Genomic DNA, 57,671 nt, shown 5'->3' with positions numbered 1-57,671 from the left:
TAGGTCGATTACTGGATCAAATCCATGCCTATGGACCCACGAAGTTATTTACAGACCTAGTAACTCAAATGTTTACCGTTTACAAGGAGAAATTACAACTCGGTCACGTAGATACAACAAATTTCAGTGTTCATGGTGAATACGAAAACGGTTCTGGAGATGGTTGTATTAGAATTACAAAAGGACATCCAAAAGATAAACGATGGGATCTCAAACGTTTTGTTCTCAGTCTTGTTGTAAATCAACACGGTATTCCAATATTTGCCCGGGCACATGATGGAAACGAATCGGATAAGGAAACATTAGTTAAAACCATTCTTTCTCTCAAAGAATCTTTTGAGTTTGATCCGGATGTCATATTCATGGGAGATAGTGCCCTCTATACTGAAAAAAACATCAATTCTCTAGGCAAGGAAACAAAATGGATCTCCAATGTACCTGCTACGATCAATGAGATGACCGAACTCCAGAAATCTGATGTGGATTTCGTTCCAACTTCAGATCCTAGATATTCCTGCTGTTCCGCAGATTCTACTTATGGGGGGATCCCCCAAAAATGGATCATTGTTTCATCTGAAAAAATGAAGGTTCGTGAGGAAAAAACATTTGATAAAAACCTTGATAAGCGATACAAGGTTGCAATAAAAGGATTGAAAGAGGTCACGAAAATCCTCTATGAATGCGAAGCGGATACCAGAAATGCTCTTTTACGGTATCTGAACAAGAATTCATTGGTGACTCTGACAGAATCAGATGTTAAAATTGTTTATAAACGATCAAACGGTAAACGAGGAAGGCCAAAAGAAGGTGAAGTTCTCCTAACAAAATATCAAATAAAGGCTTCTGTCAAACCAAATCAGCAGACAATTGATAAAGAACGTGCTTACCTGGGCAGGTTTATTCTTGCTACAAATGTTCTCGATCTGAATGCTGAAGCCGTACTAGACCATTATAAAGGACAAATGTTAGTTGAACAAGGATTTCGGTTCTTAAAAGACAAATCGTTCAGGGTTGCTGAAGTCTATCTGAAAAATGAGAGATGTATTGAGGCATTATGTATGATTATGGTTCTTTGCCTCATGATTTATGCATATACTGAGTGGTTAATGAGAAAGCGGTTGCAAGAAGAAAAGGCGTCTGTTTTGAATCAAAAGAAAAAACCAACTTATAATCCAACCTTAAAATGGGTTTTCTTTAAGTTCAGGGAAATAAAATCCTGCATTATTGTGTTCAATGATAGATTGTGCTCATCAGTTCAACGATTGAGTCCTGAGAACTTGAAGATACTACATTTGCTTGGACCGGAGTATGAAAAATTCTACATCTGAAAAAAAGATCTAGCGAATGTGGGATAAATGCTTCATAATAAAATTGGGAAAATAACTCATTCAAAACTAAAAGAGAATACGAATTCAATTAAATCATTCCACCAGATAAGGACAACAACCAATTTCTTTTCACCCCCGGATATACCGACGAAGCCACCGGAACGAATATTATTGATTTAGGGGTTAGCCACAATACCGGTCCAGGCCAGCTGGTATCCGGTCATGTAACCCGGAGTATCGGGTATCCGGATGGGGGTGCTTTTGGTAATCCGGAGTGGTAGAGCGTTTTTGGCACACCGGAGAGATTATTGAATATTACACCTGCTATGGCTGATGCCATCTGGAAAACATTTGTACCCGGATTTTTTTAGGAAATGAAAAAGAAAAATCTCCGGATTATATGAGTAATTATTGGATCTTTTTACTTTTTCTCTCCCTTTTCTTCGCCTATTATTTTTTTCGCAATCATGAAAACCACAAGAGCAATTACAATAAAATTGATACATTCAGCTAAAAACGGATCTATCCCCAGATTGACCGGTTCCAAACCAAGAGTTGCGGTCTTCCGGTCTCCGGATGGGAACCGGAACTCCAATAAACGGCATGATACTATTGTCAACAAACGACTTTACCAGGGGCTGCTACTGGAGCACCCATGATAAACGCCACTGCAAGAGGAACAACCGGACACTCTTTTAAAATTCAAGAAATTCTGCAACCATTCCGGCCATGCTAATCATTTCCTTGTTAGCAGGCTGATTGGTTGGGGAACGCTCACTCTATTTATCCTCGGTTCTTTTGTTCTTTCCTTTTCCGGGTTCCGGGAGTGGTAGTCGGGGGGGTCAGGGTTTATTCGCTAGGAGTGACAGTAGTAGATTTTATGTTGTTTATTTCAGGGAGGGATTTTTTAGAAATAAAAGATCCATAGGGTGATAATCATGTGATCAGAGAGTATATTTCGAGTAAAAAGAATAATTTATGTAAGAATTTAAATTCATTCTCAGTGAGTATAAAGAAGATGAGGAATAATTACTCTACATATACTTTGAAATATACAATTTCTGAGTACAAATACAATATGATAAAAGGTGATACCGATGACAGAACGAGATGAGGTACTTTCAATTTTGAAACGAGAAGCTCATGACTTGAAAGACCGATTTGGTGTGACAAATGTAGGTTTATTCGGTTCTGTAGTACGGGATGAAGCCAAAGATTCCAGTGATCTCGATCTCCTCATTGAACTTGATCCGGAATCCATTACATATAAAAAATATCTTGATCTTGAAGTGTACCTCCAGTCTTTGTTTCCAAGAAAAATAGAAATTGTAACTACGGATGGCGTTTCTCCTTATATTCTTCTCTATATTTCCCGAGAGGTAGTCTGGGTATGAAAGAGTCACTCCCTTTTTTATATCATATTCTTGATGAAATACAGTATATTCTTGATAAAACCGGATCTCTGAATGTTGATGATATCAGACTTGACCCTGATTTAAGTCGTTCTATTCCCCGTTCTCTTGAGATAATTGGTGAAGCGGTAAAAAACCTCTCTCCTGCATTTCGGGATGCTCATCCGGATATTCCCTGGAATGCCATTGCCGGAATGAGAGATAAACTCATACACGGATATTTTGGAATAAAATGGATTGTAGTATGGTCAGTAATCAAGCATGATATTCCGGACCTGGATATAAAGATCCGGAAGATTATCGAGGAGATAAAGGCAGAATAGAGAAATATTTGAGGATGTTTTATGCTTAATGAAAATATTATTCAGAACGTTGTTCTACAGGTGGTGTTAGCGGAGCATCCGGAAAAAATAATTCTTTTTGGTTCATATGCCAGGGGAGAACAAACAGACTCATCTGACCTTGATATTCTAGTTGTTTTTGAATCTGTTCCTGAAAAGGGGAGAAAAATGGCAGAAATTAGAAATGCCATCGGCAGGGTTGCACCTGGAGTGGGTGTGGATATACTTGTAAGTACAAGAAATGAAATCCTGAATCCTCCAATTGGCTCAGCATTATATTATGGTATAAAAGAGGGAAGGACCGTTTATGCAGCGGAAGGATGATTAGAGCTGACACACCGATTCCTTTTCACACCAGGATCTACCGACGAAGCCACCGGATCTAAAAAATTATAAATTTAGGGGTAAGCCACAATAACGGTCCGGACCAGCTGTTATCCGGTCATGTAACCCGGAGTATCGGGGATCCGGATGGGGGGGCTTTCGGCAATCCGGGAGTGGTGGAGAGTTTTTTGGTACACTCTACCTATTTCGAAAATGGAAATACCTGAATCATCAGGTAACTCTTATAATTTAAGGAAAAATTAAATTTTTTTTTTCAAAAGAGGCATTTAGATCATTTATTTTCTCGTCATCTGGTTTCGATGGAGTTGAAATACTCATCCGGATCATCAGGCAACCAATTTTTTCTTTCGGCAGTATAATCTCCATAACCAGAATCAAATATTTTGATGAAACGGATTGCATCAACCGGACCGAGGGTATTAATTAAAGCCTGCATCCCTTCCTGCTGGATCCGGGATAATGTTTTCGTTGTCATATATTATTCTCCATGAGCCATATTGGCGGATGTACTACACTACATTGTAGTAAATGTTTCATCTTTTCTGCTGTTTGAAGTATTTGTTTATCGGTTGTGATAAAAGATGCCTGAGATTTTTCTGCACAAGTAATATGGATTGCATCTGCAGAATGGAACCCATATGATCGTAGTATCATCGTTCTTTATTTTATGGTCTCATCAATACGGACATATTCCTGCATAAGTTGGGTAGAACCCATCACTAATTCACGTTTCTGTATATGACTTATACGGAAAATTTCTTCATCAATCATCTCACTTCCGATAAGCATAACTGAATTACTGGACATTGTGAATATTTCCTGAACAGAATCAGCCTCCTGTCTGATGATAAATTGATCTTGATCATCAAAGGGCCTGCATAAACAACAGACATCGAGATATAATTTCATCATTGATCTAACTTCTCTATTCTCTCCCTTCTCTCAAGTATTAATCTTCTCATAAGGTATTCATATATATCTCGATATACTTCTCCCTAAAGTCATAATTGTTACCTTGAATAATCCTGAATTTGCAACTTATGAGAAATCCGGGCACATGTTAATCAGGGATTGTGGAGAGTTTTTTGGCACACCGGAGGGATTTTTAAATACTACACCTTGCTATAGCCGATGCCTTATTGAAAACATTTGCACCCACTTTTCTAGGAGATGAAAAATAAGAGGATCCGGATTATTTGAGTAATTATTAGTTCTCATTCCTTTTTCTCTCCCTTTTCATCGCCCATTACTTTTTTGGCAATCATGAATACCACAAGAGCAATTACTATAAAATTGATACATTCAGCTAAAAACGGACCTGTCCCCAGGTTAACCGGTCCCAATGCCAAAGTTGCGGTCTTCCAGTCTCCGGATGGAACCAGAACTCCAATAAACGGCATGATACTATTGTCAACAAACGAATTTACCCGGGCTGCTACTGGAGCACCCATGATAAACGCCACTGCAAGGGCCACAACCGGATACTCATTTAAAAATCAAGAAATGCTGCAATCATTCCGGCCATGTTAATCATTTACTTGTTAGCAGGCTGAATGCAGGAAGGTTGGGGGGAACTCACATTTTCCTCGGTTCTTTTGTTATTTCCTTTTCTGGGTTCCGGGAAGTGGATTTCTATTATTTGGGGTGGTCAGGGTTTATTCGCTAGGAGTGATAGTGGTGGATTTTATGTTGTTTATTTCAGGGAGGGATTTTTTGAAATTAAAGATCCATAGGGTGTTAATCATGTGATCAGAGAGCATATTTTGAGTAAAGAGAATAATTCAGGTTAGGATTTGAATTCATTCTCAGTGAGTATAAAGAAGATGAGGATTAATTACTCTACATATACCTTAGAATATACTGAGTACAAATACAATATGATAAAAGGTGATACTGATGACAGAACGAGATGAGGTACTTTCAATTTTGAAACGGAAAGCTCATGACTTGAAAGACCGATTTGGTGTGACAAATGTAGGTTTATTCGGTTCTGTAGTACGGGATGAAGCCAAAGAATCCAGTGATCTCGATCTCCTCATTGAACTTGATCCGGAATCCATTACATATAAAAAATATCTTGATCTTGAAGTGTACCTCCAGTCTTTATTTCCAAGAAAAATCGAAATTGTAACTACGGATGGCGTTTCTCCTTATATTCTTCCCTATATTTCCCGAGAGGTAGTCTGGGTATAAGAGTCACTCCCTTTTTTATATCATATTCTTGATGAAATATGGTATATTCTTGATAAAACCGGATCTCTGACTGTTGATGATATCAGACTTGACCCTGATTTAAGTCGTTCTATTCCCCGTTCTTTTGAGATAATCGGAGAAGCGGTGAAAAATCTTTCTCCTGCTTTTCGAGATGCTCATCCGGAGGTTCCCTGGAATGCCATTGCCGGTAGGAGATAAACTCATTCACGGGTATTTTGGAATAAAATGGATGGTGGTATGGTCAGTTATCAAATATGATATTCCATACCTGGATATTAAGATCCGGAGGATTATTAAAAATATAAAAATAGAATAGAGAATTATTTGAGGATGTTCTACGCTTAATGAGAATATTATCCAGAAGGTTGTTCAACGGGTAGTGTTAGCAGAGCATTCGGAAAAAATAATTCATTTAGAAAAGATTTCATTACCAGATACAGAAGAAACTAATCCTTCATTTATTTCCAATAATCTTTTATCAGCAATATTGGCCCATATATCATCAATTATAGTGTCTTTAGGTAAATTTAGACTTTCAATGAGCCTGTCAATAAGTGCCAATCGTTCCTGAACGGGAAGGGAAAGAACTTCCTGTTCAATTTTTGGTGATATTGATACCATGTCTATATATCATTCATCATTGAGAATATATCAATAACTTCAAAAACTCCAGATAAAGGAAAATAGATTGTTACCATAATTTATGCCAGGACAGGAACACTTATTCCTTGGCGAATAAACGACATCCGAAGAGAGTTTTCATTTTCATACTCGTTCGGAGTAAGAAGAATGAGATCAACTGGAATTTTATAGATATCAATAATATGTCGGATAGATTTTTTACATTTTTTTCTTCGTTCAAGTGAACTAAGACCAGTAAATGACGGGGATACTATTGCAAGATCAATATCACTTTCATTGGTTGCCGTTCCTTCAAATTGTGAACCAAACAGGATAATCGAAGTGATATTTATCCCCTGTTTTTTCATATCTTCTGAAAGATCAGTAATTAAAGATTCAACCCACGAATCCATGATAAAAAATCTCCAGTATCTTCAATAATCATCCTGGCAGTCTCTTCAGTAATATCATTTAGAAGTATATCAAGTAATGGAGGATATCTTATCTTAACGCTTACATCCTCTAATATATCCATAAGATTATCGAACTTTTCTGGCACTCCACCAGGAATAGTTTGTATTAAAAAATCCAGACTATGAGTTCTTGGGGGTTGAGTTTTTAAATAATGAAGGTAGAGAGCTTTTAATCCTTTTTCAAGCGTCAAATGACAGCAGAATACTGCCTTTGGATATCTCTTTCCATGAAAGAGATATTCTGCATCTTCATAATCATATTCAGCCTGATGTAACCACTCTAAAACTTCATGTTCCATTTTTCTAAATTTCCTCATTTAAAAATATACTGTGCAACAGAGTTTACCAGTTGCATATTTGATATCCTTCCCGAGATCTTCTTCTGAATAATGGAGTTGATTATGCCTTTTCCAGAGCAGTTCTTCAAATTGGAACCGATCAAGTCCTGATAATCGGCATGCCTGGGCAGATGTAATTATTCCTCGCTGATAGAGGCCTAATGTTAATTCATTCGTGAGTTCTTCTTTGACAGTATCTGGTGGAAGTTTCATCTCCTGAACGATAGATGATGGAATGGTAAGAGTAATGTCATCTGGCATTTGATTTCTCCAGGATTATGATACCTTAAAGAGTGACATTAATATTTGTGTGTTATATGGATTCATACTCTTTTCTCCTTTCCGGTCTAAAAGCCATGATAACTAAAACGAGAACTATCATTCCTAAAACTTAGTATTTCTCTAAATTATTTATAAAATACCTTAAATTCACCGCATTACTAACCACCCCACCGGACCAGGGTTGACACACCAATTTCTTTTAACTCCCGAATTTATCGAAGAAGCCACCGGATCTAATAAATTATAATTTTGAGGGTTAGCCACTACACCAATCCGGACCATTGGTGATCCGGTCATGTAACCCGGAGTTTCGGGTATCCGGATGGGGGGGCTTTCGGCAATCCAGGAGTGATGGAGAGTTTTTGGCACACCAGAGGGATTATTCAACATTAAACCTTGCTATGGCTGATGTCATCTGGAAAATATTTGTCTCCGGATGAAACGAAAGCACCAATAAACGGTATGAAACTATTGTCACCAAATGACTTTACCCGGACTGTTAGAGCACCCATGATTAACGCCTCTCATCAAAGTTATTTTAAGACAAAAACATTCGAAATGTAGTTACTGATGAAAATATTCATAACACAATATATCTTCCAACATGAATTTTGAGGTCGGTGTGGAAATAAATCAACAAACCTGTAAGCGTAGATATTAGAATTTCTAATCATCGTATTAGGTCAGTAATTTTATTATCAGGAGTCTGCAGGAATCTCAAACAATAGGTGCATGTGCTCTCCTTAATAGTAATTTCAGGAGAATGTTTGTATTAAGGAGGTACATCAACCCTTCAGGGTTTGGATCTTATGCTGTAATTCAACCGGAGAGAGGGACGGTTCTTCGTCTTCAAATTCACCGACACCCAGTCAAAGGAAAATTTCTTTTCATATTGCTGGTACTCTTTGTTTAATTCCTCAATGAATTGAAGGGCCCGATCTCTGAGATCATATAGAAGATTTTGAATTACTGATTCCACCTCATCAATAGTAATCATATTCGCATAAATTATTTGAAGATTCGAGGAATTATGGTATCTGTTCATTTAATTAAATATTTTCATAATGTCGTTTATATGTTTTTGATTTCCTTTACTTCATAAAATTTTGAGAACTAATAGATTCACATATCATTTCAATAAACCATTCTCGAATACTTTTTCGATACCTTAAACCATGAAAAGCCCATATCTTTTCATTACCACTGAGGACTAACCATGAAACGTATGTATCAATCCGGAATCCTGCTGACTCTCTGCCTGTTCCTTGTCTGCACAGGGTTTGCTGAAGAGATCCCTGCTGAAAACACCATAACGGATTTCTCATGGGCTGGAACCTGGACTGATGTGAACTATACACTTACGCTTGAACAGAACGAATCTGAAGTCACAGGAATTGCGATATCCCATAATCCTGATCTGAACGATCCATTTCTCTTATCCGGAACCCTTTCAGAAGATGGAAAAGAACTCACTGCCATCCTGAAAGACTCAGGCACCCTTACATTAATCCTCTCTGATGACCAGATATCCTTCACCGGAAATGGGACGGTTGATCAGTTTTCCGATGAAACTGAGCCATATACCTACAACACAGAAGGGTTCAGAAACGGCACGATACTCGATCCAGAGAATATCTGGTCAGGAGACTGGCTGACACAGAATTCATCATTCACCATTCATCAGAGTGGCAATTCCGTAACAGGCACCTACTTCAACTTATCATCTCCGGATGGGTATGGAATATTTGAAGGTCTCGTATCTGATGATGGAAAAACACTCTCCACAACCTGGGAATATCCAGATAATGCAACCTTTGCTCTTTCTGACGACGGTATGTATCTTATCGAGACTGACTGTGAAGAAATGGATTATGCCGAAGGAACATGTCTCAACCTGACCAGAGAACTGTGAACAGAATTGGTACTTGAATAAAAATGGAGGAATGGATCATTAGTTCTGATAAATCTGTATTTTGTACAGGGCATCATCATCAGAACTGAATGGAACCTTTTCAGGTTTCTTTTTATGACTGGTCACTTCCTTTTTATCCTTCTCATCTCCCCTCTGTCCGGGACCTTGTGAACAATGTTTTGAGGATTTCATCTGATGATGACCTGGACAATTCATTCCATTTTCAGATTTCGTGAATTGAATCATTGATTCTCCCTGCATAGGGCTCTGAAAATTTCCCTGATTTATACCGTGATAACCGGGTATCATGTTCTGATTATCACCGTTCATTAAAATACGTGAATCCTGCTGATTCATCGTGCCCGGTTGAACCATGAAAATAATTGCCGTACAACCAAACATAATGACGGAGATAATCAGGACAATAAAGCAACCGAACAATGTTTTATCAACCATATCTGGCACCTTTTTTGTCTCTTATTTTCAGATACATGAGTGGAAAAATGGATTGTAACTGTTCCATGCAGAGAGGAGGAGAGAGAAGGTTGACAAATAGCATTTCTGATAATCCCTTGAATCAGATTTATCATTCAAACGCTCCTCTCATTCCATTGAGGCAGAGAACGAATATTTCCACTCCACAGTCATACATCATCAACGGAGGTATAAAAGAAAGTATCAACCGGTTATCTTGATATATGAGCTATTGAGTTGGGTATTTCATTCATTATTTCGTCAATACCTTTCGGGTGGTTTTTCTGATAGTATAACATCCGAATCACCTATTATTTTCAGGATATCCATATCCTCCGGTGCTAATGGCAGGAAAGGCAATTCTTTCCATACATACTCGGTAGCACATGACATTGCTTCCGTACCATGCAAAGGAGTTTTTCTTCATCGCCCTGACCCCATATTGGACCAACCGTGTGAATCACGTACCTTGCCGGGAGATAATCCAGAATTTCCTGTTAAATCTTCAGGGTATATTCATTATCAAGATCCTCACCCAGCATATCATTTATCGTCAAAGGATTTCGGATTTGATCATCTAATATTGTCAGATATCATTCGTTTGAACCTGTTGAGATTCGTCACCCTCATACAATTTTGCTATTCTCTCCGTCATCATGTGAGATATAAACTCATATGATATGTGTAAACATAATTTCGTTAGATTTTAATCTCATCCGAATACATGATGTTTTGTCTGCCGGAAATTCAGAATTAAACTCTTATTGAGATTTGATGACTCAATCCGGAGACAGAAGTGATAGGATGAGATTTGCTTCTCGCATAATCTGGTTTAAACAACGATTTTACTTTAAAATTCGTTGGAAAAAAGAGAAATCAGTTCAGAAAATCGTAATGAATGTGTCCCCCCTCGTTGACTTCACTGCCAAGCTGATCACAGAAGGGGAACAATCATACATTATTCTGGGATGTAAAAAAGTTACCTGCCTGCCAGGGTATCCTCAGAAGAAAGTGAGGAATTCATGACCGATACTCCTCATTATCAGACTGTGCGGACAATTTCCTATTCCGCTAAGTCATATCTTGCAAGTCTTGGATACTGCACGGTCCGTGTCTCTCCTTCCCCTGTTCCAATAGATATCATCGGCTGGAAAGGTCGGGATGAACTGGTATTTGTCAAAGTCATCTCTTCCAAGGAATGGAAAAATCCGGAGAAGTTTCAATTACGAGTGAAAGAACTTGCAGGTCTTGTCCGGTCAGTTCCTCTCAAGGCTGAAGTTGAGCTCTGGACTTCTGTCCCTGGCTGCTGGAACCGGTACCGGGTATTCCCTGGTGGGATCTGCGCTCTTTCCGGAAGATCTGCATGAATGGGCAGGATCGAAAGCAGAGAATTCTCTCTGCACTTACCATCCTTTCAAGACCTGAGCAGGTGGTAGAGACCCGAATCATTCTGCAGGATGGTATCGGGTCCGGGTATTACAATAATCCGGAGAAACTAGCCGAAGCAGTATCAGTTCTTGATTCAAACCCCCAGATCAGGGGAATTTATATCACCCTGAATGAGATGAAACCGGCCCTGCTTGCACGAAGGGCCAACCGGATCCTGATGCGTCTTACCAAGAAGGATGCTACAACTGCTGACCAGGATATCATCCGGAGACGATGGCTCCCGATTGATATTGATCCGGCCCGGCCATCCGGGGTGTCGTCATCAGATGAAGAACATGAGGCTGCACGTGCAAAGGCTCTGGAAATAGCAGGGTATCTTACTTCTATTGGATGGCCTGAACCTATTATTGCCGATTCTGGAAACGGGGCACATCTCCTGTACAGAATTGATCTTCCAAATGATGTGAAATCACGGGATCTGGTAAAGGGATGTCTCGAATCCCTCCATATCCGGTTTTCTGATGAACAGTGTTCGGTTGATGTGGCGAATTTTAACGCTGCACGTATCTGGAAGCTGTACGGCACGATGTCACGAAAAGGTGACAATACTCCTGAACGACCATACCGGTTTTCAGATATCATCAGTCTTCCTGACCAGATAGAAGGAGTTTTGGAACCGGATCTTTTCAGACTTGCTTCGCTCTATCCGGATACTATTCCAGATGTGCCATCTTCAGCTGGGACCGGTGGTCAGGTTGATGATCTTGGTGCATGGCTTTTCGGTCATGGTATCGGGTATGAGGAAAAACCGTTCCATGATGGCACACTCTATGTCCTTGACCGGTGTCCGTTTTCAGATGCTCACCAGGATGGGGCATATACTATACAACCTGAACTCGGCATTTTAACCCATAGGTATTTGGTCGGTGAAGAGGCTGAGTATTTTTGTTGCTCTCTTAGGAATCTGTGCAAAACTTTTTGTTCCACGTGCATCATGAATTATCTCAATTTTTGAAAGTTCAAAAAAGACTTCTTCTACAGAGATAATCTGATTTAAGTTTAATATGCGAAGTTTTCTTAAAACTGAAAAGTATATCCTCAGTGCCAATAATGATATGAAAAAATAACCTCTAACACTTTCTTCCGACTGCAAATACGATTTATCTGAATCTATTGGGTTTTTTAATGCATCAAATGCAAGTTCCACATCTTCCCTCTCTTTATATAAAAGAAAAATTTCTGCTGGAGGTTTAGCAATGTCAGATAATATTGGAATTATTCCCGAAAATTCGCATTTATTTTGATATTCACCTACATTCAGGCCTCTTTTAAGTGAATTTTTTAGTAAAGTAGATTCTTTTTCCCCCTTCAATAAGGGATCCATATAAAGGTAGAGGTAACCATATTGATTATTAACACACGTACACAAAATCCCTCTATTACGATATAAAAACCCTCCATCCCATACTATTTTAGATTTTTGTAAGAATTTTGAATTCTTTTTTAATGGGACAAGGTAGTGAATACCTCTTTTTTTTAGTTCATTCAACGTAACTATTCAGTCGGCTTAGGCTAATGCAAGATTTTGAGAGAGTAACGACTCTCCACTAATATCTTTGGTTCTATTTGGTGACCATGGAAAATTATGAAATGCTGAAACAATTCCTTCAATAACATTAATTCCATTTTTTCTTATAGTTGAGATGTAACTTCTGATCAGAGCAATCGCACTGGCTGTATCGAAGCTTCTAAATCCACCTGATATTTTCATTTTTACCTTCATCATACGAATATCTCTCTCGGCCTGATTATTGTCGAATGGAACGAGAGGATCATTTATAAATCTCAACACACTCTCTCTCCACTCTTTTAGCCTTTCGAGTAAGTTTCGTACAAATCCCTTTTTCTTCCTGCCCCTTTTTACTTCATCTACAACCGGTGGAGGATTTTCATCCAGTCCTATCTGTATCAATTCATCGTATGACTCCATCAGACTGGTACGAATGATTGGAGGAATAGGAACCCCAACTCCATGAAATATCTCTTTGTTTTCTTTTGCCCCTAATAATAACTCAATAAGATCATAAGGCCATTTTTGAGAGGTTTCTTCTTCAACCCGGATGAGTTCTCGGATAATATGAGCACAACAAAAACTGTGTTCGCAGGAATAGGAAAGATAAGGACCCCAGAAATCATGAACACTAATCCCATGAAATTCAGGAAGGATTCCAATATTATCCATTCCTTCTTTACCTCTTTTTCTCTGAAGGGAATAATGAGTTAGGTTAGGAGTACAGGTCACATGAAGCCAATGAAGTTTTCCTTCTACTCTGACTCCAGTTTCATCATTATGGATTACGGGCTCATTTTGAAGAACGTTTACAATATCATCCTTAAATGATTGTAATTTCTTCGCTAGATTGTGAGTTAAATTTACGATTGTTCCAGGACTAACAGAAAAACCGAAAAGAACTGAGCAGATTTCAGTTACTCGTTCATAAGGGATTAATTGATGATGAGAAAAATAGGTCAGATAAGATTTGACTCTGGATCCATATTGAACTGGATGTGTAACATCTTCGGGAAAATCCCCTGATGTTTTTAAACCACAATGAGGACAGCAGATAGTGAAAGACTGATGTTCTGTTATCTCGATTGTGGGAGGAGGGGGAAGATCAAAAACCTGTCTTTTTTCAATGCCGAGTATTTTTCCAGAAACAAGGCTATGTCCACATTTGGAGCATTCATGAGGTTTATGATATTCGATATGATCTGGATGAGGACTCTGCCTTAAGGTTGTCCCTTTATGGCCGGGTTGACCTCCCGGATATTTCTTTCGAGAATCTGATTTATTTCGATTCTTTTTAGCATACCCATCAGAAGATGGTGGTTTTCCGCTATTTCGACTATTGAGGTTTAGCCTGGATTCGAGTTCTTTGACTCTGGATTCTAATTGATCAATTCTTTCATGTAGGTGAACAATATATGCAATTACTTCAGGAGGACATTCAAGTATTTTGGCTTTGAGTTCTTCTGGAAAGTCCATTTGATAATTTAACGTTAATAGTCATTATAAAAAGATCTTTCGGTAAAAATGAATTTTTAGAAGAAGAGGACTAATATTAGAGTAGGTTTTCAGATGGACGGGATAAGGGCGCTGAGACCGGCTGAATAGTTACCATTCAACAATGAATACGAAGAGAAGCCCCGATCCAAAATTAATCCAATATCGTTGTCTTTAAATCGATTTAAGAAATTTTTTATTGTTTTTATATCTCTCATAGATCCATATGAGACATCGCATCCGATTGGAAGACCGGTATTCGATGAGAATGCCATTGAAACCCCAATTTGTTCGTTTTTATCATGGTCTGCATTATATCCCTTTTCAGCTAACTTTATTGATTCAGAATAAGTAATAATCGCAGTTAAGTCGTAAAATATCAAATCGTCGTCTGAAGCTAATTCTGCAAATAAGTCATACCACCAGCCAACTTCAGAACCGATTTGGTGAAGTACCTCTCCTAAATGTTTAGGCAACAATTTGACATTGATTTGATTGGATAAATCTAACTTTTCCCATCGTGATTCAATTAATCTGAGAGGTTTAGGATCTAAGGCTTTTACGATAGCCATAGTGACTAATTCCTTGAAATATGGAGTATATTTTTCTAATAATGATTCAAGATCCTTGATGTATGAATAGGCTAGCATCCCATTAGCATATTCAAATATTTCTCTGTTTGAAACTATTTTTGAGGCTGAATTTTTTTTGGGTTTAAACGTACCATCACGAGTTATGGATCCAATATAGTGTGTCGTTTTTTTCGATTTTTTTGTTTGTGGATCATACACACTTGAAGCGCGATAAACATAAAAACCACCTTTGATTTGATGAATTTCTACGTTATGTTGAAGATTTTTTTTCAAGTTTTGAAGGGTGTGCCGCACCTTATCAGGGATCATATTCATATCCTACTACTGGGTTAAAATACACTGTGTTAATTTATTAGTAGAATTATAAATATTTTGCCCTGTTCTAGAAGTTCATTTTTTAAACTCCTTAAAAATTGAATATTTTTCAAAACAAAGGGTAAAAATATTTGAAGGAAACTTACAATACTGGGTTAACTAAGAAAAGTTAGGGTATACAATTTGGTTCGGGCGGTGTTTTTGCAGGATGTCATCATGATTCCTGCGGAGGAGGAACCCAGCGATGGAAAGAGCTCAAGGAACGATTTGACGGAAAACCGGATATAGGGGAACGTCTTTCCAAGCTTTCAAAAGACCGGATAAGGGAGAAGGTCCTGGCTGAGGGGCGAATTTGTCCTGATAGACGCGATGAGAAGATAAAGGCCGAGGCTGAGCATGTGCTCCAGACGACTGATCCTATCAGGTATATCCTTGATGAATTTTCCAAAGAGCATGAAGGGGACAGGGTTGTTGCAACCTGTCTTATCATGTCGCTTGCATCCCGGGCGGTGATAAATTCCAAGGGACTTCATGTCTCTATTACCGGGGAGTCAGGGAAAGGAAAGTCCCATACGATTGATACGATGCTCAGTCTTGTCCCGGATGAACTGCGGATTGACGGCAGGATGAGTGATAAAGCACTCTTTTACATCAATGATCTGAAACCGGGATCGATAATCGCCCTTGATGATGTGAGTCTTTCAGACCAGATGCAGGAGATTCTGAAGGGGGTTACGTCATCTTTTCAGCGTCCGTTCAGGTACCGGACGGTGAGCAAGGAACGAACTGGTATGACCTGCATCATCCCGGAACGGTGTGTATGGTGGATTACGAAGGTCGAAGGGGCCGGTGATGACCAGGTGTTTAACCGGATGCTTACCTGCTGGATTGATGATAGTGAAGAACTAGACAAGCGGGTGCTTGAACGGGCACTTGATGAAGCTTCCCGGATTCCTGCGACACATACGAAGATTCGAAAAGAGGTCAGGGTTATCAGGCAGATCTGGCGGACGATTACCCCGTCCTGGGTCACGATTCCGTTTGCCAAACAAATTCGATTCAATTCTGCTGCGAACCGAAGAAATCCGGATATGCTTCTTGATCTAATCAAGACTTTTGCCGTGCTGAACCAGTTTCAGCGGGAGCGGTCAGTAGTAGATGGGACGCCGTGTGTGGTTGCGACAAAAGAAGATTTTTCTGCTGCAGCACAGCTTTTTGATGCCCTGAACGGGGATACCGGTGGTCAGGAGACAAAACTGACCAAACGGGAAGCTTCTCTCATCACTGCCATCCAGGCACTCAATCTCACGGAGATGACGGTCCCTGATCTGCAACGGATAACCGGATGGTCAAATTCATCAATTTACAAATTGTTGAACGGATACCAGTCACGGGGAAGTGTGTATTCCGGTCTTTTAGAAAAATGTCCGGCGATCTCGTATTATGAACGGGCGATCACCAGCGGAGAGAATGGTCAGACGGTTTCGCGACGGCTCAAGGTATTCACCTGGGACCAGCAACTCTATGAGTCCTGGCTCACTCGTGGAACGGTTACCCTCCGTAAAGATGATCCTGCCGTGGATGAGGATTTTAGAGATCCCGGACCTGAGGGCGGTGATGCAGGCTCTCGGAAGGAGAAAGAAGATGGATCTGGTGATACGGCTCAGTCAGAAGAGACTTTTGATCCCGGTTCTGTTTCAGCGGAAGAAGGGGCTGGTCAGCAGCCTGACTCCTCACCGGATGATGGCTCCTGTGTGGAAGCAGTGCGGAAAAAAGAGGGTCATTTCTGCAGGAGTGCTGCACCTGCAGCAGATGAAAGCAGCGCGAATATTCTTCTAAATACAGTACATCCATCATCACTTAGAGATCTTTCTTTGTATGCTGCAGAAGGAGAACTCACGGGGGGAGAGCACTCTTCTCCGCTCTCTGTGGATGATACTCTCTGTGAATTCAGGGTTGCAGAACACGATTCCCTTCTCTCTTCTGATAATCGAGAGATTTCAAAACCAACGCCTGAATTTGAGCGGATCCCTGCAGCACAGTGCAGCATTCCAGCGGTACTGCAGATTTCACAGATCGATCCTCATGAGTTTGTGCATCTGACCGGATGGCCGTCACAGGAACGGTGTGCTGTGTGTGGCCGGAAACCCACGATGTATACACAGAAGATGCGAAAAGGGCAGAATAATCCGCCGATTATGCTCTGTGAAGCATGTTATCATCGGGCGGTGAGCAGTCATGTTGCCCGTCTTGTTACCCTTCCCGGTGTAATTCAGACCAGTTCGATGGTACGAAGAGAGACCGGGGGACGGTGCTCTCTTTGTGATATTCTTCCGGTTGCCTGGATTGATCGTGAGTCGCATATCGGTTTGTGTGAGTCCTGTTACAAGCGTGAATCTGCCAGGAACACGAGGGAGAATCCGGAATGAAACGGCCTGTTACTGATGACTGCCGGATCAAAAAATGTCCGTATCTTGTCTGGCACAATTTTCAGAATAAGAATGATCCGAACGTGATTACCAGAAGAAGATTCTGTGCCCTGGGAAACCAGATGCCATCATATCTCAAAAAGTGTCCACTGGAAGAAGAAAAATGAAATTTGTTGTAATATCAGAAAAGCCGGCTCCTGATCTACGGAACCGTTCGTTTGAAAAATCCGGACGTATGTTTCTTGCCAAAGAGAATCTCCGGGTTGTGATTGACGGGTCAGGGATGTTTGATATCAGCCTGAATGGCGTGCATGTGGTTATTTTCGGTCTAGGAGATTCCCCGGTGTATGTATCCGAAACGATGAACCAATGTGGTACTGCTACTTTGTCAGTAAGTCGTCGGGGATTTTACCTGACGATTGGAAACATGATTTATGTTACACCTGCAGACCGGGTTCGAAAAGTACTGTCCGGAGAACATCGCAAAGCCCCGGTATTTCTCGTCAGGGAACCAAGGCAACTATCCGGAGGGGATGCTATCAATTGATCTTTTCCTGCCCTGAATCGGCAGAACAGGTTTGATACTCTAATGATTTGGAGAGTGGATGAAATCCTATATTATTCTCCTCTCAATCTCATTGTGCCGGTGTGCACACGGCAGGGGTACGTCGAATATGGCAGATTTTGTGTCAAAATCAGTTGTCAAAAGTGCAGAACGGGTACTTGCTACTCCGTTTGCCAGTAAGGATGCAATGAATACTATCATCGGTGATATCCTCGCCGATAATCCGTGGGGATGCACGAGCTATGAATCAGGCGGAGAGACCAATCCGGCGATTATGAAGGGCTCGGAATATTATTCCGGAACAGTTGTGTATGAGAACAATGAGGGAAAACAGGTGGGACGAATCTCTGTCAAAGCCCCAAGTTCTGGTGGTTTTGATACGAATATCTCAACAATCCTTGCGAACACCGTACTGAGTACTGCGATGGGCGGAACTGCATCTCATGACAGTTCAGATGACGGGTATAGTGTGACGCTCAAATGTCATGCTGCAAATGGAGAACTCTTCAACGTCGCATTCAAACGGGACAGGATCTCTGTTTCCAGCTATGAGTCCGACAGTATTCTGACCACTATTGAGACCTGGGCAGATACCGTGGGTGCTCTGGCCTGATTCTCTTCGGAGCATATATGAACCGGTTATTCTTTTCCGGATTCATCATCCTCTTTCTGCTCAGCCCGGTAGGATTTGCCGATGAGATCTCGTCTTCGATTCAGTGTGACGGAGCAACCTGGGTTTCTTCGTCTGTTCAGGGTCAAGATGAACATTATTCCGGGAGTTTTTTCACAACCGATCTCTCCTCGCTCATGCGAATTCTTCATCTTGGTGATTCGGTGGAGGTGTTCACCTCGCAGGAATCATCCGGACCGATGGGGATTGACGAGTATTCAGATCGTGGTTCGAATTCATCTGATGAAGCTTCCCGGTGTATGTTTACTCTTCCGGGAAATGTGACAGTTGGACGGAGTGAGATTGTAGCATCCGGCCTTTTTTCCGGGGGAAGGTATGTTTCGTCACGGGAACTGAGTGATGTGTTAGGAGCCAGATTTCAGGTGAACGGATCCGGGCTTTTGCTTACGAGGGCAGAATCTGATGATGGGAACCGAACGGTGCGGTTTGGGTCTGATGTCGGAGGAATGATGAACGTGACCGAACGGATGGTGCTCGGTGATTGAGATAATTCTTTCAGGAATTTCTCTTGGGATTTCGGTGGTGAGTTGTATCGGAACTGCCGGGATTTGGATCAGGTACATCCGGGAGAGCCGGAGGGTGCTCAGTCTGGTCCGGGTGGGGGAGGATGGTGAGGTGATGGGGATGGAATAGGGGGAGGGAGAAGAATCGAACTGATAATTTAATTGAATGTTCACAAATTTCTGAATTTTTAAATATTAGAATTATTTTCTTTAATTTTTCAAGAATTAATCTTTATTATCAAATTTACTTCGCTAATGAAACTTTTGTGTACTTTCAATCAACTAAAGATTTTTGCAAATAAGTATATCTCGATAATAGAAACAAAAATTTTTTTCAACATTGAATTATAATAATATATAAAAAATATTTCATACAAAATGCAAAAAGAAAATCATTACATGATAAAAAATTAAGAATTAATAAATGCCATCCGAACCCCCTCCATCAAAAGGTGAAAGAAATGCGATAATTGGCTATAAACCTCAATATGAAATAGCAGCAATAAAGATAATTACAGCAATAAAAGCCGGAAATCTAGTATCAATAAAAATTGCTGATCCAGATGCAGGGCGAGTAGATGATTTTCAAATTTTATCAATTAACCGAATTGACGCATATCAAATAAAATGGAGTGAATATCCTTCTTCCATTACATATAATAAATTCATTTCTCCTATTGATGGTAATCCTTGCTATATTGCCCAACTAGCAGATGGTTGGAAACGATTAAAGAATAAATTTCCAAGTAAAAAAATTTGTGTTCATTTTATTCATCGAAATTATCCATCGACCAATGATAAAATAAATTCATGTAAAAAAAACAATCCTGACAGGTTACATTTTGCTAGTTTTATCGCCCAAATATGGAACAAAATTCATAATTCGTCTCCAGAATTTAGATTTCAGATTCCTGATGAATGGGATTTTGCATTTCAAAAATTTTATGAATCTTCTAAACTTGAAACTATTGAAGAGTTTATTAATTTTGTAAAAGATTGTTCATTAGAATTTGGTTATAATATTCCAAATTTTGAAGAATTACCTGAAAAAGATAGATTTTCAACAATAGACGATATAAATAATATCTCAAAAAAATTAATTGATTTGGTTGCTGATCCAAGTAAAACTATAGAATATAGTTTAAAAGAATTTTTAATCATAATTGGATGGGAAAGTAGAAATGATTTAATTAACCAGCATTTATTTCCAATAAATGAAAGATTATACCAAAAAAACCATAATTTATACACTGATTTTGACAATTTAATTAACAATATCAATAAAGGATACATAGGACTTATTGGAACACCCGGTTCCGGGAAATCTACCTTCTTAACTCAATTTTTAAAAAATCGATCGGAATTAGTTATAAAATATTATTCATATATACCAAATTCATATGAACCTGTCAATCTTAGAGGAGAATCTAAAAATTTTCTTCATGATATATCACTGCAACTTGATCATGAGGGATTTTCTTCTGGAGGTAGTGTAAGTTCATTTGATAGAACCATTCTTCTGAAACGGTTTTACAACCAAATGCAGTACTTGCACGAAGAATGGAAAAAAAATCAAAGAAAAACTATTTTTTTAATCGATGGACTAGATCATATTTCTCGCGAACAACATCCAGAATATTCTCTTTTAAATGATCTTCCTGACCCAAACAAAATCCCTGATGGGATTATTTTTATTCTTGGAAGCCAAACCGACGAAATTTTTCCAAGTGCCGTTAAATCAGAAATTCGAGATAAACGAATAATTGAAATGCCATCCCTAAATCTCGAAGAAGTTAGAAATATTATTAAAAATTCACCTATTCAAATTCCTTTAGAGATAGATCAAATTAACAAGATTTTTTTACTCTCCAATGGTCATCCACTATCATTAATTTATTTATTGAACAAAATTCTGGAAACGGAAGACAATGAAGAAATATCTAATATTTTAAATAAGACAAATCCCTTTTCAGGGAATATTGAAAAACAATATGAATCCTATTGGGATGAACTGAAAGATGATTTTGATCTGATCAAACTATTAGGTTTAATCGCACGATGTAAATCAGGAATTGATCTAAAATGGTTTAATACTTGGTATGATAGAAAAAGTATATCTAAATTAAGAAGGACCTTTTCCCATTATTTTAAAGTCGGGGAGTCAGGTTTTTGGTTTTTCTTTCATAACAGTTTTCGTTCATTCATAATTAAAAAAACCTCAGAAATCGAGTCTGGAATAATTGATGAATCACAATCAATTTATTTTCAAAAAATTTTAGCAAATCAAGCATCTCAAGAACCTAAAACATCAATTCATTCTTGGGATATAATTTTTCATCTATTTAATGCAAAAGAATATCAAAAAGTTATTGAAATAAGCACGGCATCATATTTCAGAGAGCAATTTTTAAATTTCCGAGCGATCCGAGAAATTAAGAATGATATTATTTTTGCTTTAGATTCGGCAAAAATTTTAAATAACTATCACAGATTTATTCGTCTGATGTTAATTGGAAGTGAATATGAACAAAGAAAATCCTATTTAGAAGACATTTCATATTTTCCTCTCCTTTTTCACCATTTACAAGAACATCCAGAAATATGTATAGAGCATCTCATTTCTGGAAATGAATTACAGATTGAACAGATAAAAGGAATAAAACTAACAAAAACGCTAAATCATATCAGTTTTCAAATATCTAAATTAATATTTGAGTTATCTGAACCATATGATATATTAATTTCTTCAGAAACCTATAATAATTTCCAGAAATATTCTCCAGATACATTACTTACATGGGCTTCATCGGCCCCATATTTTCGAACTATAGATGAAATAATAAAATTAATCCGAAATTGTAAACAAATTAACCTTAATGAATCCCATGATTTATCAACTGAAAATATAATAAAATTTCAGCAAAAATTACTCTTTATAGTAGGAATATCCTTAATTGAACTAAACAAATGGGAAGATGTAAAAATCATCAATAATGAAATTAATAAAATTTCCTCATCTCTTAATAAAGATATTGTATTTAATCTCAACATTTGGAGTTCAGATTTTTGTATATTAATTAATAATTTAGAAGAAGCAGAGTATTTTTTAGAGAAAGTAAAGGATGTTATTGGTGATAGTTATTTATTTCCAGAAAATGAACAGTTTAATGCAGAGAGAATAATTTATTTTTTGTATAATGCCTTAAAAATTAAAAAAGACGAAACTTTTGCACAGAAATATTTAAAACATGTCCAATGTCCAGAAAATATTAATTTTTTGAATTTTTCTAACCCATTTTCTGAATTTGAGAGTTTTATTCGGTATAATAAAATTCAATTTTTGCTAGGATATGATTATCAACCCTTGGAATTGAATATATCAAATGAAAATGAAGAGGAAATATTGTTTTTTCTCTTTAAAAGACATATATATACACTGAGTTATATTTCTGTGATGGGAGATATAAATAAAGAATTGCCTCCTGAACAAATATCAGAATTAATTATCCCCATTTTAGGATTTTATTATCAAAATTTTTCACTCAATCGTAGAATAAAAAATGGATACTTTATTCATCAATGTCAAAAAGAGTTTTTTGAATTTTTTGTAGATTCAGTGGTTAACCATAAAAATGGAATAAAAGTATTATATTTACTACTTGACAAAGAATGGGAAAAGCCCGATAACGAAAAATATTGGCCATCTTTAGTCTGGGAAAATATAATAAAAATTATTTATAAACATAGCGGTGATAAAAAATGGTGCAACAATAAAGTAAATTTAATTGAAGAATCTTTTTTATCACGTCCCGAGAAATATTATGATACAAATCAAAGGATCCACGAATTCTATGATTATTCTGAAATATGTGCGATAATTAAAAATCAGCTAAAGTCACTACAATATCTCCGTAAGACATTTGAAACTTCATTAGGTATTGGTTTTCGTAAGGATTACCAATTAAATAATTGGATTAAATGGCTAGATATTATTAATAAAATTGATCCTGAACAAAGAGAAGAAAGGACAATTTTTTTTATCAATATTATTTCCGTTATGCATGAATATGTAGAAAAAAATTCTGATTTATATGCCGCGAAATTATTAATTTCGGTCACATTTAATTGGAGTCCCGAAAAAGCCTTAATTCTTGCAGAATGGTTTATTACTAAACATATTGTGCCCTATCTGGATGTAAGAAATTTATATTTATCCTTATTATTAAAAAGCGAATTAGATATACCAATTAATGATATTTTACCCCATGTAGAGAGTATTCTTTTTGATACTGAAAATGAAACTGAACATAGAGAAATTGTAAAAAATTTGTAACTATTCAGCCGGTCTCAGCGCCCTTATCCCGTCCATCTGAAAACCTACTCTAATATTAGTCCTCTTCTTCTAAAAATTCATTTTTACCGAAAGATCTTTTTATAATGACTATTAACGTTAAATTATCAAATGGACTTTCCAGAAGAACTCAAAGCCAAAATACTTGAATGTCCTCCTGAAGTAATTGCATATATTGTTCACCTACATGAAAGAATTGATCAATTAGAATCCAGAGTCAAAGAACTCGAATCCAGGCTAAACCTCAATAGTCGAAATAGCGGAAAACCACCATCTTCTGATGGGTATGCTAAAAAGAATCGAAATAAATCAGATTCTCGAAAGAAATATCCGGGAGGTCAACCCGGCCATAAAGGGACAACCTTAAGGCAGAGTCCTCATCCAGATCATATCGAATATCATAAACCTCATGAATGCTCCAAATGTGGACATAGCCTTGTTTCTGGAAAAATACTCGGCATTGAAAAAAGACAGGTTTTTGATCTTCCCCCTCCTCCCACAATCGAGATAACAGAACATCAGTCTTTCACTATCTGCTGTCCTCATTGTGGTTTAAAAACATCAGGGGATTTTCCCGAAGATGTTACACATCCAGTTCAATATGGATCCAGAGTCAAATCTTATCTGACCTATTTTTCTCATCATCAATTAATCCCTTATGAACGAGTAACTGAAATCTGCTCAGTTCTTTTCGGTTTTTCTGTTAGTCCTGGAACAATCGTAAATTTAACTCACAATCTAGCGAAGAAATTACAATCATTTAAGGATGATATTGTAAACGTTCTTCAAAATGAGCCCGTAATCCATAATGATGAAACTGGAGTCAGAGTAGAAGGAAAACTTCATTGGCTTCATGTGACCTGTACTCCTAACCTAACTCATTATTCCCTTCAGAGAAAAAGAGGTAAAGAAGGAATGGATAATATTGGAATCCTTCCTGAATTTCATGGGATTAGTGTTCATGATTTCTGGGGTCCTTATCTTTCCTATTCCTGCGAACACAGTTTTTGTTGTGCTCATATTATCCGAGAACTCATCCGGGTTGAAGAAGAAACCTCTCAAAAATGGCCTTATGATCTTATTGAGTTATTATTAGGGGCAAAAGAAAACAAAGAGATATTTCATGGAGTTGGGGTTCCTATTCCTCCAATCATTCGTACCAGTCTGATGGAGTCATACGATGAATTGATACAGATAGGACTGGATGAAAATCCTCCACCGGTTGTAGATGAAGTAAAAAGGGGCAGGAAGAAAAAGGGATTTGTACGAAACTTACTCGAAAGGCTAAAAGAGTGGAGAGAGAGTGTGTTGAGATTTATAAATGATCCTCTCGTTCCATTCGACAATAATCAGGCCGAGAGAGATATTCGTATGATGAAGGTAAAAATGAAAATATCAGGTGGATTTAGAAGCTTCGATACAGCCAGTGCGATTGCTCTGATCAGAAGTTACATCTCAACTATAAGAAAAAATGGAATTAATGTTATTGAAGGAATTGTTTCAGCATTTCATAATTTTCCATGGTCACCAAATAGAACCAAAGATATTAGTGGAGAGTCGTTACTCTCTCAAAATCTTGCATTAGCCTAAGCCGACTGAATAGTTACATTTTTTTTAAGAATTCAATCATTATCCCAGAAGATACACATTAAGGGTATAGTATGCACCGATGAAGATGAAGAGTACCGCAACAATCCGTCTGAACCATTTTTCAGCAACCTGAACTTTGTTCATCATCGCTCCACACCGGCCAACACCCGTAGAAAGAAGGGCTGCAAAGATGATCACCGGAAGTCCGGTTGCTATTCCGAACACGAGGGGGACGCCAATTGGATCCTGGGCACTAAGGGCTAGTGGGACCAGCATACCGAAAAAAAGGACGGCGCTAAACGGACAGAAACTTAAAGCAAATAAAATACCTAAGAGGAAACTTCCGAAAAATCCTTTCTCAATAAATTTTTTTGAGAGTTTTTCTTTTAAATTTAAAAGACCTTCATGTTCGAATTTCATACTGATGGGAATAATCTCAAGCATTAATATTCCACAAATCAGGAGGATCGGTCCAAGCAGGAGATCGCCATATTGCTGAAGGAAAAGTGATATTGACTGAACTTTCAGGCCGCCCAGAACAATGAGAGCAGCTATCGCCATATATACGAGCGATCTTCCCAGGGTGTATAAACATCCAACAAGGAACGTGTGCTTGCCGGATGAGAGGTTTCGTGAAATGTATGCAATGGCAGTAATATTCGTGGCCAGGGGACAGGGACTGATAGCCATCATAAGACCGATGAAAAAAGCGGCGACAAGGGGAATATCACTACTTCCCATTGCCTCCATAAATGACATCAGATCGCTCAAGATGTTTCACCTTTCAGGAATGGGTCCAGAATTCCAGTCAAATAGGTGGTATATTCATTCTCATCCCCAATTTTATACCATGCACCAACAAGATCCTGCTTCGTGAAAGAATCTTTCGTGGATACTCCGATCATCAGGGATGAAGACACCACTTCATACTTTTCTGCCAGTTCTCGATTTTGTGGATCTTCAGCATTTATATGACCAAATACCAGTTTTCCTGATGCAAGTTCATCAGGATAATAGGTATTCACAACCTTTTCAGCCATATCTCCCAAGGTCACACAGGAATAACATTGCTGATTTCCATGAAAATGGTAGAGTTCTACCTTAGTGATATCTGGTAATGCTGACGATGAAGGTACTTCACTCTTCATCTGCGATTCATTGCCTGAATTGGTTCCGGTGCATCCAGCAAAGAGAGTCAGAAACAGGGCACATAAAATGAGTGCTCCGATTATCTTAAGATGATCTGTTTTTCTCATTCAGAAATCTCCACATTGGCGATAATCACAAATGTGACATCAATTCACTATAGATTCTAGTTCAAAGTATTACAAACTTTCTTGAACTACTTTATCATTAAAAATAAAAAAACCTGGAGAATTATGCCAAATTTTGCTTTTTTACGGGGAACCATCCTTTGGTCCGAAGACAGATCTTTACGAGCATAAGCATGGTCGGAACTTCTATAAGAACTCCGACAACGGTTGCAAGAGCTGCACCGGAAGAAATTCCAAAAAGGATCGTTGCCGTTGCAATTGCAACCTCAAAATGGTTTGATGCTCCAATCATGGCAGAGGGAGCAGCATCCTCATACGTAAATTTCCAGGTTTTCGAGAGGATATAACCCAACGAAAATATGAGAACTGTCTGGATGAATAGCGGGATTGCAATCCAGAGAATCGTAAGGGGATCATTCAGGATAACCTCCCCTTTAAAGCTGAAGAGGAGGATTAATGTAACTAATAGCGCAATGATCGTTACCGGGGTAAGGTAGTGGATGAATTTCGTTTTAAACCACTCCTCTCCCTTATAGCGAATAATGAGAATTCTGGATATGTATCCGGCTATGAGGGGAAGGGCAACATAAATTGCAATAGATAATGCTAATGCTTCCCATGGAACCGGAAGTTGTCCAACTCCCAGGAAAAAACCCCCCAGCGGACCATATAATACCAGCATGGATAAGGAGTTTATCGCAACCATAACAAGCGTATGGCCATCATTTCCTTTTGCAAGATATCCCCAGACGAGAACCATCGCTGTGCAGGGAGCAATTCCAAGAAGAATGCATCCGGCGAGATAACTCCTCCATAATGGGATTTCTAGCATTTTCACCCCGTTTTCCATCACGATAGTTCCATCCCCATATGTGGTACCAACTGGAAGATCCACTCCGAATGGCATTTTCACAAGGTCTATTGCATCCGGGCCGATGAATTGAAGAAATACATATCCCAGAAAAAACGTGGCGATAATATACATGGTGAACGGCTTGATTGCCCAGTTCACGAAAAGTGTCAGACTGACGGGTTTAATGTTCTTTCCCGCTTTTAGCACTTCAGAAAAATCTATCTTGACCATGATAGGATACATCATAAAAAACAGGCAAAGTGCTATCGGAATTGAAATTATGGGCGCTTCTCCAATGTATATTGACAAACTGTCAAGATAAGTTGAGACATTCGGAGCATATCTGCCGAGAAGTATTCCGAGAGCGATACAGACCAAAACCCAAACCGTCAGATATTTTTCAAAAAAACCCAGACCTTTTGACTGTTTTGGTGAAATCGTAGATTTTTCTTGTGAAGCGTTCATAACATATCACGATTGTGATTCAAAATCATTTGAACTTCATTAGTACATATACCTCTCTCTCTGCTACCGGGGATATTCGGAATGTTCGATCATGGTATGAAAACTGATAAAAAATCTGCCTGTTTCTGAAAGAGAGTACCGAATCCAGTTACCTTGTGGCTCTTGTATAATGAGGCCGGCACCTTTTAAAATATTCAGGTGATAAGAGAGTTTCGAATCGGCAATGTTTAAACAGTTTTTAACGAGACAGACACAGAGTGTTTGAACTGCAAGAAGATGAAGTACTTTCAATCGAATAAAATCACTAAGAGCATGATGGATTTTTGCCTGACTGGTGAGTTGTTCATATTTCGGAGTTGAACTACATATTGCTTGCATCCCTCCCCGGGACTGGACACCTAATCTGATATCTTCCGGTATATCAGGAAATTCTTCGTCACATGGGCATGGTTTGGATTGGGATGTTCGACGGGGCATCTATTTCAAAGATATATGAAATCACATGGAGGAAAAAAGTATCGCTCATTCGGGCAGTATGAAATCCAGGATAAAGACGAATCCTTTACTATGCATTTGAGTAGTAAATACACCATATAGTAGTGCAACTTATATGAGAGTTTCAATCAGAGCTGTAATGCTCATTTATTTAGTAGGTATTATCTGAAATTTCAATGTATGATAATCAGAGGTATTATGGTAGTTCAAAAATTGTTGATATATAGTCTTCTTACCGTCGCCATCTTATTCATTCAGGTTGGATCAGCATCAGTATTTCTTCAGGACAGTACAGAGATCCCAGGAGATCAGCTTCTTGCTACGATGAATAATACGACTAACCTTTCTTCATCCCCATTTCCGATTCAGTTTTTCTATAATACTCATTGTGGATCATGTCAGGAAGCAGTTGAGTTTCTGAATGGATTTACTGTTAAAAACCCGGATATTACTGTTTTATACCACGATCTTTACAATAGTTCTGCCAATAGTTCCATGTTTACCGAGTATAAGACGAAATTTAACGATAATGTCAATATCCATTATCCAGCGGTTTTCATAGGGGATGTTGTTCTGGTAGGTTCTTTTGACATTGCGTCGTATACAGAAACACTCACCACATGGTATCAGGAAAAGAGAAACACCCAAACAATTCCCGGATTTCTCTCCTGGATAACGAGACTCTTTTCCGGAAAATGATACAATAAAATTTCCTATGAATATCCGTGTAGAACGGTAACTATTTCTTATTGGAATAAGGGGAAAGATGTCTGAAACGATACAGCAGGCCAATAGTCTGGTAAAACTTGGGATAATATTTGCTCTTTTTGGAATAGTCTGTCCATTTTTCTGGATGCGGATTTTTGCCGGAGATTATGGTTCTGAAACTATGGTTTATGGTTTTCATTCAATGGTGTTTATCATTCTCGGCCTGATATGTATTGCTAAAGGCTGGAATGACTTAAAAAATTTACATTTTCACCGATGTAGCATTGATTGAAAAAGTATCGCCTTCTCCCCGGATCAGTTTTCCTACCACTAATACGATCTCTCTTTTGTCAGGAATTTTTCCTGAAAAGGTGACAGGAAGGATTTCAGAATTTTTTCTTACAGCCGAGCAGGTTACGCAGCCTATTGAATCGGAAAGAATGAACCTGTGTTCCTTTGGGTATGATGCCGAAACAATTCCCTTTATGCTTACAATATTTCCCACATAAGAATCCGGCTCCAAATAGAATTTCGCAATATTTGGAAGTATAAGAGGGTCTGTTCCTAATACATTTTCTCCAGGGATTTCTGCTAATATTGGAACGGATAGTAAAAAACTAATAAAAAGGAAAAATAGTAACCTTCTCATCTGTGCTCATATTTTGGACAATATATCAAAATAAAGTATCTGAACTATTATTTCTTTTTAATATTTTTCTTCTCTTCAGAACAAAGGGACAATGCTTTTGCTCCGAGATCAGTAAGTTCATAAATAATCCAATTTCCCTGTGATGATCCTTCGATCAGTCCCATTGAGCTTAATTTTTTCAGGTGATACGATAGCCTGGTATCTGATATCTCAAGCAACTCCCGTATAATACAGACACAAAGAGGCTGGACTGAAAGCATGGAAAGGATCTTTATTCGGAATGGGTCAGAGAGAGCTTTAAAGAGAGAGACGTTTTGTAAAACCGCATTACGGGGCATGATCCGGTTCGATAATCCTTCCAGACCACCGATGGTCATCAAAGGTTCAAGAACTTCAGGGGGTATTTTGGCTGGAATTGCAGAATCCACACAATTCGTGCTGCAAGCGGCCTTTTTCATCGTATATCTTATCTCCCTGATGAGAAGTTCAATATTTCGATGAATTATGATATCTATAGAGAATATAGTAAAAACCATCATCCGATTAAAGGTTCACTTAAGAATACTCATATCATGAATAATCTGACCGTTTTGTTTATTTGTACCCATAACTCTGCCCGGTCACAGATAGCAGAGGGATATCTCATGGACCGGTATGGAGATCGGTATATTGGATATAGCGCAGGGACAGAAGTAACCAGAGTCCATCCTCTCGCCATTGAAGTAATGAGAGAAATCGGCATTGATATATCAGGTCAACGTTCAAAGCCTCTCCTGGAATTTTTTGATACTGATATCGATATCGTTGTGACGGTTTGTGATGGAGCAAAAGCAGTCTGCCCGTTATTTCCTGGAGCGAGGAGAACCATCCACCAGGGATTTACTGATCCATCCTTATCTATGGGTTCTGATGAAGAGCAATTAGCAATATTCCGGATTGTACGGGATGAGATTACACAGTGGATTGACGAGAATGTAAACCCCTGCGGAGCTCTGGCTTGGTAATTCTCTATCTCAAACTTTATTGAAATTCCCTGCAAATGATATCCTGATAGTTGTGAAGATTGGAATTGTGAGTGATGGTCAATATGGAGAACGGGCCTTTGAGCAGATTCGGAGAAGGTTTCCAACCGAGTGGATCCTCCTCCCTTTTCCCTCTTCACCGGTAGTTGATGAGATTGATCTTACTATTCCTCCCTGTGATCTCTACATCTCGTATATTCGGCATCCTGATATTGCAATGGAACTTGTGAAAACCGGTGTTCCCATTCTTCTCGGGGTGAATCTGGGCCCTGGATTCATTAATCAGGCAAGGGAGATAAACCCGGCTGTTATCGGTCCGGAGACAATGTGCTCGCTTCTTCCGAACACGAAGTTCTGGCAGATAAACGAGTATGCAAAAGGTTTCGGCAGGCCGGTTTTCTATCTGATACTGGACAAAGAACGGGTGGTCTGGTGTCACCCGCTTCGTGGTTCCCCATGTGGTTCGACGGATGCTGCAGCACATGAGCTGAACGGGCAGCAATTAGATATGGAGGCGATGAACCGGTTTGCTCTTTCTATCTGTCATAATTGTCGTGCTCCCCGGTTCGGGAAAACGTGTGATAAGGAGAAGGCAGGTATTATTCATTTGGTAGAACTGCTTGCTGCTCTGAAAGGTGTCAATAGAGAGTTATGGGAAAAGTGCTCTCAACTGGTAGATCAGTCAACGTGCAGAGTCATTTCAGGTATTTAGGAAGAAAAGACAATTGAATAACTTCGGAAAAAAATTCATTCAGGTCAATTTCTCGGTTCTATATGGGTGATAGACCCTAATTTATTATATGTGTAGTTGTTCTAATGAATAGCAAAAAATTAGGATGTTGTAAACTTATTTTATGGAACCAAAGATTTTCCCAATTGTTTTGCCTCCATGATCTTCTCCGGATAATTGGAAAGATCATCAGGTTTGTTACAATTATTTTGCCAGATAAACCCTGCATCAACAAACCCTATGTATTGGAAGACTTTTTTCAGGTAATCATTGGTCGTATTCATATCCTCAATATCCTCACCGCCACATGTCAGGGCAACAACAATTTTTTTCCCTTTCGGCATATCACAGGAGAAATCAGGAGTAAAATGGCCATATATCCGGTCGATAAATGGATAAGCCTGAGCACTTAATCTAAACCAGTATATCGGAGAGCCAAATACAACAATATCTGATTCCTTTATTTTCTGATATATTTCTTCCATATCATCCTGTATTATGCATTCTCCGTCTTTTTTGCATACATCACAACCGGTACATGGTTGAATGTCGAAGTCACAGAGACGTATCAATTCTGTCTTCGCCCCAGCTTCCTGTGCTCCAGTAAGTATATGCTCTACCAGTCTCTGAGTGTTCCCGCTTTTTCGTGGACTTGAAGTTATTCCAACAATTTTCATACTTGAATTATAAACCTAGGTTGAAGAAAGCCTTTTCGTTTCCCTATATGGTTGGAATTGCCTTCCTATCTGGATACCATAGTAGTTACATCAGATATCAGAATTTTCTCGCCCAGGAAATTTCTTAAAGGAGCATACATCCATTGATCCTGAATGGTATGAAAACAATGTATCAATACCAGCCGAAGGCTTCAGTTAGTATAACAATTTCATTTAACTTTTTTAAAGGATTATTATTGCATAATTCCTCAATATTTCACTAATTTTTCAAGTATTTGGTTCTTAGCTCAGATCGGTTCACCATTAAAAATAAATTATTGCAGTCAATGTCCACTCCTAATCACCATTTATCGGAATTTTTTCACAACTATTATATCAGCTGCTATAGACTTTGTTATATCACTGAGGAATCGAAATGGATCTCAAGTATGTCCAGACTACATGCCCGTACTGCGGTACCGGCTGTTCTTTTAACCTCGTGGTAAAGGACGGAAAGGTTGTGGGGACTGCTCCCTACCACCGCTCTCCGGTGAACGAAGGAAAGGTATGCCCGAAAGGGACCTATGCCCATGAATTCGTCAACGCTCCTGACCGTCTGACAAAACCACTGATTAAGAAGGATGGAAAGTTTGTAGAAGCAACCTGGGATGAAGCACTCAAGCTCATTGCAGAGAAGTTCAAATCCTACAACCCCGATGAATGTATGTGTCTTGCATCAGCACGTGTCTCAAATGAAGACAACTACGCCATGATGAAGTTTGCCCGTGGTGTCCTCAAGACCAAGCACATTGATCACTGTGCCCGTCTCTGCCATGCATCCACGGTTGCAGGTCTTGCAAACATCTTTGGATCCGGTGCAATGACCAACTCCATCGGTGACATTGCCGATTCAAAGTGTGTCTTTATCATTGGTTCAAACACCTTTGAATGCCACCCGCTTATCGGACGCCGTGTCATGCAGGCAAAGGCAAAAGGTGCCAAGTTCATCTATGCCGACCCACGTCTGACCGCAACCGGAAAACAGGCAGACCTGTTCCTGCAGTTCAGATCCGGAACTGATGTCTGTCTCATGAATGGTATGATGCAGGAGATCATCAAGAACGGCTGGGAAAACAAGGAATTCATTGAAAAGCGCTGTAACGGTTTTGATGAACTCAAGAAAGAGGTCATGAAGGATGAGTACAGCCTTGAGAATGTCTCATCAGTTACCGGTGTACCGGTTGACAAGATCAAGACTGCAGCAGAATGGTTTGCAAAATCAGGTGCAAGTGCAATTCTCTACTCCATGGGTATTACCCAGCACACAACTGGTGTTGACAATGTCAAGTCCTGTGGTAACCTGCAGATGCTGACCGGAAACCTCGGACGTGCTGGAACCGGTGTGAATGCACTTCGTGGACAGAACAATGTACAGGGTGCCTGTGACATGGGATGTCTGCCGGTTGTCTATACTGCATACCAGAAAGTTATCGACGAAGCAGCCCAGAAGAAGTTCGCTGACGGATGGAAATTCCCTGATGGCATTGCAAAAGGTGAGAACGGGTACGAAGTCACTACCCTGATGAACGTTCTGACCGACAAGCCAGGCGAGATCAAATGTCTGTATATCATGGGTGAGAACCCGATGATCTCTGATCCAGACCTGACCCACGTCGAGCATGCACTCAAGACTCTTGACTTCCTTGTTGTCCAGGATATCTTCCTGAACGAGACCGCCGAGTTTGCTGATGTTGTTCTTCCGGCAGCCTGTTATGCAGAGAAGGACGGAACACAGACCTCAACCGAACGCCGTGTCCAGATGTGGAGAAAAGCACAGGATCCACCAGGAGAGGCAAAAGGTGACTGGGAGATCATCGCATCCATCGCAGAAAAGATGGGATATGGAGCCCAGTTCCCATGGAAGACTTCAGAAGAAGTATTTAACGAGATGGCAAGTTTCACTCCTTCCTACGCAGGAATGACCTATGAGCGCCTCAACAGACCAGAAGCACTCCACTGGCCATGTCCGACCAAGGAACACCCAGGAACTCCGATTCTTCACGGAGAAAAGTTTGGAATGCCAGACGGCAAAGGTCTCATGACCGGAATTCCATTCAAGTGGCCTCAGGAAGTTCCGGATGAAGAATATCCATATGTCCTGACCACCGGACGTTCCATCTGGCAATGGCACACAGGAACTATGACCCGCCGGTCTGTAGATCTTGAACGTGAAGAGCCAACCGGATGGATTGAGATTAACACCGGCGACGCAAAGAAACTCGGAATAGCAGACAAGGAAATGGTCAAGGCAAAAACCCGTCGTGGTGAGATCACCATCACTGCACGTGTCACTGATGATATCAAGCCAGGTGTTATGTTCATTCCATTCCACTACGTCGAATGTGCAGCAAACGTTTTGACCATCAACGCCCTCGACCCCATTGCCAAGATCCCAGAGTCCAAGGCTTGTGCGGTTCGGGTTGAGAAGATTCAGGAGGCCTGAACATGGCAGCAAAAGGCGATATGAGCTATGTCTGGGCAAAAGACAAAGATATCCTCGATAAGGGAGAATGTGGTGGAGCAGTCACTGCACTCCTGAAATATGCACTGGAAAATAAATTTGTAGACGCTGTCCTTGCCGTCAGAAAAGGCCAGGATATCTATGATGCAGTCCCGGCATTCATCACCGATCCGGCAGAAGTTGCATCCACTGCAGGATCCCTACACTGTGGAACCCTCCTGCTTCCAAAGATCTTAAAGAACTATGCCGACGGTGCAAAGGGCATGAAGATCGCCGTAACCTGCAAGGGTTGTGACGTCATGGCCTTTTACGAGCTTGCAAAGAGAAACCAGATAAATCTTGACAATATTGTCATGATTGGTGTCAACTGTGGTGGTTCGGTAAGCCCGGTGAGTGCCCGGAAGATGATCTCTGAAAAGTTCGGGGTCAACCCTGATACCGTCCATAAGGAAGAGATCGACAAGGGTCAGTTTATCATTGAGTACGAAGGCGGACACAAGGGCATCAAGATTGATGAACTTGAAGAAGAAGGATTCGGTCGGCGGTCCAACTGCCGTCGCTGTAAGATGAAAATCCCCCGCCAGGCAGACCTTGCATGTGGGAACTGGGGAGTCATCGGAGACAAGGCAGGAAAGGCAACCTTTGTTGAAGTCTGTTCAGAGAAGGGTGCAAAGCTCCTCTCCGATGCACAGGCAAAAGGTGCTGTTGAAGTTGCAGCAGCCGATCCAAAGGGTATTGAAATCCGTGGTAAGGTCGAGAAGGCCATGCTCAAGCTCGGTGACGAGTGGCGTGAAAAAGACTTTACTGCACTTGGAAAGGGCAAAGAACGCTTAAAACTCCTGATGAATGAGACCTCAAAGTGTATCAAGTGTTACGCCTGTGTTGAGAATTGTCCCATCTGTTACTGTGTTGAATGTTCAACCAAGAAGCCATGGTACATCACTCCAGGTCAGCTTCCACCAGGTTTCATGTTCCATCTGATCAGATTTGCACACATTTCTGACTCCTGTATCAACTGTGGTCAGTGTGAAGAACTCTGTTCCATGGATATTCGCAATGCTCTCTTCATGCATTCACAACAGGTTGAGATTGAAAAGCAGTTCAAGCACACTCCGGGTATGGATATGACCCCGCCAATCCACGCATTTGTTGAGGAGAAGGCAGAGCGTGCCCGGCTTGATGCAACCGGAACTGACTCTATTTATATCAACATATTCAAGGATGAGTAATCATCCTAACATTTTTCGTACAAATGCTTTTTTCCTTTCCGGAGTAATAACCGGAAAGGACCACCAGCCTTGTGTCTTTCTTCTTAAAAATCTTACCTGGTTGAGGAAAATCCCTCTGGGAAAGAGACAAAAGAAGCTGATTACTATTTTATGAGATCACATGTACTATTTGGTAGGTTACTGAGTCTTTTGAATTGGATGACGTGTTTGTTTAGAAACTATGAAATTATAGTCTTTTTCTAAAATTTCCTGTAATGCATGAGTTAAATAAATCGTCCATCGTTTCTTATTCCCAATAAATTGTAGTTCCTGTACGAGTGGATATAATGGAACCGGCGTTGAAAATTCATAAATATTTTTCATCTGACACCGACAGGGCTCAAGCATTTCCCAAGCACGAGTAATCGTAATTTCCTCTGGTGGGGTTCTTTGGATTACTTGTTTCACGATTGCAGATCCTACAACCACTGGGAGAAGCAAACCTTCTGGTCTAAAATCCAGTTTGGTGAAAAAAGAACTTTATCACCATTTTTAATTTTTTCAAATCTTTTTTTATCTCTTTTAGGAATTTCCAGGATTCCATTGTGGGTAAGGGTGTTCCACCCTTCCCATGTTCCGATTGTAAGCCAATATGTCATAATTGAGTGAAACCATCAGTGGAATGACATGAGATAACTCCGATTACCAAAGATTGTTTTTTAAGATATTGAATGATTCGATTTTAGCCCAATTACATTTGGTGATCAATTGTATTAACTAATATTGAGATATATGGAAAATGAAAGTTTCAGGATTTTCATGAAAATACCAGAAAAAAATTCCCATTCTAATGTTGGATAAGAATCATCAGTAAAGGGCTCGTATTCTTGGTGAAAAGATTTTTGAGATTGTTTTTATAATTTAATTACCTTTTTTTCTCATTTTTTCACAAGAGAAAAGTGTTATACTAATAATGACTAAGAAATTGGTCTTAATATGTGGAGTTGTATAATCATCCACTATCTTTAGGTGAAAGAAGATATGAAACGGGTAGTATCCAGTACAACAAAAATAGAAGGGATATGGCGATGTGATCCTTGTAGGTGGTATTATTATCCGGATAAGGGCGATCCGACTCAGAATATACCTCCGGGGACGTCTTTTGAAGATCTCCCGAATACATGGCGTTGTCCTATCTGTAAAGAGCCGAAATCTGCATTTACGTTTATTCGATAACGTTCTATTCTGATATAGTATTTTTTCGGTACAATCTTTTTTTGAATCTTAAGATCGGTTTTAATTGACATATTAGAGTTAATGGAATAATGTCGCGTAGAAAAAATAATTAAATTTCTTCAATTATTAACATTATTAAAATAAAATGTTGAACTCAAGGTGTCTCTTTCCACCAATTATGTTAAAAACCAGTTGGGTATATCAGTAGATTTTTGTATCTTTAATGTGATATAATATTGCCCGTAATCACACAACCGGGCACATATTTGTCGTGATGAGTGTAGAATCAACCCGAATTCATGAAGGATTTCCCGAGTTCTTCCTTCATGGATGATTCTACCTCATTGTCTCAACTTCGGATACTCATTCTGATTGGATATTGTATTTCTTCGCCCAATTACTATCTCTCCAAAAGTGATTTTCAGGACATAAAGGAGTTATTGCTATGGAAAATAGAGGAATCGTTCCGGTTTTTTTAATTTCATAACCTGGCACTTCATTCCATTCATGGTCTTTTCACTTTCATGTAATAGTACGAGATAAACAAAATGTCGCTGGAATAAATTATTTCATACAAAACGAGAAGAAAGAGCGTTTTTAAGAATAAAGGCGGAATAATTTGTATTCATCAAAGGACCGAGGAATCAGCCCGGAGCTCAGATTTTATGACTAATTTATTTAGTACATGAAATACAAACTATAACCGCTTAAATCAATTGGTTACCAGATGTATTATATTTTATTATTCGTACTTCCGGAACCAAGTAAGGGTATTGGAATGGCTCGTAATGTTCTTTAATAGATTTATTTTTGAGAGTGTTTGGTCTCATTAATTGATACTGATTTTCTATAAGGGGGGGAATGACCAGTATTCAGGAACCGATATGGATCTCCTCATGTGTTGGGAAAGAGGATTATCAGGTGAACTGACTGGGATGAGGGATGATTCGGGACTGGAATGAGAAGAGAACAGTGGTTTTTTTATATCTGGGGAAGAAAGGTAATAAACCAGGAGTTTTAAGAAAAAAAATATTAGGGTAGTAAATCGTTTTGTTCTTCCTGTATTATCATCGAAGTCATGGTTGAATTCTTCGAGTGTTCTTTCAAGATCATCCCGAATATTTTTTAGAAATAGCTCTTAGGGTATGGACTCACCTGTATGAACCATTATGGTTGTGTATCTTCTACCTTTAGATATCATCTGTTCATGAGATCCATATTGTCTGAAAGTATAATTTAGAGAATTGAGAAATGAGATAAATTTTTTTCCCTTTTATAGTTGTAAACATTATGCACCCTGTACAAATTCACCTTTACGAAATCTGACAAAATTATTTAGGATATCTAATGGTGTATTATTATAGCAAAGTTCTAGTACTTCTTTAATACTTGCGAATATTTCATTAATGGTTTTTCTACAAGTATCACATCCTTTGAATTGAGGGTTTTAATAATTAAATGCCAACTCAAAGGAACTATAAACGAATAATTCACTTAATTTTTACCCGTTCCAGTGCTAATGCTCCAAGTGATGCAATTGAGTCATATATCTCTTTATTATCTGCACTAAGCATCTCCTCCGGATTATCAAACCAGAATCCTATCACTCCAAAAGTTTGCTGGTTTCCTTTTATTGGCAGGAAGTATCCATCTCCTCCTGCAAGAGTGTCAGTACTTCTCCCTGCAGACTGTCCATGAACCAGTACCCACCAGGCAATCGAAGATTCTTTTTCTGTCAAATCAATATCTCCATGCTGAGCCAGAATAACTACCCCGGTTTTACCAGCAGTAAATATGGCATATCGACCAGGACCTATACGACTGATATGTTCAATGAGCGATGAAAATACTTCTTTCCGGTCTGTGCTGTCAGCAAGAGCCTGTGAAAGAGTTCCGATTGCCTCAATCTGGGCTTCACTCTTCCAAATCTGGGGGACAATATGTCGAAGCCGTGTCGCAAGTGTACTGATTATCAGAGCAATAACCACATATCCAACAAATGAGATGAAGTACTCCCAGTCTGTTATCGCAAAGGTATAATAGGGCAATACAAATGCAAAATCAAAAATGAGTATGCTAACTGTTGCAACCACTAGTGCAACATCTCTCCGGAATAACAATGAAATAATAATAACCGGAATAAGCTGGATGATCATCTGGTTATCTGAACTGATGATCCCGGTCAGAAGATAATTTACACAGGTAATAATGCCTATAAGAATAACTCCTGAAATGTACTCTTCTTTAATCCGGACTCCTATTTGACGCGGGATTGGAATTGGTTTATCATTTTCTCTGGAATCATTCAGGATAATATCAATTCCCCTTGCCCCTCTTATAATCCGGTATACTGGTGAGAACAGGACATTAAATCCCTTTGGTTTGCCCATGAGAATCGTCGTGATATGATTTCTTTTTGCATATCTGATGATATCCGCTGCCACATCATCTCCCCGGTACCTGATGATGGTGGCTCCCAGTCTTCGTGCCGTGTCAAGTGCTGAAATGAGCCATTTTTCTTCCTGAGGAGGAAGATCTGTGTCTTTCTCTTCGATAACAGAGATAACAGTCCATTCAGCATCAAGCCGGTATGCCAACCGGTAACCCGCCCGAATAAGATTTTCAGCATTCGGACCCGGACGGATGGGGACCAGAATTCGTTCTGATGCCGGCCAGTTATCTGACGAACTCTTCGTTTTTATGAGCCGCATCATCCGTATATCTGAATATTGTGCTGTGTACCTGAGTGAAAACTGCCGGAGGGCAAGCAGGTTTTCTTTGGCAAAGAACCGGTTCACTGCCTGAACTGCCAGATCTGGAACATACACTTTCCCTTCAAGAAGCCGTTTAATTAGACCTTCAGGAGAGATATCAATAACTCTTATTTCATCGGCCTTCGCAACAAACGTGTCCGGAACCGTCTCTTTGATTGGAACTTTTGTAATCAGGGATACCTTTTCGTTCAGACTTTCGATATGCTGAATATTCAGGGTGGTCCAGACAGAAATTCCTGCTTGTAAGATATCTTCGATATCCTGGTACCGATAGGTATGACGTGAACCGGGTGCATTCGTGTGGGCCAGTTCATCAATGAGAACTACATCAGGCTTTCTTTGGATGATCAGGTCTACATCCGGTTCACGAAGAGAGATTCCGCGATACTGCTGGATCCAGCAGGAAATTGCCTCTAAGCGTTCGGCTAATACATCCGTTTCAGGACGATTATGGGTCTCGACATACCCGATAACAATTTCTGTGCCTTCTTCCCTTGCATGAATACCATCAGAAAGCATAGAGTAGGTCTTTCCAACACCGGCTGCATATCCAAGGTAAATAATAAGAGACCCTCTGCTTTTTTTACTCTCTTCATATTCTGCAAAGGTGAGAAGATCCTGAGGATCCGGACGCTCATTCTCTTCTCTCTCCATTTTCATTCCTCCAGTGCTTCCTGATCTAGTGCCCGGTTCAGGAGAAAGACATTCACATAGGGATCCGAAAAAACCCTGTCTTGTATACTATGTTGAAGGACAAGGGCTTGTACCTGATCCGGAGAGAGATTTCTGGCATGTGCAACTGAAGGCACCTGAACAAGTGCTGAATCAACAGTGAGGTGGGGATCTACATCGCTGGCTGATGCCATGATAAGGTCTGAAGGAATATCTCCGGTAACCCCTCTGGCTCTCCATTCGTTCATTCGTTCTTGGATTATGGAAAAGAGCTGGGGATTTGACGGTCCATAATTTGTTCCTCCGGAAAGAAGGATGAAGGATGTACCGGGATTGACTTCTGAAGGTCTTCCCTCAAAGTAGAGCGGTCCGGAAAACTCCATTCCGATGAGTTCAGATCCCACAATATCTCCGGAATCATCTGAGATCAGACTGCCATGACTCTGGAATGGGAATAAAACGGATGTAACCCCTGTTACAAGAAGAGGATATCCGATTCCCAAAAGTATCGTAAATATTCCGAGAAACAGAAAAGCCCGGATGAAGATTCGATACCAGGTCATTGCATCACTCCGGTGATAATCAGATCAAGAAGTTTAATCCCGACAAACGGAACCAGCACTCCTCCAAATCCGTAGATAACAAGGTTGGATGTGAAAAGTTTTGAGGCTGGAATAGATCGGTACCTGACTCCCCGGATTGCAAGAGGAATCAGAAGAGGAATGATAATTGCATTAAATGTCACGGCTGATAAAATAGCAGATTCAGGACTTGAAAGATGCATAATATTGAGAGCTGCAAGACTTGGATAGATTCCTGCAAGTGCAGCGGGAATAATGGCAAAATACTTGGCGATATCATTTGCTATGGAAAATGTGGTCAGTGCTCCCCTGGTCATTAGTATCTCCTTTCCGATCTGGACAATATCAAGAAGTTTCGTGGGATCACTGTCAAGGTCGATGATATTAGCTGCTTCACGTGCAGCCTGGGTCCCGTTATTCATCGCGACAGCTACATCCGCCTGGGCAAGAGCCGGAGCATCATTGGTTCCGTCTCCGGTCATGGCTACCATTGCACCTTCATCCTGATACTTTCTGATAAGACGCAGTTTGTCATCAGGTTTGGCACTGGCAAGATAATCATCAACTCCAGCTTCAGCAGCGATGGCAGCAGCAGTAAGGGCATTATCTCCGGTTATCATAATCGTCTGGATACCAATTCTCCGGAGATCTACAAATCGCTCCCTGATACCGGTCTTTAAAACGTCCTTCAGATGAATGACACCAAGAACCTGATTGTTCCTGCAGACTACGAGTGGTGTTCCTCCTGATGATGCTATCCGGGTTACTTTCAGACTGATATCATCCGGAATTATCCCTCCGTTTTGTTCAACATGCTGGGAGATCGCATCAGAGGCTCCTTTCAGCCAGAGATTATCTCCTAATTCTGCCCCGCTTGTTCTGGTATGAGCAGAAAATGGGATAAATCTGGTGCCAGTAGCATCCGGTAGCCCTTCTGGTAAAAGGTTTCCAGCAAGCGTGATGATACTTCTTCCTTCCGGGGTTTCATCAGCAGAGGAGGCAAATGCAGCTGCAATTATCAGATCCTTCTGGTTTATTCCATCAACCGGTATGAATTCAACCGCCTGTCGGTCTCCATAGGTTATCGTTCCAGTCTTATCAAGGAGGAGAACAGTGACATCTCCTGCAGATTCTATAGCCCTTCCTGAAAGAGGGATAACATTTCTCCGAAAGAGTTTGTCCATGCCTGCAATACCAATTGCCGGGAGGAGAGCTGCAATGGTTGTCGGGGCCAGACAGACAAAAAGTGCTACCAGAACAGTAATAGAGAGAGGTGAACCTGTGCCGGTCATGCTGGCACTAAAAGCGGATACTGGCTGAAGGGTAATGACTACAAGGAGAAAGAGCAGGGTTAACGAGATGAGAAGGATATTCAGGGCAATTTCATTCGGGGTTCTCCTCCGCTTTGCTCCTTCAACCATTGCAATCATCTGGTCAAGAACTGACTCTCCTGGTTTGGAGGTTGCTCTGATGATGATTTCATTTGCCGTAACCAGTGTTCCTCCGGTCACTGCACTTCGATCGCCTCCTGACTGCCTGATAACGGGGGCAGATTCTCCTGTTACGGTTGATTCATTCACCAGAGCTGCTCCAATAACCACTTCACCGTCAGCCGGGATTGTCTCACCGGCCTGAATTCGTACCAGATCACCGGGCATGAGTTCATCAGATGAGATAGAGGATCCTGGAGCATCAAATTTCGGTTCAGTTACTTTATACGCCATTACTGTTCCTTTTGACTGCCGAAGTGATGATGCTCTGGCTTTTCCCCGTCCCTCCGAGAGTGCTTCTGCAAAGTTAGAAAACAATACCGTTATCCAGAGCCAGAATGTGATGAGGCCAACAAAGAGTCCTGACTCACTCCCAAAACCGAGAAGTGACAGAATACAAATGAACGTGGTAATAATACTCCCTATTTCCACGAGGAGCATGACCAGATTATCCTTCTGCTCATAAGGATTGAGTTTTTTAACCGCCCGCCATAGTGCCTCCCTGACAAGGAGGGGATCAAACGAACTGACTGCAGATACTCTTTTTCTGGTCATCTAGAGCCCTCCTGTGAGAATAAACCATACCGCCACCGGCCCGAGAGCAAGGAACGGGAAAAATGTCAGGACTCCGACGATGAGGATGACCATGATTATCCAGAGCACAAAGGAGGGAGTATCTGTTGGTAGAGTCCCCGGACCAGCCTGGAGGGTCTTTTTCCCGGCAACTGATCCAGCCAGGGCGAGAAGGGCAATCATGGGGATAAATCTGCCAAGAATCATGGCGACGGATCCGAAAACCAGGTAAAAGGTTTTTGCGGCATCAAACCCGGCAAATGCTGACCCATTGTTGTTTGCCATGGATGCCCACGCGTACAATAATTCTGAAAATCCATGTGGCCCAGGATCCTGCATTGACATAATCCCTCCCGGAATTACAAGGGATAGTGCAGTCATAATGAGGACGATTACTCCACTGGTAAGGATTGCAGTAATCGCCATCTTCATTTCAAAGATGCCAATCTTCTTCCCAAGATACTCGGGTGTTCTCCCAATCATAAGTCCGGCAATAAATACCGCAATGATAACAAAACCGATAATTGAATAAAATCCGGATCCGACTCCTCCATACACGATTTCACCAAGAAGGATGAGCACAAGCGGTATCATTCCAGCCAGGGGAGTCAAAGAATCATGCATGGTGTTTACGGCTCCGCATGAGGTGGCGGTCGTTGCTGCGGCAAAAAGAACCGATCCTCCGAGGCCGAATCTGACTTCTTTCCCCTCCATGGGGGCTCCACTCACTCCTAGTGCAGTTGTCTCCGGATTGCCGAGGAATTCACTCTCGTACAGAATAACAAGAGAGATTACAAAGAGCAGAATCATAACCGCGTAGAGAGTATATCCCTCTCGTTTCTTCTGTAAAAACCTGCCAAAAACAAACGGAAGGGAGGCTGGAATAAGAAGAATCAAAAATATTTCCAAAAGATTTGTCAGAGCAGTAGGGTTTTCAAATGGATTCGCTGAATTTGCGTTGAAAAATCCTCCGCCGTTTGTTCCCAGTTCCTTGATTGCCTCCTGTGATGCAACCGGACCCATGGGGATGAGCTGACCTGGAGCAGTTCCATATCCGGTTGTCTGAACATAAGGATCAAAATTCTGGATAACTCCCTGAGATACGAGAAGTACTGTAAAGATACAAGCCAGGGGGAGGAGGATATAGATAATTGTTCTGGTTAAATCGACCCAGAAGATTCCTAATTTTGAAGTCTCTTTCCTGGCAAATCCACGCATTACCGCGATGGCAACACATATTCCTGTCGCTGCGGAAAGAAAGTTCTGCACGGTAAGGCCTGCCATCTGCGAGAGGTATGATAGAGTCACCTCACCGGTATACGTCTGCCAGTTCGTATTGGTCATGAAACTGGCTGCAGTATTGAATGCAACCAGGGGTTCAACTGGTCCAAAGCCCTGTACATTTATCGGTAGCACACCCTGGGTTTCGAGAAGTATGAAAAGGAGAACTCCTCCGGCCAGGTTGAATATGAGAAGATCACGTGCATATTCACGCCAGGTCTGTTCGTTTTCATCATCTGTTCCGGTCAGTTTGTATATCCACCGTTCAATTTGTCCTGCAAATGTGTTTGCATATCTGCCAGAAAAGACATGGTATAGGTAGGTTCCGAAAAAGAATGCTATAATTGTGAGGGATATAAGAAATACCCCGATAATGAAAAGATCGGGAATGGGTTGGGGGGACATATGTATACTCACTTGTTGGAAAGGGATTAGGGGTCATTAGTATATAGGTATTCAGGGTTCTCGTAAGAGGAGATATTTAGGGGAAAGTAAGGGAATGTATCCTGTATGAGTAGAACAGTCATTCTCTTCGTTCGAGCGAAGAAATATCCATTCCCCCATCACATACCACAGTATGTCACCCCAATCACGATTTCTCCTGCAATTATGTATCCTCGTATTGATTCTGGGTCTTTGTGCTGTATTTTCTGTTTCAGCATCTGATTATGAGGTTGATTCCGACACCTATCTTGAAGATCCCGCCTCCATTCCGACGCTCTCCCATAAGTGGACATCGGGAAATATCCCTCTCTCAAACCTGACTATTGAACAGAAGGAGAAGATACGGAGCCTGAAAAGTAAACCGGTGAACACTACAATAGCTAAGGAAACCCTACCGATTACTGTCCCGACCGACCTTCCGGAATTCTTTGACTGGAGAGATAATAACGGGGACTGGACCACACCGGTAAAGGACCAGGGTGAAGAATGTGGAAGCTGCTGGGCTCATGCAGTCATCGGAATTCTGGAATCCCATGTGAAGATATTAGAGGATAATCCAAATCTGAACATCGATCTCTCCGAACAATACCTCTTATCCTGTGACCATGATGATGACGGCTGTGATGGAGGGGATTTTGAGACCGCAATGCCTTATCTTGTAGATACTCCTGGTCCGGATGGCCTTGTGGGAACGGTGCTGGAACAGAATTACCCCTATGATGAAATTTCAGACGCATGCAAAAACCTTTCCGGATTAGAGCGGTTTACAGCAGGAAAATGGGCCTATGTCAACGCAACTACTGAATCTGATGATGCTGAAGTATCACTCCCTACCGTTGAAGAGTTAAAAGCCGCCATCTATCTGAAAGGACCGATTGGCGTTGGTGTTGATGATGACGATGCCTTTGATGAGTACAGTGGAGGGATCTTTTACAGCGAAGAAGAGAGTGATGAGACCAATCATGCGGTCATCCTGGTTGGATGGGGTGCTGATGAAGAAGGAGAGTTTTTCATCGGGAAGAATAGTATCGGGACAGAATGGGGAGAAGGTGGCTGGTTTAACATCGATGTCCATTCATCCCGGATAGGAGAAGGTGCTGTGTACTTTGATACCGTTTGATGAAAAATAACTCTTATCCATTCATTTTGAAAAACCAGAAACCATATAACGTCCCTATGGAAAGGATAACTTATGTTTTCTCACCTGGCTGATTCCCGGGTAATAAAATCATTGGGCCTGGTATTCGGAGATATCGGGACCAGTCCAATATACACAATAAGTATCATTCTCCTTGTTATAAAACCATCAGAACAGAATATTTTTGGCATTCTTTCTCTGATATTCTGGAGTTTATTTTTTGTTATCACGATTCAGTATGTCTGGCTTGCCATGAGTGTAAGTAGCAAGGGTGAAGGGGGGACAATCGTCTTAAAAGAGGTATTATTATCGCATCTGAAAGAATCATCCCTGGTCCCTCCCATATCATTTCTTGCAATTATCGGCATCTGCCTGTTTATGGGTGATGGCGTTATTACACCGGCGATAAGTATTCTTTCGGCAGTTGAAGGAATAGCATTTGTCCCTGGGCTTGAGAATCTTCCCGGGATGATTCTTATCGGTATTGCAGCAGTAATCGCTATCAGTCTGTTTAGTATCCAGCGTCGGGGAACAGAACAGATCTCATGGATGTTTGGCCCGGTAATGCTGCTCTGGTTCTTTTTATTGTCTATAACCGGTTGTATTGCAATCATCCACAATCCACAGATACTGCTTGCCTTAAGCCCGCATTATGCTCTTGAATTCCTTTTGGAACATGGAATTATCTCACTTCTTGTATTATCTGCAGTTGTTTTATGTATTACCGGCGGAGAAGCACTCTATGCTGATATGGGCCATCTTGGTCGTGAACCTATAATGAAAGCCTGGTATATCGTTTTTCCAGCTCTTATGCTCAGTTATCTCGGACAGGGAGCATTTGTACTCGAACATGGGTCCATGGGGTCGGTCCTCTTTTCCATGGTTTCAACGCAAATCGGCATTCTGTATATCCCATTCCTCCTGCTCAGTGTATGTGCGACCATAATTGCGTCACAGGCGATGATAAGTGGGATGTTCTCCATCGTGTACCAAGGGATGACAACCCGGATCATTCCGAAGATGAAGATTGATTTCACCTCTTCCTCTATGCAATCGCAAATCTACATAGATACTGTCAATTGGCTGCTCCTGATCTCCGTGCTTCTGGTCATGATCACATTTCAGTCTTCAGAACATCTGGGAGCTGCGTATGGACTTGCCGTTACTGGAAATATGACCATATCTGCCCTTATGCTCCTCCTCATCTTCTATAAGAAAAAAGATAGTGTGAAAGTTGGGATTATGTCACTCTTACTGCTCATAGATACAACCTTCCTTTTCGCATCATTGACAAAACTTCCTCATGGAGGTTACTGGTCGGTTATCCTTGCAGGTGTTCCATTCGCGATCATCGTGATCTTCATCACCGGACAGAAAAAGCTCTATACAACTCTGAAACCCATTCCCTATAACCGGTTTGCCGAGAGGTATAACGAGTTGTACGAATCGGTATGTAAAATTCCTGGCGCTGCGTTGTACTTTACATCTGATCTTAAATATGTCTCTCCCTACATTGGGACCATCTTTTTTCAGAATAATATCCTGTATGAGTCGAATATTTTCGTCTCCATCCGTATGACAAATCATCCCTTTGGAATCAGTACCTATTTTCAGCAGGAGATCGAGAAAGGACTGTCATTTTTTAGTATCGAAACTGGTTACCTGGAGTTTCTTGATGTTGAATCACTCCTCCGTGAGCATGGAATTAATGAAAAGACGATTTTCTACGGGATTGAAAATATCATGAGTGACAAGATGATCTGGAACCTGTTTGGAATAATTAAAAAGGTATCTCCTCCCTTTGTGCAGTTTTATGCACTTCCGTCAGAGAAGATACATGGAGTTATTACCCGGTTTATCATGTAACGCTTACGGAGTCACACCTCCTGCCCTCTCTTTCCGGTGGTAGGTGTGGTAATTTCCATGTAATGTGAGACTAAATCCAATCCTCTCTGTCTGTCGTAGTTCATACCCATGATATGATCTTTTTTGAAATGTCATAAAAAAAAGATATTATACTATCATGTCAGAATCTCTTCAATCACATGTTTTTTTGCATAAATTATAATGTGTTAGAGAAATGCAGGCCTTAAAAAGTCCTTTATTATACCTGATTCTTACAAAACCAACCTCATACGGTACACCAATCGCTTATAAAAAAACATCTCACTATTTCAGGTATTTTTCAACTTATTATCGATAATCCATGACATCTCAAAATTATAATCTCAATAAAGAGAAAGAAAAAACTGCCCTTCTCTCGGTATGTTCTAATTCTGTTCTTGTCATCATGAAGTTCATTGTCGGATTTGCTCTTGGATCGGTGAGCATCATTTCTGAAGCGATTCATTCGGGGATGGATCTTCTGGCTTCAGTTATAGCTTTTTTCTCGGTGAGAAAATCCGGAGAGGCACCAGACGAAGAACACCAGTTCGGACATGGGAAGTATGAATCTGTTTCTGGAATGATTGAAGCGATTTTGATTTTTATCGCCGCAATTCTTATCATCAATGAAGCGGTCCAAAAAATTCTCACGCCATCCTATGAACCGATGAACCCTCTGCTCATGTGGGCAGGTATTGCTGTCATGGGGATTTCAGCCGGTGTAAATACGTTTGTCTCCACCCGGCTCATGAAAATTGCAAAGAAAACAGAGTCGATTGCATTAGAGAGTGATGCATGGCATCTTCGGACTGATATTTATACCTCGATTGGAGTAATGACTGGTCTTTTCCTCATATGGCTGACAGGTATTCATCTTCTGGATTCAATTGTTGCAATAGGAGTTGCTCTGGTCATTATGAAGGCGGCATATGATCTGACCATGAAATCATATAAAGACTTGATTGATTTCCGTCTTTCTGAAAAGGAAGTATCCAGAATCACTTCTATTATCTGTGAACATCAGTCTGAATATGTCAATTTCCATGGATTACGAACCCGGAGGGCAGGTCCGGAGATTTTTATTGATCTGCATCTTGTTTTAGATAAAGATATCACCGTGGAACAGTCTCATGATTTTACCGAGCACCTGGAAAGAGATCTGAAACTGGAGTTTCCAAGGGCATGTATTACGATTCACGTAGAGCCCAATACGGGGGAACATCTGTTAAAATCAGGGATATGTAATGTGCCTGAATAATTTTTTTGCACTAAAATATCGATCCCGTTGAAAGAATCAATCATACATGCATATTGAGGTTTTAATGATGGCACCACTAGCACTCCTATGTTTGGTCAAATGGTATGAATCTTGTTTCATGCCAACTATCTGCACCAATCCTGTAAAATTGGCTTAAACTATGGCGTGTATTCAAAGTGGAGGTTTTAGGACGTTCTTTATTTCTTCGTTTTTCTAAAACCTAAAGGAGTGGACATTAAGGAGATCTTTTGACGTGATCGTGAACTTGGTACGATATGCTGAATGAGATGTGAAAAATTGTTCACGATCGTAAACTTTATGACCAAATCAATGAAAATAATTCTTCTTACATCTACGAGGATTAAAATGAGAATTTTTTTTTGCGTTTTTATGGTTGTAATAGTTCTTATCGGCTCATTATTTATGGCAGGATGTACATCTCTCATAAATCAACATGATGTCGCGTTTTTAAGTTCTCTTCAGGAATTTCAGAACGAAATAGTGAACCGGATATCACAGATCAATGAAAATGTCAGGATACAGGACTGGGACGCGGCACGATTGAACCTGGAAGGGTATCAGGGTATCGTAAAAGGGGAGATTGAGCACTTACAATCTATTGAAGTATCTGAAAAAATCATCCCAATCCGGGATAAGGCATTAACTGCATTACAACACCAGGAAGCCATCATACAGGATATTCTGGTAATGCCAGAACTGAATGCTTCGGCAATTTCCAATCTTACCGGAGACTATCTTGCTGATATTATTAAAACAGCTATAATATCAAACATTTAATGTTTTCATCTTTTTTTTGTTTACTATCAACTGATATTATGATTCATAACCTGAACTCGGCATTTTAACCCATAGGTATTTGGTCGGTGAAGAGGCTGAGTATTTTTGTTGCTCTCTTAGGAATCTGTGCAAAACTTTTTGTTCCACGTGCATCATGAATTATCTCAATTTTTGAAAGTTCAAAAAAGACTTCTTCTACAGAGATAATCTGATTTAAGTTTAATATGCGAAGTTTTCTTAAAACTGAAAAGTATATCCTCAGTGCCAATAATGATATGAAAAAATAACCTCTAACACTTTCTTCCGACTGCAAATACGATTTATCTGAATCTATTGGGTTTTTTAATGCATCAAATGCAAGTTCCACATCTTCCCTCTCTTTATATAAAAGAAAAATTTCTGCTGGAGGTTTAGCAATGTCAGATAATATTGGAATTATTCCCGAAAATTCGCATTTATTTTGATATTCACCTACATTCAGGCCTCTTTTAAGTGAATTTTTTAGTAAAGTAGATTCTTTTTCCCCCTTCAATAAGGGATCCATATAAAGGTAGAGGTAACCATATTGATTATTAACACACGTACACAAAATCCCTCTATTACGATATAAAAACCCTCCATCCCATACTATTTTAGATTTTTGTAAGAATTTTGAATTCTTTTTTAATGGGACAAGGTAGTGAATACCTCTTTTTTTTAGTTCATTCAACAATGAATACGAAGAGAAGCCCCGATCCAAAATTAATCCAATATCGTTGTCTTTAAATCGATTTAAGAAATTTTTTATTGTTTTTATATCTCTCATAGATCCATATGAGACATCGCATCCGATTGGAAGACCGGTATTCGATGAGAATGCCATTGAAACCCCAATTTGTTCGTTTTTATCATGGTCTGCATTATATCCCTTTTCAGCTAACTTTATTGATTCAGAATAAGTAATAATCGCAGTTAAGTCGTAAAATATCAAATCGTCGTCTGAAGCTAATTCTGCAAATAAGTCATACCACCAGCCAACTTCAGAACCGATTTGGTGAAGTACCTCTCCTAAATGTTTAGGCAACAATTTGACATTGATTTGATTGGATAAATCTAACTTTTCCCATCGTGATTCAATTAATCTGAGAGGTTTAGGATCTAAGGCTTTTACGATAGCCATAGTGACTAATTCCTTGAAATATGGAGTATATTTTTCTAATAATGATTCAAGATCCTTGATGTATGAATAGGCTAGCATCCCATTAGCATATTCAAATATTTCTCTGTTTGAAACTATTTTTGAGGCTGAATTTTTTTTGGGTTTAAACGTACCATCACGAGTTATGGATCCAATATAGTGTGTCGTTTTTTTCGATTTTTTTGTTTGTGGATCATACACACTTGAAGCGCGATAAACATAAAAACCACCTTTGATTTGATGAATTTCTACGTTATGTTGAAGATTTTTTTTCAAGTTTTGAAGGGTGTGCCGCACCTTATCAGGGATCATATTCATATCCTACTACTGGGTTAAAATACACTGTGTTAATTTATTAGTAGAATTATAAATATTTTGCCCTGTTCTAGAAGTTCATTTTTTAAACTCCTTAAAAATTGAATATTTTTCAAAACAAAGGGTAAAAATATTTGAAGGAAACTTACAATACTGGGTTAACTAAGAAAAGTTAGGGTTCATAAATATGATCTTGAAGATATTATAAAAAAAGATAAAAAAGCAGCTCTTATTGTGAATACCTATTCACGAAAAGGTGAAAAACTTTTTTTTGAGGCTCTTGATCTTTTTCACAAGTATGGTATAGACATCGTTGCTTCATATCCTGTCCGTAAACCGGAACGATTGAAACAGGTGGTTTCAGAGGTGATTTCTGATGGATATCGACTCATCATCATAGGAGGTGGTGATGGTACATTCAATTCTGTCATTGATCTGTTTGTTCATCAGGACGTTGTATTAGGTATTCTGCCCTTTGGAACAGCAAATAATTTTGCCCGCTCGATGGGTATTCCTATGTCACTAGAAAAAGCAATTGAAGTAATTGCGTGTGGGAAAGTTGTGGATGTTGATATAGGGGTCATAAACGGCCAGTATTTTTTAAATATCGCTACGGTTGGTTTTTCACATGCTATCATTTCAGCAACACCGCGAAGATTGAAACGATATCTTGGTATGATATCATATCTTCTCTATGAGACAAGATACCTAATATCACAGGAGTTATTCAGTTGTTCGATTACGATAGCAGGTCAAACCAAAACTATCCACACCAGACAATTAATTATTGCGAATGGTAGTTTTTACGGGGCAAGAAAGATAACACCGGATGCACATATCGACAATAAAACGCTGTTAATTTTTGCAATGGAAACTGACAGCGAATGGCAGGGCCTCAAATTCTGGATTGGATTTATTCTCGGCCGACATCTGAAATTTCCCGAGTCAAGATTATTTAAAGTTCAATCCGCCTGTATTGTGACGGACCCTTTTAAATACGTGATCATGGGAGGTGAGAAAGTCACCCGGACCCCTGTACAATTATCTATCGATGAAGAAGCGATAAAAGTGCTGGCTCCTTCCATTTTCAAGGATCATGATGAGGATCTCTCTCTTTCATAAAAGTCCTCTTCACCTGTCCATGAGTCCAGATAAGGATTGCTTGAGAGATTTTTTACTGGAAATGATGGGAGATGGAATTATTATTACTGACAATTATATGGATGGTGAACAATAATACGAAGAAAGGATTACTTATCAGTCGCTGCCACTTCCAGAGAATTATCAACAGAAATACTGGAAAGGGATGCGATGTCATCTGAAAGTTCCTGGATCGACTGATACCGTCCGGCTGGATCTGCAGTCAGGCATCTCTGTATAATTGACAACAATATCTTCCCTATTCCGGTCTGAAAGACGGGTTCTGTTCCTGATGGGATCTCCGGTCTGCCAGTGATAAGTTCGGCACATACCATCCCAACCTGCCATATATCTGTTGTGGCGGTACATTCTGAATTCATCTGACGCTGCTCTGGTGCAGCATATGTGGGAGAAAATCCTGATACTGACCACCGGTCTCTTCCTGACCGTGCAAGACCCCAGTCGGTGAGTTTTGGTATCCCCTCATATGTCAGAAGAATGTTCGTGGGTTTAATATCACAATGGGTTACTCCCCGGCCATGGGCATATAAAAGAGCGGATACAAGACCCTGAATAATCAGAACTGCTTGTTCGACTGGGATCGGGGTTTTCAGGTCTGCAACTGATCCAGGGAGATATTCTATCTCAAGGTACGGAACGGGAAGGATATTTGCAGAAAGAAGCGTTGCAATATGGGGATGTTCTAGATCTTTCCAGATACTGATCTCCTGCATAAATGAAAGACCGGTCATTTCGTCCTCCTTTCGGGGGACTTTTACCACCACCGACGTTCCATCACCGATACGCTCTGCATACCAGATTGTACCAACACCACCCTCTCCGATTGGTCTTATGTTCCTATACCGGTTTTTCGGAAGGGGAAAAGAAGAGATATTACGATCCATTTCTCTCTCATTTCCATATTCTTTCCTTACCTTTCCGATTACCATATACACTCCAAGGATGAGTGAGACGGTAAGGAAAAAGAGAATCAGACTAGTGTACGGATATTCAATCTTAAGAAGATTAAAAGACTGACGGGAAAAGAGAAGAAGGCCAGATAGCAGAGTCGCTGTGATAACCTGACCTAATCCTGTTCCAAGGATGAACCGGACCTGAAGACGATTCTGGAAAACCGAAATAATATGAAACAGGATCATAAGTAGGAATAGGATCAAAAACAAAGGAAGAGAGAAAGTAAATGTATTTCCAACTCCATGCCCCATCCCGACTCCATGACCATGTGACTGGGGAACAGATACCAGGAAGAGTTCTATGGTAAGATAAAGTATCGCGAGAGCCAGATTTAATATCTGAAGCAGAGTAACGGAATTTATTCTTTTCTGAGATTTATCTGCTGGGAATATGGTTGTTTTCATAAATTATGATTTAGATCTTTTTTTCCAGAATGAAAGGTCAGGTTCACTCCAAGAGTGCCGGGTGAGAGTTCTATTCTATCGCCTTCCTTCAAAACCACGAAATCATGAGTGATTGGTTTTCCATTCACATACGTTCCCCCTTTACTGTTTCCATCTGCTAATGTCCAGAATCCTGCCTGTTTTTTGAGCCATACATGAGGCCGTGATACCCGGCTAACTGAGCGGTACTCATCATTCAGAAGAACAGCCGGTTCAGGAGCGATCCCGTCCCATCCCTCTTCAATTCTTCCGACCCGGTACATGGTCCCGGTCAGTTCAATCGTTCTTCCCTGCTCTGAACCATTCATGACAATAAGTCCTGGGCCTGAGGGGAAAATATTGTGCAGCCCGTTTTGTGCTGCTATTGCCTGTTTTGATAGGTCCGGATTACTTTTTCCGGCTACTGAGCTGAATATAGTGAGATTGTGTGCAGCATGGTTCAGACCGTCCGGGACGAGCATATAATAAAAAACCGGCTGTCCCTGGTTTACTGGTTCATCTGATACTCCGATCTCCTTTCTGATGATCCCAAGCGAAAGTAGTTTTGTCAGGTGTTTTTTTGTATTCTCATAACTTGTCGCAATCTCATGTGAGATCTGCCTGACCGTACGGGGTTTTGTTCCGATAAATGAGAGGATATGAAGGCGGATGGGGCTTGCGAGAACATCGAGGTACTCAGATAATTCTGATATAAACTCAGGATCTGAGCTGGTAAGGATAGTCCGGTCATCAGGTCTTTCCGGATTCATATATTCTCCTAGTTCATATGCAGGCTATGGTTATCAAAGTCTACCCTATACAACCCTGAGGTTCAGGGGGGTAACCAGTCCTATTTTATCCATATATATTCTCCTGGAACATAAGAGGGTATATGCACCGCTCAGGCGGTCAGGAGAAAAATATGAAAGCAATTGTCGTAATCCTTATCCTGGGCCTTATCGCTCTGGGAGCCACTTTTCCGGTATCAGCAGCCGGACAGGGTGGAAATGGGAATGGTATTATGCTACATAGTGGCGATGGTTCATCAGGAACTGGCGTCTGTCCGAATCCGGATTGCCCACAGGCAGACTGCCCGAACAACCAGACTCCTCCACGTGATGGAACTGGATTGCAGTACGGAAAAAACCTGAATAAAAGGTGAGAACAGTGGACCGAAGAACGATGACCCTGGCAGGTATCGGACTTCTTGCGGTTCTGGTCATTCTATTGATAATTCTCCCGGTATCGGGTGCAGGAAAGACCGGACCTCAGGATGGTACCGGGTATCAGTATGGTCTTTCCAATCAGAATGGTCAGGATCAGGCTGGATATGGATCTGGGTCAGGGAATGGATCCTGTATCCGTGAAAACTGTCCGAACAATGGGGTGCGTCCTCTTGATGGAACCGGAATGCATCATCATGCAGGGCCTGGATCTGGTAATGCTGGACGCTCAGGTTCCCACGGACATGGGAACGGCCACCGGTTCTGATCTTCTTTTTTTTAAATTCCCTGTAAATAATGGGAGGTCTGATTTTTTCGTAAGTTCCAAAGTTTCCAGGCCTCAAACCAGAGCACACTTACTCCGGCAGCTAACACACAGGTGACAATTCCTTCGGCTGATATCAGGGAAAACCTGAAGATATCCCGGAGTGCCGGTACTGTAAGGATCAGGACAAGGCTGCTAATCGTTCCGAAAAATACCCATCCCATCGCCTTATTTGGTGTCCGAATCGTGGAGATTACCGTCTCTGACCAGGACCGGTTGGTCAGGATAAGAAGCAGGTTTGCAAGTACGATGGTGATAAAGGTCATGGTCCGAACCTCTGTCTCGCCAAGCCCGCTCATCAGGGAATGAAGATACACAAGTAACACAACACCCAGGACAACAAATCCCTGCATCAGACTGAGAAAGAGGGTTTTTGGTGTAAAGAGCCGTTCATCCGCAGATCGGGGCAGCCGGTTCATGATATCCTGTTCTTCCTTTTCTGCCTCAAAAACAATTGAACAAGTTGGATCGATGATGAGTTCAAGGAAAACGATATGCATGGGCATGAGAATAAGTGGCATATCAAAAAGGACGGGAATGAGTGACATTCCGGCGATTGGAATGTGGATAGAGAAGATATAAGCCATTGCCTTTTTGAGGTTATCATAAATTCTTCGTCCAATTCTAACTGCAGAGACGATAGAAGTGAAATTATCATCAAGGAGGACGAGGGAAGAAGCTTCCCTGGCAACATCAGTGCCCCTCCCTCCCATGGCAATACCGATATCAGCAGATTTCAGGGCCGGAGCATCATTCACCCCGTCACCGGTCATAGCCACAACCTCATGATTTGCCTTGAGAGCATTGACGATCCGCAGTTTCTGCTCTGGAACGGCTCGTGCAAAGAGGGTCGCAGTTTTGAGTCGTTCTTTGAGTTCCTCATCTGATAACCTGTCCAAATCTGCTCCGATCAGGTAATTATCAGCATTCATAAGCCCTATCTGGTTTGCGATGTTCTGGGCTGTACGGGGATAGTCACCTGTAATCATGATGATCCTGATACCTGCAGCATAGCATTCATTCACCGCTTTAGAAATTTCCGGTCTGACCGGATCGGCAAATCCTATCAGGCCAAGAAAAGTGAATATAAAATCATGCTGGATACTGGGGAGTTCAGAACGCGAAAAAGATGACTTTGCAACTCCAAGAATCCGAAGACCCCGTGATGCCATGATATCTATCTGTTTTGCGAGTTTTTTCTGCTCCTGCTTTGAAAAATGACATAGGTCACCAATCGCTTCCGGAGCTCCCTTGGCAGCAATGGTAAACTCATGGCCGTCTGGAGACTGCCACACATTTGACATCGCCAGGAGTTCAGATGAGAGGGGATATTCGGTAATGAGCTTCCAGTCTTTATGAATATGCTCTGTTTTCCCAAAATCTCCTTCAGAAAGCTGAACGAGTGCTTTCTCCATGGGATCAAAGGGATCTTTTTTACAGGCAAGAATAGCGTATTCAGACAATTCATGACAATAATCAGGAACAGAATTTTCACCAACTCCATCATAGTCACAAAATTCATCGTGTGCAAAAAAGGATTGCACGGTCATTTTATTGAGGGTGAGCGTTCCGGTCTTGTCTACGCACAGAACTGATGCAGAGCCCAGGGTTTCAATTGCAGGAACCTGCCGTGTCAGCACCTGCTTTTGTGAGATTCTCCATGCACCAAGTGCGAGAAAAACAGTTAAAACCACCGGGAACTCTTCCGGAAGAATTGCCATGGCAAGAGTAATTCCTGCAAGAAGCCCTGATATCCAGTCTCCCCGGCCAATTCCATAGATGATGACGATGATAAGGCACAGGAGAAGGCCGCATGTGGCGATGACCTTCACCATCGTGGATATCTCCAGTTTCAGCCTGGTATCGCCTCGTCCGACCTCCTGAAGAACCATCCCTATCTTCCCCATCTCTGTCCCTGAGCCGGTGGTTCTGACTTCTGCAAGGGCCTGACCCTGCACCACAAGGGTTCCTGAATATATGTATGGCAGATCATCGCCTCCTGGAGCCTGCTCTTTCAGTCCTTCAGTCCAGGGAATCTTTCGTACCGGAACCGATTCACCGGTGAGGAGTGATTCATCAACCGTGATATTGTTTGATGAGAGGAGAATCCCGTCCGCAGGAACCCTATCTCCTTCGGAAATGATGAGAATATCA

General features: G+C 40.5%; 59 protein-coding genes and 1 pseudogene (2 of these 60 only partly in view). 31 read left to right on the top strand and 29 right to left on the bottom strand.

The genetic code is table 11. The features are described 5' to 3' along the window. Positions 1-1,328, top strand: the 3' portion of a protein-coding gene (locus KSK55_RS03060) for an IS1634 family transposase (RefSeq protein ID WP_218608130.1). Its footprint begins 292 nt before the window's first position; only the last 1,328 of its 1,620 coding nucleotides appear in the window; its start codon lies off the left edge, out of view; the stop codon is at positions 1,326-1,328. Positions 1,329-1,749: 421 nt separating this feature from the next. Here the strand turns inward: KSK55_RS03060 and KSK55_RS03055 are convergent, their stop codons facing one another. Continuing rightward, entirely contained in the window at positions 1,750-1,923 is a 174-nt protein-coding gene (locus KSK55_RS03055; RefSeq protein ID WP_218608129.1) for a hypothetical protein, read from the bottom strand. 502 nt (positions 1,924-2,425) lie between these two features. Between KSK55_RS03055 and KSK55_RS03050 the strand changes: the two genes are divergently transcribed. The 3 genes from KSK55_RS03050 to KSK55_RS03040 are packed head-to-tail and all read left to right on the top strand — an operon-like array spanning position 2,426 to position 3,405. Next, complete coding sequence (locus tag KSK55_RS03050) at positions 2,426-2,722, top strand: nucleotidyltransferase family protein (RefSeq protein ID WP_218608128.1); 297 nt, start codon at positions 2,426-2,428, stop codon at positions 2,720-2,722. Then, positions 2,719-3,063 (top strand): HepT-like ribonuclease domain-containing protein, encoded by a 345-nt coding sequence (locus KSK55_RS03045; protein ID WP_218608127.1) that lies wholly within the window; start codon positions 2,719-2,721, stop codon positions 3,061-3,063. The genes KSK55_RS03050 and KSK55_RS03045 overlap by 4 nt, the downstream gene beginning before the upstream one ends. Positions 3,064-3,084: 21 nt before the next feature. Beyond that, the gene (locus tag KSK55_RS03040; RefSeq protein WP_218608126.1) at positions 3,085-3,405 is read left to right on the top strand and encodes a nucleotidyltransferase domain-containing protein; all 321 of its coding nucleotides are present in this window, start codon (positions 3,085-3,087) and stop codon (positions 3,403-3,405) included. A 307-nt stretch (positions 3,406-3,712) separates the two neighbouring features. Here the strand turns inward: KSK55_RS03040 and KSK55_RS03035 are convergent, their stop codons facing one another. The 3 genes from KSK55_RS03035 to KSK55_RS03025 form a co-directional block, all read right to left on the bottom strand. Then, positions 3,713-3,901, bottom strand: coding sequence for a hypothetical protein (locus tag KSK55_RS03035; RefSeq protein ID WP_218608125.1), 189 nt, complete (start codon positions 3,899-3,901; stop codon positions 3,713-3,715). Positions 3,902-4,086: 185 nt separating this feature from the next. Continuing rightward, positions 4,087-4,338, bottom strand: a complete 252-nt coding sequence (locus KSK55_RS03030) for a hypothetical protein (RefSeq protein WP_218608124.1) — start codon at positions 4,336-4,338, stop codon at positions 4,087-4,089. 302 nt (positions 4,339-4,640) lie between these two features. Further along, positions 4,641-4,901: an MscL family protein gene (locus tag KSK55_RS03025; protein WP_256664165.1), complete on the bottom strand. Its 261-nt coding sequence runs from the start codon at positions 4,899-4,901 to the stop codon at positions 4,641-4,643. Between the two features lie 421 nt (positions 4,902-5,322). On the opposite strand from KSK55_RS03025, the gene KSK55_RS03020 reads away from it, so the two are divergent. Both KSK55_RS03020 and KSK55_RS16665 read left to right on the top strand, forming a co-directional pair. Continuing rightward, positions 5,323-5,619, top strand: coding sequence for a nucleotidyltransferase family protein (locus KSK55_RS03020; protein ID WP_218608123.1), 297 nt, complete (start codon positions 5,323-5,325; stop codon positions 5,617-5,619). A 24-nt stretch (positions 5,620-5,643) separates the two neighbouring features. Beyond that, positions 5,644-5,956: pseudogene (locus KSK55_RS16665) on the top strand (HepT-like ribonuclease domain-containing protein). 92 nt (positions 5,957-6,048) lie between these two features. Here the strand turns inward: KSK55_RS16665 and KSK55_RS03010 are convergent. From KSK55_RS03010 to KSK55_RS16355, 5 genes are all read right to left on the bottom strand, one after another. Next, entirely contained in the window at positions 6,049-6,261 is a 213-nt protein-coding gene (locus tag KSK55_RS03010) for an addiction module protein (protein WP_218608121.1), read from the bottom strand. Positions 6,262-6,341: 80 nt separating this feature from the next. Beyond that, complete coding sequence (locus KSK55_RS03005; protein WP_214418729.1) at positions 6,342-6,674, bottom strand: nucleotidyltransferase domain-containing protein; 333 nt, start codon at positions 6,672-6,674, stop codon at positions 6,342-6,344. Then, on the bottom strand, positions 6,650-7,033 hold the full coding sequence (locus tag KSK55_RS03000; RefSeq protein ID WP_218608120.1) for a HEPN domain-containing protein: 384 nt from the start codon (positions 7,031-7,033) through the stop codon (positions 6,650-6,652). Before KSK55_RS03000 ends, KSK55_RS03005 begins: the two co-directional genes overlap by 25 nt. Before the next feature lie 18 nt (positions 7,034-7,051). Continuing rightward, positions 7,052-7,333 carry a UPF0175 family protein gene (locus KSK55_RS02995; protein WP_218608119.1) on the bottom strand — a complete coding sequence of 94 codons (282 nt, stop codon included), beginning with the start codon at positions 7,331-7,333 and terminating at the stop codon, positions 7,052-7,054. 410 nt (positions 7,334-7,743) lie between these two features. Next, positions 7,744-7,866: a hypothetical protein gene (locus KSK55_RS16355; protein ID WP_256664164.1), complete on the bottom strand. Its 123-nt coding sequence runs from the start codon at positions 7,864-7,866 to the stop codon at positions 7,744-7,746. Positions 7,867-8,570: 704 nt separating this feature from the next. Here KSK55_RS16355 and KSK55_RS02990 point away from each other — a divergent pair. Continuing rightward, on the top strand, positions 8,571-9,266 hold the full coding sequence (locus KSK55_RS02990; RefSeq protein ID WP_218608118.1) for a hypothetical protein: 696 nt from the start codon (positions 8,571-8,573) through the stop codon (positions 9,264-9,266). A gap of 39 nt (positions 9,267-9,305) precedes the next feature. Here the strand turns inward: KSK55_RS02990 and KSK55_RS02985 are convergent, their stop codons facing one another. Together KSK55_RS02985 and KSK55_RS16660 are read right to left on the bottom strand one after the other, a co-directional pair. Then, positions 9,306-9,512 carry a hypothetical protein gene (locus tag KSK55_RS02985; RefSeq protein ID WP_218608117.1) on the bottom strand — a complete coding sequence of 69 codons (207 nt, stop codon included), beginning with the start codon at positions 9,510-9,512 and terminating at the stop codon, positions 9,306-9,308. A gap of 569 nt (positions 9,513-10,081) precedes the next feature. Continuing rightward, entirely contained in the window at positions 10,082-10,204 is a 123-nt protein-coding gene (locus KSK55_RS16660) for a hypothetical protein (protein ID WP_372238732.1), read from the bottom strand. A 558-nt stretch (positions 10,205-10,762) separates the two neighbouring features. On the opposite strand from KSK55_RS16660, the gene KSK55_RS02980 reads away from it, so the two are divergent. Together KSK55_RS02980 and KSK55_RS02975 are read left to right on the top strand one after the other, a co-directional pair. Beyond that, positions 10,763-11,107: a hypothetical protein gene (locus KSK55_RS02980; protein ID WP_218608116.1), complete on the top strand. Its 345-nt coding sequence runs from the start codon at positions 10,763-10,765 to the stop codon at positions 11,105-11,107. Beyond that, positions 11,104-12,144: a hypothetical protein gene (locus KSK55_RS02975; RefSeq protein WP_218608115.1), complete on the top strand. Its 1,041-nt coding sequence runs from the start codon at positions 11,104-11,106 to the stop codon at positions 12,142-12,144. Before KSK55_RS02980 ends, KSK55_RS02975 begins: the two co-directional genes overlap by 4 nt. Here the strand turns inward: KSK55_RS02975 and KSK55_RS02970 are convergent. The 3 genes from KSK55_RS02970 to KSK55_RS02960 all read right to left on the bottom strand — a co-directional run bounded on the left by KSK55_RS02970 (position 12,034) and on the right by KSK55_RS02960 (position 15,095). Next, positions 12,034-12,678: a transposase gene (locus KSK55_RS02970; protein WP_218608114.1), complete on the bottom strand. Its 645-nt coding sequence runs from the start codon at positions 12,676-12,678 to the stop codon at positions 12,034-12,036. The genes KSK55_RS02975 and KSK55_RS02970 overlap by 111 nt on opposite strands. An 18-nt stretch (positions 12,679-12,696) precedes the next feature. Continuing rightward, positions 12,697-14,175 carry an IS66 family transposase gene (gene tnpC, locus KSK55_RS02965; RefSeq protein ID WP_218607127.1) on the bottom strand — a complete coding sequence of 493 codons (1,479 nt, stop codon included), beginning with the start codon at positions 14,173-14,175 and terminating at the stop codon, positions 12,697-12,699. Between the two features lie 89 nt (positions 14,176-14,264). Beyond that, on the bottom strand, positions 14,265-15,095 hold the full coding sequence (locus KSK55_RS02960; protein WP_218608113.1) for a transposase: 831 nt from the start codon (positions 15,093-15,095) through the stop codon (positions 14,265-14,267). A gap of 404 nt (positions 15,096-15,499) precedes the next feature. Here KSK55_RS02960 and KSK55_RS02955 point away from each other — a divergent pair, with 404 nt between their 5' ends. The 8 genes from KSK55_RS02955 to tnpC (KSK55_RS02920) all read left to right on the top strand — a co-directional run bounded on the left by KSK55_RS02955 (position 15,500) and on the right by tnpC (KSK55_RS02920) (position 25,230). Then, entirely contained in the window at positions 15,500-17,530 is a 2,031-nt protein-coding gene (locus tag KSK55_RS02955; protein ID WP_218608112.1) for a hypothetical protein, read from the top strand. Continuing rightward, positions 17,527-17,697 (top strand): hypothetical protein, encoded by a 171-nt coding sequence (locus KSK55_RS02950; protein WP_218608111.1) that lies wholly within the window; start codon positions 17,527-17,529, stop codon positions 17,695-17,697. Before KSK55_RS02955 ends, KSK55_RS02950 begins: the two co-directional genes overlap by 4 nt. Further along, positions 17,694-18,077, top strand: a complete 384-nt coding sequence (locus tag KSK55_RS02945; RefSeq protein ID WP_218608110.1) for a hypothetical protein — start codon at positions 17,694-17,696, stop codon at positions 18,075-18,077. The genes KSK55_RS02950 and KSK55_RS02945 overlap by 4 nt, the downstream gene beginning before the upstream one ends. 58 nt (positions 18,078-18,135) lie before the next feature. Then, a complete protein-coding gene (locus tag KSK55_RS02940) occupies positions 18,136-18,708 on the top strand; it encodes a hypothetical protein (RefSeq protein ID WP_256664163.1) in 573 nt (190 codons plus the stop codon). A 17-nt stretch (positions 18,709-18,725) separates the two neighbouring features. Continuing rightward, entirely contained in the window at positions 18,726-19,271 is a 546-nt protein-coding gene (locus KSK55_RS02935) for a hypothetical protein (protein WP_218608109.1), read from the top strand. Continuing rightward, positions 19,264-19,419 carry a hypothetical protein gene (locus KSK55_RS02930; RefSeq protein ID WP_218608108.1) on the top strand — a complete coding sequence of 52 codons (156 nt, stop codon included), beginning with the start codon at positions 19,264-19,266 and terminating at the stop codon, positions 19,417-19,419. The genes KSK55_RS02935 and KSK55_RS02930 overlap by 8 nt, the downstream gene beginning before the upstream one ends. Positions 19,420-19,713: 294 nt before the next feature. Then, positions 19,714-23,622, top strand: a complete 3,909-nt coding sequence (locus KSK55_RS02925; protein WP_218608107.1) for an ATP-binding protein — start codon at positions 19,714-19,716, stop codon at positions 23,620-23,622. 129 nt (positions 23,623-23,751) lie between these two features. Then, a complete protein-coding gene (gene tnpC / locus KSK55_RS02920) occupies positions 23,752-25,230 on the top strand; it encodes an IS66 family transposase (RefSeq protein WP_218607127.1) in 1,479 nt (492 codons plus the stop codon). A gap of 39 nt (positions 25,231-25,269) precedes the next feature. On the opposite strand, the gene KSK55_RS02915 is transcribed toward tnpC (KSK55_RS02920), so the two are convergent. From KSK55_RS02915 to KSK55_RS02900, 4 genes are all read right to left on the bottom strand, one after another. Next, on the bottom strand, positions 25,270-26,001 hold the full coding sequence (locus tag KSK55_RS02915; protein ID WP_256664162.1) for an aromatic aminobenezylarsenical efflux permease ArsG family transporter: 732 nt from the start codon (positions 25,999-26,001) through the stop codon (positions 25,270-25,272). Next, positions 25,998-26,486 (bottom strand): nitrophenyl compound nitroreductase subunit ArsF family protein, encoded by a 489-nt coding sequence (locus tag KSK55_RS02910; protein ID WP_218608106.1) that lies wholly within the window; start codon positions 26,484-26,486, stop codon positions 25,998-26,000. The genes KSK55_RS02915 and KSK55_RS02910 overlap by 4 nt, the downstream gene beginning before the upstream one ends. Before the next feature lie 121 nt (positions 26,487-26,607). Next, positions 26,608-27,822, bottom strand: a complete 1,215-nt coding sequence (gene arsB / locus KSK55_RS02905) for an ACR3 family arsenite efflux transporter (protein WP_218608105.1) — start codon at positions 27,820-27,822, stop codon at positions 26,608-26,610. Positions 27,823-27,885: 63 nt separating this feature from the next. Beyond that, complete coding sequence (locus tag KSK55_RS02900) at positions 27,886-28,299, bottom strand: ArsR/SmtB family transcription factor (RefSeq protein WP_218608104.1); 414 nt, start codon at positions 28,297-28,299, stop codon at positions 27,886-27,888. A gap of 216 nt (positions 28,300-28,515) precedes the next feature. On the opposite strand from KSK55_RS02900, the gene KSK55_RS02895 reads away from it, so the two are divergent. Next, the gene (locus KSK55_RS02895) at positions 28,516-29,016 is read left to right on the top strand and encodes a thioredoxin domain-containing protein (protein WP_218608103.1); all 501 of its coding nucleotides are present in this window, start codon (positions 28,516-28,518) and stop codon (positions 29,014-29,016) included. 67 nt (positions 29,017-29,083) lie between these two features. Beyond that, a complete protein-coding gene (locus tag KSK55_RS02890; protein WP_218608102.1) occupies positions 29,084-29,317 on the top strand; it encodes a hypothetical protein in 234 nt (77 codons plus the stop codon). Between the two features lie 404 nt (positions 29,318-29,721). Here KSK55_RS02890 and KSK55_RS02885 read toward each other — a convergent pair whose 3' ends face one another. Further along, entirely contained in the window at positions 29,722-30,213 is a 492-nt protein-coding gene (locus KSK55_RS02885) for an ArsR/SmtB family transcription factor (RefSeq protein WP_256664161.1), read from the bottom strand. A gap of 33 nt (positions 30,214-30,246) precedes the next feature. On the opposite strand from KSK55_RS02885, the gene KSK55_RS02880 reads away from it, so the two are divergent. Continuing rightward, the gene (locus KSK55_RS02880) at positions 30,247-30,678 is read left to right on the top strand and encodes an arsenate reductase ArsC (protein ID WP_218608101.1); all 432 of its coding nucleotides are present in this window, start codon (positions 30,247-30,249) and stop codon (positions 30,676-30,678) included. 52 nt (positions 30,679-30,730) lie between these two features. Beyond that, positions 30,731-31,408, top strand: coding sequence for a DUF166 family protein (locus KSK55_RS02875; RefSeq protein WP_256664160.1), 678 nt, complete (start codon positions 30,731-30,733; stop codon positions 31,406-31,408). Positions 31,409-31,548: 140 nt separating this feature from the next. Here the strand turns inward: KSK55_RS02875 and KSK55_RS02870 are convergent, their stop codons facing one another. After that, positions 31,549-32,103, bottom strand: coding sequence for a flavodoxin family protein (locus tag KSK55_RS02870; RefSeq protein WP_218608099.1), 555 nt, complete (start codon positions 32,101-32,103; stop codon positions 31,549-31,551). Positions 32,104-32,518: 415 nt separating this feature from the next. On the opposite strand from KSK55_RS02870, the gene fdhF reads away from it, so the two are divergent. Continuing rightward, on the top strand, positions 32,519-34,585 hold the full coding sequence (gene fdhF / locus KSK55_RS02865; RefSeq protein ID WP_218608098.1) for a formate dehydrogenase subunit alpha: 2,067 nt from the start codon (positions 32,519-32,521) through the stop codon (positions 34,583-34,585). Positions 34,586-34,587: 2 nt separating this feature from the next. Next, entirely contained in the window at positions 34,588-35,832 is a 1,245-nt protein-coding gene (locus tag KSK55_RS02860; RefSeq protein ID WP_218608097.1) for a Coenzyme F420 hydrogenase/dehydrogenase, beta subunit C-terminal domain, read from the top strand. A 177-nt stretch (positions 35,833-36,009) separates the two neighbouring features. Here the strand turns inward: KSK55_RS02860 and KSK55_RS02855 are convergent, their stop codons facing one another. After that, positions 36,010-36,279 carry an EVE domain-containing protein gene (locus tag KSK55_RS02855; RefSeq protein ID WP_218608096.1) on the bottom strand — a complete coding sequence of 90 codons (270 nt, stop codon included), beginning with the start codon at positions 36,277-36,279 and terminating at the stop codon, positions 36,010-36,012. Between the two features lie 573 nt (positions 36,280-36,852). Between KSK55_RS02855 and KSK55_RS02850 the strand changes: the two genes are divergently transcribed. After that, complete coding sequence (locus tag KSK55_RS02850; RefSeq protein WP_214418617.1) at positions 36,853-37,047, top strand: rubredoxin; 195 nt, start codon at positions 36,853-36,855, stop codon at positions 37,045-37,047. Between the two features lie 1,490 nt (positions 37,048-38,537). Here the strand turns inward: KSK55_RS02850 and KSK55_RS02845 are convergent. From KSK55_RS02845 to kdpA, 4 genes are read right to left on the bottom strand one after another with little or no spacing between them, the layout of a single operon-like run. After that, complete coding sequence (locus tag KSK55_RS02845) at positions 38,538-40,475, bottom strand: sensor histidine kinase (protein ID WP_218608095.1); 1,938 nt, start codon at positions 40,473-40,475, stop codon at positions 38,538-38,540. A 2-nt stretch (positions 40,476-40,477) separates the two neighbouring features. Further along, a complete protein-coding gene (locus KSK55_RS02840) occupies positions 40,478-41,056 on the bottom strand; it encodes a potassium-transporting ATPase subunit C (protein WP_218608094.1) in 579 nt (192 codons plus the stop codon). Next, positions 41,053-43,119: a potassium-transporting ATPase subunit KdpB gene (kdpB, locus tag KSK55_RS02835; protein WP_218608093.1), complete on the bottom strand. Its 2,067-nt coding sequence runs from the start codon at positions 43,117-43,119 to the stop codon at positions 41,053-41,055. The genes KSK55_RS02840 and kdpB overlap by 4 nt, the downstream gene beginning before the upstream one ends. Beyond that, positions 43,120-44,823, bottom strand: coding sequence for a potassium-transporting ATPase subunit KdpA (gene kdpA, locus KSK55_RS02830; RefSeq protein ID WP_218608092.1), 1,704 nt, complete (start codon positions 44,821-44,823; stop codon positions 43,120-43,122). Between the two features lie 172 nt (positions 44,824-44,995). Between kdpA and KSK55_RS02825 the strand changes: the two genes are divergently transcribed. From KSK55_RS02825 to KSK55_RS02810, 4 genes are all read left to right on the top strand, one after another. Beyond that, on the top strand, positions 44,996-45,982 hold the full coding sequence (locus KSK55_RS02825; RefSeq protein ID WP_218608091.1) for a C1 family peptidase: 987 nt from the start codon (positions 44,996-44,998) through the stop codon (positions 45,980-45,982). Between the two features lie 72 nt (positions 45,983-46,054). After that, the gene (locus KSK55_RS02820) at positions 46,055-47,866 is read left to right on the top strand and encodes a KUP/HAK/KT family potassium transporter (RefSeq protein ID WP_218608090.1); all 1,812 of its coding nucleotides are present in this window, start codon (positions 46,055-46,057) and stop codon (positions 47,864-47,866) included. A gap of 340 nt (positions 47,867-48,206) precedes the next feature. Further along, positions 48,207-49,142 carry a cation diffusion facilitator family transporter gene (locus tag KSK55_RS02815; RefSeq protein WP_218608089.1) on the top strand — a complete coding sequence of 312 codons (936 nt, stop codon included), beginning with the start codon at positions 48,207-48,209 and terminating at the stop codon, positions 49,140-49,142. A gap of 390 nt (positions 49,143-49,532) precedes the next feature. Then, positions 49,533-49,940 (top strand): hypothetical protein, encoded by a 408-nt coding sequence (locus KSK55_RS02810; protein WP_218608088.1) that lies wholly within the window; start codon positions 49,533-49,535, stop codon positions 49,938-49,940. Between the two features lie 64 nt (positions 49,941-50,004). Here the strand turns inward: KSK55_RS02810 and KSK55_RS02805 are convergent, their stop codons facing one another. Further along, positions 50,005-51,429 (bottom strand): transposase, encoded by a 1,425-nt coding sequence (locus KSK55_RS02805; protein WP_218607131.1) that lies wholly within the window; start codon positions 51,427-51,429, stop codon positions 50,005-50,007. A 237-nt stretch (positions 51,430-51,666) separates the two neighbouring features. On the opposite strand from KSK55_RS02805, the gene KSK55_RS02800 reads away from it, so the two are divergent. After that, complete coding sequence (locus tag KSK55_RS02800; RefSeq protein ID WP_218608087.1) at positions 51,667-52,554, top strand: diacylglycerol/lipid kinase family protein; 888 nt, start codon at positions 51,667-51,669, stop codon at positions 52,552-52,554. A gap of 128 nt (positions 52,555-52,682) precedes the next feature. On the opposite strand, the gene KSK55_RS02795 is transcribed toward KSK55_RS02800, so the two are convergent. Both KSK55_RS02795 and KSK55_RS02790 read right to left on the bottom strand, forming a co-directional pair. Beyond that, positions 52,683-53,951, bottom strand: a complete 1,269-nt coding sequence (locus tag KSK55_RS02795; RefSeq protein ID WP_218608086.1) for a serine/threonine-protein kinase — start codon at positions 53,949-53,951, stop codon at positions 52,683-52,685. After that, the gene (locus tag KSK55_RS02790) at positions 53,948-54,739 is read right to left on the bottom strand and encodes an FHA domain-containing protein (RefSeq protein ID WP_218608085.1); all 792 of its coding nucleotides are present in this window, start codon (positions 54,737-54,739) and stop codon (positions 53,948-53,950) included. The genes KSK55_RS02795 and KSK55_RS02790 overlap by 4 nt, the downstream gene beginning before the upstream one ends. Positions 54,740-54,891: 152 nt before the next feature. Between KSK55_RS02790 and KSK55_RS02785 the strand changes: the two genes are divergently transcribed. Beyond that, positions 54,892-55,131 carry a hypothetical protein gene (locus KSK55_RS02785; protein ID WP_218608084.1) on the top strand — a complete coding sequence of 80 codons (240 nt, stop codon included), beginning with the start codon at positions 54,892-54,894 and terminating at the stop codon, positions 55,129-55,131. 5 nt (positions 55,132-55,136) lie between these two features. Continuing rightward, positions 55,137-55,460, top strand: a complete 324-nt coding sequence (locus tag KSK55_RS02780) for a hypothetical protein (RefSeq protein WP_218608083.1) — start codon at positions 55,137-55,139, stop codon at positions 55,458-55,460. Positions 55,461-55,471: 11 nt separating this feature from the next. Here the strand turns inward: KSK55_RS02780 and KSK55_RS02775 are convergent, their stop codons facing one another. Continuing rightward, positions 55,472-57,671, bottom strand: partial view of a cation-translocating P-type ATPase gene (locus KSK55_RS02775; protein WP_218608082.1) — the 3' portion only. 371 nt of this gene lie beyond the right edge of the window; 2,200 of the gene's 2,571 nt are visible here — the last part of the coding sequence; the start codon falls outside the window, past its right edge; its stop codon occupies positions 55,472-55,474.

The organism is Methanospirillum hungatei, assembly GCF_019263745.1.
Classification (GTDB): Archaea; Halobacteriota; Methanomicrobia; order Methanomicrobiales; family Methanospirillaceae; genus Methanospirillum; species Methanospirillum purgamenti.
This window is presented reverse-complemented; position numbering and strand designations above follow the sequence as displayed.

Coding starts and splice junctions, on each gene's coding strand:
- KSK55_RS03050 (WP_218608128.1), top strand. CDS start 2,426: ATGACAGAACGAGATGAGGTACTTTCAATTTTGAAACGAGAAGCTCAT.
- KSK55_RS03045 (WP_218608127.1), top strand. CDS start 2,719: ATGAAAGAGTCACTCCCTTTTTTATATCATATTCTTGATGAAATACAG.
- KSK55_RS03040 (WP_218608126.1), top strand. CDS start 3,085: ATGCTTAATGAAAATATTATTCAGAACGTTGTTCTACAGGTGGTGTTA.
- KSK55_RS03035 (WP_218608125.1), bottom strand. CDS start 3,901: ATGACAACGAAAACATTATCCCGGATCCAGCAGGAAGGGATGCAGGCT.
- KSK55_RS03030 (WP_218608124.1), bottom strand. CDS start 4,338: ATGATGAAATTATATCTCGATGTCTGTTGTTTATGCAGGCCCTTTGAT.
- KSK55_RS03020 (WP_218608123.1), top strand. CDS start 5,323: ATGACAGAACGAGATGAGGTACTTTCAATTTTGAAACGGAAAGCTCAT.
- KSK55_RS03010 (WP_218608121.1), bottom strand. CDS start 6,261: ATGGTATCAATATCACCAAAAATTGAACAGGAAGTTCTTTCCCTTCCC.
- KSK55_RS03005 (WP_214418729.1), bottom strand. CDS start 6,674: ATGGATTCGTGGGTTGAATCTTTAATTACTGATCTTTCAGAAGATATG.
- KSK55_RS03000 (WP_218608120.1), bottom strand. CDS start 7,033: ATGGAACATGAAGTTTTAGAGTGGTTACATCAGGCTGAATATGATTAT.
- KSK55_RS02995 (WP_218608119.1), bottom strand. CDS start 7,333: ATGCCAGATGACATTACTCTTACCATTCCATCATCTATCGTTCAGGAG.
- KSK55_RS16355 (WP_256664164.1), bottom strand. CDS start 7,866: ATGGGTGCTCTAACAGTCCGGGTAAAGTCATTTGGTGACAATAGTTTC.
- KSK55_RS02990 (WP_218608118.1), top strand. CDS start 8,571: ATGAAACGTATGTATCAATCCGGAATCCTGCTGACTCTCTGCCTGTTC.
- KSK55_RS02985 (WP_218608117.1), bottom strand. CDS start 9,512: ATGATTCAATTCACGAAATCTGAAAATGGAATGAATTGTCCAGGTCAT.
- KSK55_RS02980 (WP_218608116.1), top strand. CDS start 10,763: ATGACCGATACTCCTCATTATCAGACTGTGCGGACAATTTCCTATTCC.
- KSK55_RS02975 (WP_218608115.1), top strand. CDS start 11,104: ATGAATGGGCAGGATCGAAAGCAGAGAATTCTCTCTGCACTTACCATC.
- tnpC (WP_218607127.1), bottom strand. CDS start 14,175: ATGGACTTTCCAGAAGAACTCAAAGCCAAAATACTTGAATGTCCTCCT.
- KSK55_RS02960 (WP_218608113.1), bottom strand. CDS start 15,095: ATGATCCCTGATAAGGTGCGGCACACCCTTCAAAACTTGAAAAAAAAT.
- KSK55_RS02950 (WP_218608111.1), top strand. CDS start 17,527: ATGAAACGGCCTGTTACTGATGACTGCCGGATCAAAAAATGTCCGTAT.
- KSK55_RS02945 (WP_218608110.1), top strand. CDS start 17,694: ATGAAATTTGTTGTAATATCAGAAAAGCCGGCTCCTGATCTACGGAAC.
- KSK55_RS02940 (WP_256664163.1), top strand. CDS start 18,136: ATGAAATCCTATATTATTCTCCTCTCAATCTCATTGTGCCGGTGTGCA.
- KSK55_RS02935 (WP_218608109.1), top strand. CDS start 18,726: ATGAACCGGTTATTCTTTTCCGGATTCATCATCCTCTTTCTGCTCAGC.
- KSK55_RS02925 (WP_218608107.1), top strand. CDS start 19,714: ATGCCATCCGAACCCCCTCCATCAAAAGGTGAAAGAAATGCGATAATT.
- tnpC (WP_218607127.1), top strand. CDS start 23,752: ATGGACTTTCCAGAAGAACTCAAAGCCAAAATACTTGAATGTCCTCCT.
- KSK55_RS02910 (WP_218608106.1), bottom strand. CDS start 26,486: ATGAGAAAAACAGATCATCTTAAGATAATCGGAGCACTCATTTTATGT.
- arsB (WP_218608105.1), bottom strand. CDS start 27,822: ATGAACGCTTCACAAGAAAAATCTACGATTTCACCAAAACAGTCAAAA.
- KSK55_RS02900 (WP_218608104.1), bottom strand. CDS start 28,299: ATGCCCCGTCGAACATCCCAATCCAAACCATGCCCATGTGACGAAGAA.
- KSK55_RS02895 (WP_218608103.1), top strand. CDS start 28,516: ATGGTAGTTCAAAAATTGTTGATATATAGTCTTCTTACCGTCGCCATC.
- KSK55_RS02890 (WP_218608102.1), top strand. CDS start 29,084: ATGTCTGAAACGATACAGCAGGCCAATAGTCTGGTAAAACTTGGGATA.
- KSK55_RS02885 (WP_256664161.1), bottom strand. CDS start 30,213: ATGATGGTTTTTACTATATTCTCTATAGATATCATAATTCATCGAAAT.
- KSK55_RS02880 (WP_218608101.1), top strand. CDS start 30,247: ATGAATAATCTGACCGTTTTGTTTATTTGTACCCATAACTCTGCCCGG.
- KSK55_RS02870 (WP_218608099.1), bottom strand. CDS start 32,103: ATGAAAATTGTTGGAATAACTTCAAGTCCACGAAAAAGCGGGAACACT.
- fdhF (WP_218608098.1), top strand. CDS start 32,519: ATGGATCTCAAGTATGTCCAGACTACATGCCCGTACTGCGGTACCGGC.
- KSK55_RS02860 (WP_218608097.1), top strand. CDS start 34,588: ATGGCAGCAAAAGGCGATATGAGCTATGTCTGGGCAAAAGACAAAGAT.
- KSK55_RS02850 (WP_214418617.1), top strand. CDS start 36,853: ATGAAACGGGTAGTATCCAGTACAACAAAAATAGAAGGGATATGGCGA.
- KSK55_RS02845 (WP_218608095.1), bottom strand. CDS start 40,475: ATGGAGAGAGAAGAGAATGAGCGTCCGGATCCTCAGGATCTTCTCACC.
- KSK55_RS02840 (WP_218608094.1), bottom strand. CDS start 41,056: ATGACCTGGTATCGAATCTTCATCCGGGCTTTTCTGTTTCTCGGAATA.
- kdpB (WP_218608093.1), bottom strand. CDS start 43,119: ATGACCAGAAAAAGAGTATCTGCAGTCAGTTCGTTTGATCCCCTCCTT.
- kdpA (WP_218608092.1), bottom strand. CDS start 44,823: ATGTCCCCCCAACCCATTCCCGATCTTTTCATTATCGGGGTATTTCTT.
- KSK55_RS02825 (WP_218608091.1), top strand. CDS start 44,996: ATGTCACCCCAATCACGATTTCTCCTGCAATTATGTATCCTCGTATTG.
- KSK55_RS02820 (WP_218608090.1), top strand. CDS start 46,055: ATGTTTTCTCACCTGGCTGATTCCCGGGTAATAAAATCATTGGGCCTG.
- KSK55_RS02815 (WP_218608089.1), top strand. CDS start 48,207: ATGACATCTCAAAATTATAATCTCAATAAAGAGAAAGAAAAAACTGCC.
- KSK55_RS02810 (WP_218608088.1), top strand. CDS start 49,533: ATGGTTGTAATAGTTCTTATCGGCTCATTATTTATGGCAGGATGTACA.
- KSK55_RS02805 (WP_218607131.1), bottom strand. CDS start 51,429: ATGATCCCTGATAAGGTGCGGCACACCCTTCAAAACTTGAAAAAAAAT.
- KSK55_RS02795 (WP_218608086.1), bottom strand. CDS start 53,951: ATGAAAACAACCATATTCCCAGCAGATAAATCTCAGAAAAGAATAAAT.
- KSK55_RS02790 (WP_218608085.1), bottom strand. CDS start 54,739: ATGAATCCGGAAAGACCTGATGACCGGACTATCCTTACCAGCTCAGAT.
- KSK55_RS02785 (WP_218608084.1), top strand. CDS start 54,892: ATGAAAGCAATTGTCGTAATCCTTATCCTGGGCCTTATCGCTCTGGGA.